The following is a 57,671-nucleotide window of genomic DNA, read 5'->3' as shown; positions in this document are numbered from 1 at the left end:
TATAGAGTTTGAAGCAAAAGAAACAAGTAAAAAATATTTTGATTTCAATTTAATAAGAAATAACCAAAATGAAAAAATGCAAAAAGTTCACAATCATGGAGGTTTAAGTTTTTTAATTATTTACTTTTCTGAGTTTGAAACATATTTTTTAGCAGATTACATCAGTGTAAAACAATGAGTTTTTAACAACAAAAAAAGAGTTCCTTATGAATGATTTACCAAATTCGCATATGAAATTTTCTTATCAAGTGATTTAAAGTTAGATTATCTTAAAGGTATAAATAATATTTTAAAAAAATAAAAAAGTGGTCACCACTTTTTTTGTTAATTAAGTTTTTCTTTAAGTTGTTTAGCTGGTTTGAATTTTGCTGACTTAGATGATGCTATTTTAATAGGTTCTTTTGTTAAAGGGTTGATACCTTCTCTTGCGGCTCTTTCACTGATTGTAAATTTACCAAAGCCGGCGATTGAAACTTCATTACCTGACACTAATTCTTGTGCAATTAATTCAAATAATGAATCTACAATAGCTTCACATTCTACTTTAGAAATATTTTCATTTGACAATATTTCTGTTACTAATTCTTTTTTAGTCATTTTAACTCTCCTTGTTTATTAATGTTAAACTAATTTCACATTTTTAAATACATTATTTAAAAGTGAAATAGGCTTAGTATTATTATATAAAATATTGTAAATTATTTTGAAAAAATTCATATCTATTTCATATTTTTTTCCTATTTCATATGCAATTTTAACAGTTGGGACACCTTCAACAGTTAATGGGAAGGATTCTAATGCAAATTCTGCATCATTTACTTCAACAATTTTTAATCCTAATTTAAAATTTCTGGATTTGATTGATGATGCCGTTAAGATAAGATCACCCATTCCTGCAAAGTTTAAAGCAGTTTGAATTTTACCACCAAACTTTTCTGCAAATAAAAACATTTCATTTAAACCTATTGTTAAAAGACTCCCATGAGCATTATCACCAGCTTCAAACCCTTTTAAAATACCAGCTCCAATAGCAATCGCATTTTTTAAAGCTGCAAATATTTCACAACCAGGAACATCATCTGATGGATAAGTATAAAAGTATTCGTTTCTAAATACATCGCACAAATAAGAAGCTGTTTGTATATTATCAGAAGCTATCATTACAGCTGTTGGTTGTCTATCTACCACCTCTGATGCAATAGATGGGCCAAACAATGAGGAATATGATTTCATAACTTTTGAATTTTCAAAACTACTAATAATAGATTTAGAAAGAATATCCAAATTTACTTCATCTAAACCTTTGGCTGTATTAATTATGTGCATTGGTCTTTTGTGAAACTTTTTTATATCTTCTACAACATACTTAATTGCTGAAGTTGGAACTCCCAAAATAAGTATTTCAGTTTTTTCTAAAGCTTCAATCATAGATGTGGTTGCTTTTATATTTTTATTGATATTTGTGTTTGGAAAAAAAGTGGAATTTTTATGATATATATTTATATCATCAACTTGCTTTTCTACAATTCCATACATTACAACTTGATGATCATTATCAGCAAGCACGTTAGCTAAAGCAGTGCCATATGCCCCAGTTCCAATAATAGTTATATTTTTTGAATTCATAATTATTTCCTTTCTCTGAAAATAATATTTATAGGTACACCTTCAAAACCAAACTGCAATCTTATTTGATTTTCTATAAATCTTTTATATGAAAAGTGAACATAATCTGGATTGTTAACAAACAATACAAATGTTGGTAAATAAGCTTCTACTTGTGAACCATAATAAATTTTTAATCTTCCTCCATTAAAATTTGGAGCAGGGTTTATTAGTTGAGCCTTATTTAAAACTTCATTAAAAACAGATGTTTTAATTTTCTTAGTAAGTCCAACTTTTATATCTTCTATTGAAGAAAATATTTTACTTATTCTTGTTTTATCGCGAGTTGAAACAAACAATACTTTGGCATAAGCAAGATATTTAAAATATGATCTTATTTCTTCTTCTTTTTCTAAAATTTTCTTTTCTTTGTCTTCAACTAAATCTCATTTGTTAGCAACAATGATGATTGGTTTTTTTTCTTCAAAAGCCAGCCCGCCAATATTAGTATCTAAATCAGTTATTGTTTCAGAAGAATCTAGCATTAAAATAATTATATCACTTCCGTTTATTGTTGTTAATGATCTTAAATAACTATACTTTTCAATATTTCTAAATATTTTAGATTTTTTTCTAATACCAGCAGTGTCAACTATGGTGTATTCAATATTATTGACTTTAACAACTGAATCCACAGCATCAATAGTTGTTCCGGGAATTTCACTAACAATCATTCTTGTTTCATTTAGTAATGAATTTACTAATGATGACTTACCAACGTTTGGTCTTCCTATAATAGCAATTCTAGAGTTCATATCAGGATTTAAATCATTTGCAGAAGGTAATAACTTAATAACAGAATCTAGCAAGTCTCCAATACCAATTCCATGTGTAGCACTCATCATTATTGGTTCATTAAGCCCTAAACTCATATATTCATATTGAACATAATCATTAGTTTTTTTGTCATACTTATTAACCGCAAGTATTACTGGTTTTTTTGTCTTGTATAAAATTCGAGCAATCATTTTATCTTCTTCAGTTAGTTGCTCTTTATGGTTTAATACAAAAACTATTACATCAGCTTCTTCAATTGCAATTTCTGCTTGTATTTTAATTTCTTTTGCGAATGGTTGATCTTCTAATGTAATACCACCAGTATCAATCACTATAAATTCTCTAGTTAGCCATTCAGTAGTTCCATATATTCTATCTCTTGTAACACCTGGTGTATTTTCAACTATTGATTTTTTTTGTTTAATAATTCTATTAAACAATGATGATTTTCCAACATTTGGCCTACCAACTATTGCTACTATTCCTTTTTTCATAATTAAAGTACTTCCAATTCTTTTATTTTTTTAACTACCATATCAACAACTTGATCAATAGTTAAATGAGAATTATCAATATATCATGCATCAGGTGTAATTTGCAAAACATTTTGTTTATCTTGAATATCTCTTTTTTCAATCGCAAGTTCTATTTCTTTAATATTCTGATCTAAAATGCCATTAGCTTTATTTTGTTCATATCTTCTTTTAGCTCTCGCTTCAATTGATGAATCTAAATATATTTTTAAATCAGCATTAGGTAAAACAACACTAGTGATATCTCTTCCAATTTCAATGAAGCCTCCGCCTTTAACCATATTGCGCTGTTCATTGACCATGAATTCTCTTACTTCTTTAATTGGAGTAACAAAATTTATAAATTTAACAATGTCATTTTGTTGAATTCTTAGCTCGACATCAATGCCATTTAAAAGTACTTGATTATTTTTTATACTGTAGTTAAAAAATTTGATTTGATTAATTATTTCTTTTTTTGATTCAAAGTTTATTTTGTTGTTTATGCAAAGGAGTGTAAATGCTCGATACATCAAACCAGTATCTATAAATTCGTAATTTAAAATTTCTGAAACTTTTTTAAAAGTAATAGTTTTGCCACTACCAGCAGTTCCATCAACTGCTATCACTATTTTTTTGCTCATTTGAAGTCTCCTTTATTATGCTAATATACTAATTAAAATTCCTACTATTCCAATAAATGCAAATAAAGCGAATGCTATAAAAAATTTTTTAATTTTGTATTTAAATTTCTTTTTATTTCTTTCAAGCTCATGCATTGCACCGTTTTGTTCTGATTGTATTTTTTGAATAATCTCAGATTTATTTTTAATTGCTAAAATTTTATCTGAAATAGCTTTTTCTTGTTCTGGTAATAATAAATTCTTTGCCAATGTTTTATTATTAAATCCTGCATAATTAGTTTGCAAAACTTTACTGTTTTTATAATCTGTTATGTATTTGTTATTAATTTCTGTTAACTTATAAAACATATCTTTTAATTCAGCTGAATAAAAGTTTCTTTCATTAAAATGAGCACCTAATTGTTCTCCGTCAAATAAACTGATATCTCTTGTTTCTAAATCTTTTAAGTCACTTAAAACTTCATCAATTGATTCAATCAACTCATAATTATTAAAGTCAGACATAATATCGTGATCTAAATAAAACTTTATATTTTCATACTCAGTACTTAGTTTAGTTTTTAAACTTGTATAATACTCTTTATCAATTTTAATAAGTTCATCTAAAGAAGAGTTTACATAAGTGTCAAAATTAAAAATACCACTGTTTTCACTTATAAACTTATTTTTTTTCTCAATTTCACTCTTGAAAATTTCATTTCTAGATTGTAATTTTGCCATGCTACCTCTTTTTATTATTTATATTTTATAACAAATATCTTTGTTTTAATCACATAAAAAAAATAAAACTTAGTTTTATTCTTTAATCATTTTGCAAACATAAAAACCATCAGTATTATTTTCATAACCAAAAAGTTGTTCTTCATATATTTTTTTCATATTAGAATATCTACTTAAAAATTTTTCAATTTGATTTTGATTTTCTAATTTGTTGATAGTACAAGTGGAATACACCATTTCTCCACTTACTTTTAAATTTTGATATGCATTATCTAACAGGTTTGATTGAAGTTGAATAATTTCATTAATTTTATTTTTTGTATACCCTTTTAATTTAATTTCGGGTTTTCTTTTAAAAACACCAAATCCAGAACAAGGAGCATCAAGTAATATGCAATCAAACTTTTCTTCGAATTTCATAGATGTCGCATCTTTGCAAATTAGTTCTATATTACTACAACCTAATCTATCAATATTTTGTTGAATTAATTTTATTTTACTTTCATTAATTTCACAAGCAATTACTTTACCAGTATTTTTTAATTTACTTGATATATGTGTTACCTTACCACCAGGTGCTGCACACATATCTAATACATGATCATTTAGTTTTGGATCTAATATATTAACAACGTTAATAGATGCTGCGTCTTGAACAGTAATCAAGCCTTCAGCATACATACGGCTTTGTACTATAGGAACTTTAGTTATTAAACAATCTTTTGTAAAAGTTTTAATTAAAGATAATTCTTGTTTATAAGTTTGAAAAAAGTCTTCAAAAGAAATTTTTAAAGTATTGACTCTAAAGTATATCGATGGTTTTTTAGTAGAATCCTTTGCTAATTTCATTGCAATTTTTGATCCGTATTGTTCTTTAAATAAATTATAAAATGATTCTGGTAAAGAATTTTCAATAATTACTCTTTGTTCTTCAGATAATTCATTAAATGAAAATAGCTCTTGTTCATTATTAATAACTTTTTTTAAAGTTGCATTTACTAAACCAGAAAGTCTTGGATTAATTTTTTTAGCAATACTTACAGCTTCATTAACAACAGCATATAAAGGAATAGTTTTTAAAAACCTTATTTGATAAGCACTCATTCATAAAAGAATTTGTATATCTAAATTAGTTTTTTTATTATCAATTAATTTACTAACAGTTTTTTCCAACAATATCTTATTAATTATTGTTCCATGAACAATAGCAAAAACAAGATTCTTAAATTTTTGGGGGATATCTTTTTTTGAAATTTCATTTAATAAAATATTTGAAAAAGCTTTATGTTTAAAAACTTTTTGCAAACATTCAAAAGCTATTTCTCTTGAATTATTAGTCTTCATCATTTGCATCATTTCTTTGATTTATGCTAAAAAAATTTACTTTAAACATTAATTTTTGAATTTTAAAATCAATAAACTCTTTTGAATTAATTTTATTAAAATCACCATGGGCTAAAACTTTCTTGTAAACTTTGTTTGAAAGTATTTCAACTAATTTACTTTTTGCATCAAAAGAATCAGCTTGTTTTATATCTTCTTTTTTATTTGCTGCAGTTTGAACATTTTCTTTCCAGTGGTCAACAAAGAATAAATATTTTTCTTCTACTATTTCATTTACTATTTCAACAAGTTTTTCGTATTTAGAAGCCTCACCACTAACAATACATTGTTCTCTTATTAAAATATCTGTTATTTTGGCAACAGCATTTTCAACTGAATCATTTTCAACAACATAATCATAACTATGTTTTAAAGGTATTTCTAAAAGAGCCTTATCAAGTCTCTGTTTAATAACTTCATCAGTTTCCGAATTTCTACCTTTAATTCTTGTAGCTAATTCTGTTATGTTTGGGGGCATTAAGAAAATTGAAAGAACGTTTGCTTCATTTCGAAGCACTTGTGTTGCACCATCAACTTCAATTTCTAATATTACATTTTTTGAGTTTTTAAGCTTTTCTTCTACATATTTTCTAGGAGTTCCATATGAATTACCAACAAATGAAGCATGCTCTATTAATTCATTATTTACAATTGCTGATGCAAATTCTTCTTTTGAAACAAAGTAATAATTTACTCCATCAACTTCACCATTTCTAGGTTTTCTAGTTGTCATTGATATTGAGTATTCCAAATTTAATTTTTTATCTTGAAGTAGTTTTTCATTAACGCTTCCTTTTCCAACTCCACTTGGTCCAGATATTATAACTATTCTACCTTTTTTGTTTGACATTTTATTTCTCCAGTCTTAATATGTATAGATTTTTTTTATTATAACCTTTATGTTTAATTAAAACAAACTCTTTTAGTAATTCTATTTCTAAAACAACTTCTGATTCTAAAATGATAACTCCTCATTTATTTAAAATTTTGTTTTTTAAAAGCGAATCAATTACTTGATTATAAGATTCAACTTTTGCAAAAGGCGGGTCTAAATAAACCAAATCAAAACTTTGCTTATTTGATTGCAAGATTTGTAATAAAAAAATGTAATCATAATTAGTGATATTATATTTTTCATTATTGGTCTTATTTAAATTTATTTTTATTACTTCAATAGCTTCTTTTGAAATGTCATTTATTCAAGCCTCTTGAATTCCTCTGCTTAAACCTTCAATAGTTAAAGCACCAGATCCTCCAAAAATATCTAAGCTTTTTTTATTTTCAAATAAAAAATAGTTACTCAATATATTAAATGCATCTTCTTTAATTCTTGTTAAAGTGGGTCTTGTATTCATCCCATTCAAAGATTGCAATTTCATACCTTTATATTTTCCAGATATAACGTGCATATTTTAATCCTCAAATTTCTTATTTAAAGTAAACATATCTTTTAATATTTGAATTTTAGTTGTGTGTTCATTTTGTGCGGAAACTAACTTAACATGTTTACTACTTAAACAAACATTAACTATTCCGTTTTCAGGAACTTTATTACTAACTCCATCAACAATTATCTCAACATCCTTTATCCCATCAAGAATAACTTTAATATGATGATTCTTTGAAAGAATAATTGGTGCGTGTATAGTTCTAAAAATATTATTAGAAACTGGTGCCATTTCTAGCATTTGGAAGATATTAGTTTCATCAATAATAACAGCTCCACCTTGAGATTTTGAAAAACCAGTGCTTCCACTTGGGGTTGTAAATGCTAATCCTGTTCCTTTAAACTCTTCTAATAATTCATCATTAATCAAAACAGAAGCTCTTAATGGTCTTTTGCTATTTAATATTTTAATTTCATTTATAGCTTTATAATGATTTGCTTCTAATAAAGGTATTAGTAAGGGTTTTGTTCTTTTTAAACCATCAATTCTTTTTTTGATATCTTCAATTCTGTTGTGATTAGTATAAAAACCTATCCCACCAGATTTAACTGGTATAAATAAAACATTGTCTAAAATATGATTATACTGCTCAGCAGCTGTTAAAAAGGTTCCATCACCACCAATAACAAAAATAACTTCTGGATTAAGTTTATCTTCAATTCAGTTGTAGTCTTTAAGAACTTTTATTATCTTTTCTGCTTTTTTTAATGAATCTTTGTATTCATTTTTAACAATTGTATATCTCATGTATCCACCTTTATGTTTTATAAATATCTTACCTAAAATATACATAAAAATCATATATAATATATTTAAAAATTAAGGAGATCATTATATGAAAAGAATGGTAACTGGTGTTACTTCTAGTGGAAGTCCAACACTTGGCAATTATCTTGGTGTTATTCGTGATTTAGCTAATTATCAGAATGAATATGATTTATTTATTTTTGTTGCTAATTTACATGCAATCACAGTGCCTCAAGATAGTAAAAAATTAAAGGAAAAAACAAAAGAGGCATTTGCAATTTACTTAGCTTGTGGAATTGATCCAGAAAAGTCTACAATCTTTGTTCAATCTGATGTTATTGAGCATACACAATTAGGATGATTATTAACAACTCAAGCAACAATGGGTGAGTTAAGTAGAATGACACAATTCAAAGATAAATCTTTAAGAAGTCAAGATAATATTTCTATCCCAGCAGGACTGTTTACATATCCTTGTTTAATGGCTGCTGATATTTTATTATACGATCCAAGTTATGTTCCTGTTGGAGTTGATCAAAAACAACATTTAGAGTTAACTAGAGACATCGCTGAAAGAATGAATAATAAATATGGTGAAACACATATTGTTCCTGAAGTTATGTTGACTAAAAGAAATATAAAAATAATGGATCTTCAAGATCCTACTAAAAAAATGAGCAAATCAAGTGATAATCCTAAAGCAATTATTTTTATTTTAGATAGTGAAAAAGATATTAGAAACAAAATTAAAGCAGCTGTTACTGACAGTGAAAATTTGATTAAATATGATACAGTTAATAAACCTGGTGTTTCTAATTTAATTAATATTTATTCTATTCTTACAAACAAAACAATTAAAGAATGTGAACAACATTGAAAAAATAAAACTTACAAAGATCTTAAAGATGATGTTAGTGAAGTTTTAGTCAATACTTTAAACCCTATAAGACAAAAATATGAAGAATTGCAAAGCAATAATCAATTGTTAGAAGAACTAATGAAACAAGGTGCTTTTAAAGCTCAAAAAGTAGCATATAAAAAATTACAAAAAGTTCAAAATAAAATGGGGATAAATATATTTAAAAAATAAAAAGTTGAAGACACATCTACTTAATAATTATAAAAAACACAGTTATTGCTTGAACTGTGTTTTTTATAATATTTTTTATTTTTTATTTTGAATTGCTGTACGAACTTTTCTCATATATTCAATAAGTTCTTTTTTAGTCATATCACGTAAATTAACATTTTGTAATTTTGCAGTTAGTTCTTTTTCAATTGCTACTTCTCTCAATTTATTTGAGTATTTTTGCAATTCATGTCTTTCTTCTTCAATTACTTCAGATCCATCTATTTTAGCACGCTCATCAGCTGAGACTTTTTTCTCAACTGGTTTTACAGTTGGGGGTTTAGGTACGGATTTAACTTCTGCTTTTTTAGGTTCAAATTCAACTTCTTCAGCTAAATGTTCTTTGTATTTAGCTTCCATTTTTGATAAGAATTCATTAGCTTCTTCATGTGAAACTTCAGGTTTAGATGCTAAGTTTTCAACTTTTTTCTCAACTGGTTTTACAGTTGCTGTTTTAGGAGCAGATTTAACTTCTGCTTTTTTAGGTTCTGCTTTAACTTTTTCTTTAATTTCAACTTTATTAATGGTTGTTATTCCTGAATTTAATGCTTTATCTGCAGCTTCAACTAATCCTTGAAAAACTTTTGCATCATTAATAGCTAATTCTGATAACATTTTACGGTTAACATCAATATTTGCTAATTTTAAACCATTCATAAATTTTGAGTATGATAAACCATAAGGTCTAACAGCTGCATTAATACGAACAATTCATAGTTTTCTAAAATTACGTTTGTTTTGTTTTCTACCAACAAAAGCATAAGCCATAGAACGTACTACTTGTTCATGAGCTTTCTTATATGAAGATTTTTTAGTTCCATAATAACCTTTAGCACGTTTAATTCAACGCTTTCTTCTTGCTCTGGTAACTTTACCAAATTTTACTCTTGCCATTTTGTATCCCTATCCCTTTCTTACTTTTGAAGTAATCCTTTAATTCTTTTCATGTCTGTTGTGTGCACTATTGTTGATTTCTCTAAGTGACGTTTTTGTTTTGTTGTTTTTCCAGTAGCACGGTGAGATCTATAAGCCTTACCTCTTTTTAAAGTACCATTTTTCTTAACAGTAACTCTTTTTGCTAATGATTTTTTACTTTTCATTTTTGGCATAATATATAATTCCTTTCAATACTCTTTCTAATTATTTTTTTGGCACTAAATACATATCTAAAAATCTTGAAGTTAATTTTGCTTCTTTTTCAATTTTAGCAGCATCTTCAATTTCTAAATAAAATTTATTTATTGTCTCCATACCTTGATCCATATAAGCAATTTCACGACCTCTAAATTTTAGAGAAACTTTAACTCTATCTCCAGCTTCTAAAAATTCACGAGCTTTCTTAGCTTTTACTAATAAATCATGTTGACCAATATTAACAGTAAGCCTAACTTCTCTATTTTCTACTTTAACTTGATTCTTTTTAACTTCTTTTTGTTTTTTTTGTTGTTGGAATTTAAATTTACCATAATCAACAATTTTACAAATCGCAATTCCATCAGCTTGTTGACCTACTTGAAATAAATCTAATCCTCTTTCTTCTGCTAAACGAATTCCGTCTAGTTTTGAAATAGGTCCTAATTTTTCTCCATTGTCGCCAATGATTAGTACTTCTCTAGCTCTGATAAAGTTATTTATAGGCTCTTGAATTTTAACTGGTTTTGTATTGTTTCTTCTTTGATCCATTAATGATCTCCTTTTTAGATAAATAAAATGTGTGCCGTCAAAAATTAGATAGCACACATAATAAAATAATATTTTTAAAAATAAGTTTATTATTACCACTTCAAAAAATTGGTGGTGAGCTTGTGCTTCTTTTTCTTTTAACCATTTAATTATATCAATTTTTTTATTATTGTGAATTATTTTGACATGAAAATGAAAATAAAAAAAACCAAATTTGGTTTTTAGTAATTAAACTAATTGAGCGATTAATTCACCTTTAGCAACTTTTCCAGTTTTAATTATTTTAATTTCTTTACCTTCTTGGTTTGTAAAAATAATTGGAGTAGTGATTGAAGGCACTTTTGGTTTTACAAAAGCTAAATCAACATTAACTAATTTTTCTCCAGTTTTAATTTTTTGATCTTGAGATACATGTAACTCAAAACCTTCTCCGTCAAGAGTAACTGTATCTAAACCAATGTGGATTAATAACTCTACACCTGATGAGTGTTGAATGCCATATGCATGCTTTGTTTGAAATACACTTACTAATTTTCCATCAATAGGAGAAACAAATTCTCCATCAGCAGGAATAATAGCAAAACCATCACCCATCATTTTTTGACTAAATACTTCATCATCAACTTTATCAAGACCAACAACTTCACCATTAACTGGAGCATAAATATTTATTTCTTTATTTTTTTTACCAAATAATCCCATTTTTTCTCCTTTAGAATTTAATTTTTATTTGCTTTTATGTAATTAATTATAAATACTTTTTAATTTTAATGATAAATATTTTCTTAAAAAGTAGAATAAAAAATAATATTTTAGATAAAATAATTATTAGTTGAAAAAAACATAGAAGTATTTAAATATAGGAGAAAAAATGATTTTAAAATTTTTTAGGAAAAAAGACAATAGTGTAAAAATACAAAAATATGATGAAGAGATAAAACGATTAGAACAAGAAGATTTTTCTTCGTTATATAATCAAGATATTTCATATCACAATTATGGTTATGTTCACACTTTTAGAACAATATCTGATGGTTTGAGATTACAAAATGTAAAACAGTTTTCAGCAGGAATTTTAGCTGGGTTTTGAATATCTTTGGCTTATGTTGGGGCTATATTAGCATCATATTCTTTAGGTGGGGATGCGTGAGCTTCATTGGGTAAAATAGTATTTAGTGCAGTTTTTGCAATAGTTATTGTATTAATAAGTTTTCTTGGAGGAGGATTTGTTACAGCACACATGTGATATAACAGGACAATGTTTAAAGGTGTAGAACGCTGAACAGTCTTTATGAAAGCTTGTGGTCTTGTTTATTTGGGAAATATAATAGGAATGTTTATTGTTGTTATTATATTTCAATTATCAGGAACAATGACTGGTGAAGGTAACTTAATATGAGAATACTTTTTGCATAATTTTATAGAAAAAAAACTCTATAATGTTGGGCATGTAATGATTGCAGGTTTTGGTTTAAGTGCTTTAACAAGCAAAATTATTTTACAAGCAGTTTTATGAACATTCATGAGTGCTATTTTGTGTAACTTCTTAGTTTGTTTAGCAACTCAAGGGTCTAAATCTACAAAAGGAAATGCTGTAGCGTCAATGATTATGTATTTATTTATTTTATTTTATTTTGCTATTGGTGGATATCAACATTGTGTAGCTAACTGGTTTATTGCTTGAATGATTATAACTAATGCTATTCTTGCTTACCAACAGATTGATAATAATTTAGTTTGGATTTTTTTATTAATAAACATTCTTCCTTCAATATTGGGTAACTGAGTTGGAGCTTTAATAATTGGTTATTTCATGGGAATATTTAATAAAGAATTTGACGCACTTTTAGTTAAAGAAGCAAAATTAAGATTTTTAAGAGAAGAAGTTTTAAGATTAAAATCAAAATAAATAAAAATACCAATCCCGCTTGATTGGTATTTTTTATAAACTAACTATTTATTCTTTTTTATCATTAACACTAAATACTGATAAACCAATTCAATTGATTAGGTTAAAAGAAAGTATCGAAGTAATTATGAAACCAACTTTGGCAATAATCCCATTTGCAATTACAAGTCTTGATGCAAAGATAATATTTAAAATGTTAACAACAGTTAATGAAGAAGCTGTAACTAAGGCTATGATTAAATATTTATCAAATGATTCTCATGGGAATTTATCAATTAATTTTTTTATTGATTCACTGGGTAGTTTAATATCACCAAATTCTAAATAATGATTAACCATATCAACAAAAGTTTGTTTTGGTAAAATCTTTTCAACTAATTCTCTTATTTGATCAGCATCAAGTGTGCGAGATTGACCATCTATTGTTATTGTTATGCCTTCGGTATTAATTTTTTTCATTAATTCTTCATACATTTCATCAGGATTAAAACTTTGCTTAATTTCATCAATAAAAGACTTTAGTTTGTTTTCTAAATAAGAAACAGTTGAATTTAAACCAGTTTGAATTTTTTCTTTACCAGCTCAAAAGTAAATCAGTCCAAGAATGACTACTAAAAATATTGTCAAAAAAATTAATGATGATGATCCAAAAAGATTCATGATTAACCCAACATTTCTTCTTTTTAATTTTTTTTCAAATGTTTTTTCTTCTTTTAAAAGATGTTGTTTGTTACATGTTCTCATATTCTCCTTTTTTATTAGTAATTATATACTATCACTTTTTCAGATAATAAAAAAATCTATGCTCTTACATAGATTATATTACTTTTGACGTTGTTGAATTTCTTCGAGTTTTTCGTTAATATGCAGTGAGCAAAAGTATCAAGTAAACTTTTTGTAAATTGGTTCAGCAGTTGTTCATTGATTATTTGTTGAATTCATATCTAAAACTCTTTCAGCAAATGAAGCAGATGCACTTTGTTCACAATCTTTAATGTAGCATTTCATCTTTTAGTTCTCCCATTCTGTCTTCTCTTATCTCTCTTAATAAGTTTATATCATTTGTTTCTTTAATTTGTTTAATATATGCTTTAGATTTAGATTTCATTATTTTTACACTATTATTTGATCTAAACTTATATCCTCTTTCATGATTTATTTTTAATAAAATAATAACTATTAATATAGTTATAACTCCAATTGCAGCAACAATAGGAATTCATGTTTGACCAGCATACTTAAAGTCAACAATCATATTTCCATCAATAACATATTTAAAATCAGTAGCACCAACATATCCAGCTTGTACAATATTAATTGAATAGCGTATTGGGTGAAAATAAATAAGTATATTTAGTCATTGATGATCTGTGATGGTTGAAAATGGAAATCCTAAACCCAAAAAATAAGTTGAAAAAAAATAAATTAATAATCCAAACATTAATGATCATTTGGCATTGGGAATTATTAAATAAATAGCTATTGCAGTAGCACAACAAGTAACTCAACACATAATTAAACCAAATATTAACATTGGTAAATTAGCTGTTCAAGTAATTTGACCTGGAAAAAAAGAAACAGATATAATAACTAGTACCAAACATATAATTAATGTTGAAACAAAGTTAAATGCTAATAACGATGCTTGTTTAGTAACTCCGTTAATATTTGTCATTTGTAATTTATCTCTAAAGGTTTTTCCTTTTCAATCAAGTAAAGTTCTTAAATATATATACATAGAGTTTCTGGTCATAGCAACACAAATTCCAGATATCATTAAAAAGTTGTCTCCATCTTTAAATGTTAATCAACAAAGAACGGTATAAAAAGTAATAAACACACCTAAGAAAATGTTCATTGGGCTAGCAAGTCAGTTTTTAGCTTGTATCACAAATAAAATACTAAATACTTTATATTCTTTTAGTAGCTTTTGCATATTAATCACCTGGTCGCTTTCTAACTTTTTTACTTTTAAAGTCATTTTGAATTTTATCTATCTCAGATATTCTTATAAATTCTTTTAATTCATTAACTGATGATGACTTTTTAATCATTTCAATATTTTCTAAGTTTATAGCTACGCCTTTATATTTTGCATACCTACGTGTTCCAAATCTATATTTTTTGTTCATAGCTATCATAAATAATAGCGTAAAAAATATTATAAAAAATACAGATATTAATGATGGTAATCATCACCCATTATCACCATAACCAAAGTTTTGTTGTTCTAATCAAGAACCTTCTCAACTTTCACCTGGATGTAAAGGTATTGGTAGTGACATATTTCCAGAAGTTCCAACTCAAGCTGCTTGCATAATATTCAATACATATCTGTGCGGGAATAAATATGAAACATAGTATATAACTTTGTATTGTCCAACTGTTGATCATGGAATTCCTAATCCTAATAAGTACATAGCTATATAATAAGAAATTGATGACAGAATCAATACATAGTCTCTTTGTTTAAAGGCAACAGACAATCATAAAGCCATAATGTTTGACAAAATAATATTTAATCAAAACCCAGCTAAAAAAGGTGCTCATTGGACATTTTCCAATATCACTCTTTGTGAACTAAACATCATTGCTAAAGCAAACAAAATTAAAGCTATCACTATATTAACAATTCAGTTAAAAAGAAGAATTGTAAAGTAGAATAATTTTTTAGAAATAGGAGTTGTTAATATATTTCTAATAAATCTTGTTTCTCTTCATTCAACAAGAGTACAATTCAAATTGTATTCGGCATTTCTAATAGTTGATATACCGATTGCTGAAGCTAAAACAAACGCATCAGTTGATATACCTCCTTCTGTTGGCTTAAAAGCTACTCAACAAAGCATAGTAACACTACATAGTAAAAAACCTAAAACTATATTAACAGGGTCAGAAAAATAATTGATTGTTTGGATTTTTAATAATTTACATACAACTCTCAATTTGCTAGATTTCATATTAGTCATTTCCTTTTTTAAAAGTAGATGACTCAATTTTTTTAAATTGTTGTTTTAAAATTTTTTTTCTAATAGTTTTTTGTTCTTCTTTTATGTACTTTTCTTTCAGTTTAGTTAATTGTTTTTTTTCACTTTCAGAAATAGTCGAACTTAATGTATCACCTTTAACAATAACCATTTCATTATTAAAAGTTCTTTTTAATTCTTTTTGTAAATATTTTTCAATATTTCTAAAAGTCTTTTCATATTTTTGATATGGTGAAACAAGGTAAACTTTATTAAAGGTTTTAATTGTTGCTTTAATTTTAGTAGATATTATTTTTATTCCAGCACTGTCAATATATGATATTGATAAATTATCAATATTAGTTTTTAAATCTAAAACTGCTGCATAAGAATTATTAATTGTGTTATTAATTTTAGCATTTGGATGTTCTTCACGACTTAAGTCATCAATAATCCCTTGTATAACACTAATAATCTCTTCTAACTTAGAATTAATGTTAATAAATAATTTTGATTTATTTTTAATTCTGTTCTCTTTAATAATCTCTTCTCTAAAAATAGATTTAGTATAGTCAGAAATAGTTCTAAATTCCCCTCTAACATCACTAATTGATTTATCATCAAAAACTTCTCCATCATTGATATAAATAATTCTTGTGGTTGTATTTTCTAAAAAATAGTTACTTGGGTAATTTAAAACAACAGTATTGCCATTGCTAATATAATCTTTTAAAAATCTAGATATTTTCTCCTCGTATTTGAAATCAATCCCTGATGAAAGATCATCAATTAATAATAATTCAGGTTTGTTGATTAATGCTAAAAATATTGCATACATTTGCAATTTGATAATAGATAATTTTGATAATTGTTTATTTTCAATTTCGGTGATTCCAAAAACATCTTTTAAAATACTAATTCACTCTAAATCTTCAACTTGATAAATGTTATATCATAATTGATTGATATCCTTTACTTTAAATCCAACAGGTCAAGCCTGTTCTCTTTTTTGAAAACCAATACTTTTTAAAATATTTTCTTCTTTAAAATTATATTTTATTGTTCCAGTAGTTTTTTCAAGATTGTTAGCAAGTATTCTTAAAAGAGTAGTTTTCCCACTACCATTAGAACCAAGTAATGATATACATTCACCACGGCCAATTTTTAAATTAATTTTTTTTAAAGCTCAAGTGTGTTTATCATAAACCTTAGAAATATTTTCAACTTCAACTATGTTTTTTTTATCAAATATTACCTTTATATCTCTATCTTGCATTTTTATATTACCTTTTATATAACATATATTTTATTCCTAAAAATAAAAAAAAGAATCTAAATCAGATTCTTTTTTCATTTTTATTTAATGAAAGCTTCTAACTTTACAGGATCCATAAATCCTACATTTTTATTTTTAGCTTCACCATTTTCAAAAATCATTAAAGTTGGTATTGACATAACCTCATATCTTTTTGCAATATCAGGTACTACATCAACATCTAAATCAACAAATTTAACTCCTTGTGTTCGCTTAGCAACTAAGTCAACAATAGGCATTTGCATTTTACATGGCCCACATCAAACAGCATTAAAATCTACTAGTGTTTTACCTGTAGCAACCAACTCATCAAATTCTTCAACAGTTTTTATTTTTATTAATTCTGCCATAATATAATTCTCCTTTTTATATATTAATATTTTATATCAATAACAAAAGTTTTGTCTTATTAAGCAATAACTAATTTACCTTTTTTAACATCTATTGTTTTTCATAAACCTAAAATAGTAGCCATTGTGAAAGTTCCTACAACAATTGCTAAGATATATAAACTTATTCCTAATCCTATAGCAGCACTTGAAGAACTAACCAAATAAGATTTTAAAAGGGGGAATACAGCAACTCCTCCATGAGGTGCACCAAGAGTAATTTTGAAAGCACCAACAAGAAGTCCAGTGATTGTTCCACCAGCCATTCCTGAAACAGCTATGCGTTTTGGATCAGTTATCATAAATGGAATTGCACCTTCTGTAATGAAAAATGCACCTAATAATCAGTTAGATTTTGCAGCATCTTTTTCTTTTAAAGTTCAAACTTTTCTAAACATAATTGTTGAAACAGCAATTCCAAGAGGTGGAATCATACCAGCTGCCATTGCAGCTGCCATTATTGTTGTTAATTGAGGATTATCATTTAATGAACCTAAACCCCCACCAACTGATAAAGTACCTAAAGTATATGCTATTTTATTTATAGGTCCACCCATATCAACACACATCATAAACCCGATAATCATAGCAACTAGTATTAATAGATTTTGTTTTGACAATCAAATTAATCCTGATTTAATACCATACATTGTATAACCTAATGGGATATTGATTACAAACATTGTTAAACAAATACCTAATAATGAAAACACAGGAATTAAAACAATATCTCTAACTCCATGAAAACTTTTATTGAATTTTTTAAATGCCATTGTTAGACCAAATACTATAAGTCCTGCAGCATAAGCTCCAACCATACCACCAATAAATCCTGAATTCATTGGTATATTATTTGGTATTAATTTTGACCAAAGACCTGATCATCCTGAATGAGTATCTGAATATGCAAATCCACCGGTCCCATCTGCTAATAAACCAGCAATCATTCCTGGCATTAAACCTTGTGGACCAACAATTGTATATGCAATATATGCAGATAAAATAGGTACCATCATCATCATTGAAGTTTTGCCAATAGCTGAGAATCAACCAGCAACTGGACTTACTGTACCAAAGTTACCACCAGCTTCACCATTACCGGCTGCAAAATCAATTAAGAACCCAATTCCTAATATAATACCACCAGCAACAACAAATGGTAACATTCTTGAAACCCCGGCTAACAAATTACCTTTAACTTCAGCAAATTTTTTCAGTGAAAATTCACCACCTGATTCTTCATCATTTCCTGAAACATTTTTTCCAGTAATTGTTTTACCATCTTTTCCAAAATTTTCAATTAGTTCTTTACCATTGTAAATACCATCTTTGGTTGAAGTTTCAATAATTTGTTTTCCTGAAAATCTATTCATACCTGCAATGTTTTTGTCGCGAGCTAAAATAATAACTTTAGCATTATCAACTTCATCTTGTGTAAGTTTATTTTCAGTTCCACGTCTACCTTGAGTTTCAATTTTAACACTTAAACCTAAATTAGTAGCATATTCTTCAAGTTTTTCAGCTGCTAAATATGTATGTGCAATGCCTGTTGGACATGCAGTAATACCTACAACATCATAAACTCCATCTTTAGGTGCAATTTTTTTGCTTTCCACTTTAACTTCTAAAGCTGAAATAAAACTTTTAAAGTTTTTAACTTCCATTAATGCTAATCTAATTTCTTCTTTAACTAATACTGTTGAAAGTTCACCAATAGCAGCTAAATGTGTATCACCACTTGTGTCGTTTGTTGCAATCATGAATACCAATGATACTGGTTTATTATCCATGCTTCCTCACTCGATAGGATTTTTTAATTTCATAAATGCAATAGTTGGTTTTGTTACAACTTCATTTATTGCATGTGGTGTTGCAATCGCATCACCAATTCCAGTTGAAAATTCACCTTCTCTTTTTAAAATTGCTTCTTTAAATACTTTTTCATCTGTAATTACTTTTTCAGTTTTTAATTTTGAAACTAAAAAATCAATTACTTCTTTTTTTGTTTTTAAATCAGCATCAAAGAAAGAAAGTTTATTTTGAAATAACTTTGTTAATTCCATATATTCTCCTATATTCTTTTTACTTGAATTGTTTTAAATAATTTTTCGATTTCATCTTTTGAACCTAAACCTTCTGAAAAAGCAGTAGCTCCCCCAGCTGCTGAAGCGTATTGTAAAGATTCTTCAATAGTTAGATTTAATGAAAGTCCATAAGTGAAACCACCTATCATACTATCTCCAGATCCAACCGAATTAACTAGTTTACCTGCAGCTATACCTGTATGAAATATTTCGTTGTTTTCACTAAAATAATAACTTCCTTTTGAACCCATACTAAATAATACGTTTCTAGCACCCATATCTTTTAGTTGTTGAATCATTTTTTGAATTTCATCAAATGAATATTCTTTAAATTTAACATTTAGAATTTCACAAATCTCTTCAATATTAGGTTTAATTAGAAATGGTTTAGCTTTTAAACCATTAACCATGTTTTCTTTTGAAGTATCTAATATAAACATACCTTTTTTATCATTCACTATATTTCCAATTTCATTATAAATATTATTATTTATTCCAATTGGTAAACTACCAGAAGCTATAACAATATCAGCTGGTTGGATTTTTTTTTCTAAAAATTCTAATAATTGATGAATAGTGTGTTTACTAACTTCAGACCCAACACCGTTAAGTTCAGTTTCGGATTTTTTGGCTAGATTTTTTATTTTGAAATTTGTTCTTGTTACACCTTTATTTAAAATAAAATGATTAGATAAACCTATTTTATTAAATTCTTCAATAAATATATGTTTATTTTCTTCACCTAATATTCCAACAGAAATTACATTTGCATTTAAATTATTCAAAATTATTGCAGTGTTAATTCCTTTACCTCCAATTTTTTTATAATCTCTTTGGTAATAATTAGTTTCATTTAAATTGAACCCATTAGTTTCTATTGTGTGATCTAAGGCAGGATTTAATGTAATTGTATATATCATTTTTCCTCGTTCTATTTTCTTATCAAATTTACTTTATCTTCTCTCGCAAATAAGTAAAACGACTTTTTATTAAACTTACTTGAATCTGCAAGCCCATAAGTTTGTTTTGAACATTTTATAATCTCTATTTTTACTTGAGCATGTTCTGAATTTGTTGTGTAGAGGTTGAATTGATCATCAATAGCATTTATTCCAATAAATGCTTTATCAAAACTATAATTAGCTATTGATTGAATAGCTTCATAACCAATAATAGCCCCAGTTACTGGCTTAAATTTGCCGCCAAGTAAATAAACTTTTTGATGACCTTGCTTCATTAGTTCTAAAACGTTATAAACTGAATTAGTTACAATTTTTAAATTCAAATCTTTTGGTAAAAATTTGCAAACATAAAAACCATTAGAACCTGAGTCAATAAAAATTGACTCATTTTTTTTAATTAATTTGATTGCTTTTTTTGCAATTAAAATTTTTTCATCAACATTATTGTTTAATTTACTTTCAAAAAAGTCTTCCATGACCAAACTTGAATCGTTATATTCAACACCACCATGCATTTTATTGATTAAACCTTCTTTAAGCAATTCATTCAAATCACGCCTTAGTGTAGACATTGGTATATTTAACTTTTCTGATAAAACTTCATTATAAGATATTCCTTTTTCTTTTAAAAAATCTATAATAAGTTTTTTTCTTTCAAATTTAATCATTTTACCTCCACATAAAAATTATAAACCTAAAATAACTTTAATGGTTTATTTTGGTTTATTTTGGTTTATTTTATTTTTTTAATTTTATTTTATTAATTAAGTTATTGACAAATTCACTTAACAAAATTGTTATTTGTTCTTCACTGCCATACATTCTAAAAGTGACTGTTTTATTTGTTTTTTCAGTTTCACCAATAACTAGTTGGTAAGGTATTTTTTTAATTTGCGCGTCTCTTATTTTATAACTTAATCTTTCATCTCTATTATCAATGTGAGTTCTAATGAAATGTTTTTTTAATTCATTTCTAACTTCATTAGCATAACTTTCATTAGTTTCATCACCAATAGGAATAATTTCTACCTGAGTTGGAGCTAATCATAAAGGCAATATTCCTTTTGTTTGTTCTAATAAAGTCGCTACAAATCTTTCATAAGTTCCGATTAATCCTCTATGAATCATAATTGGAGCTTTATACTCTTGATTTTGATCAATATAAGTAACATCAAATTTTTTAGGTAATAAGAAATCTAATTGAATTGTTGAAACAGTTATTTCATGATTTTGCGCTGTTTTGATTTGGATATCTAATTTAGGACCATAAAAAGCAGCTTCCCCAATACATTTCTTATAATCAAGATTTAAATCTTTTAACACATTTTCTAAAGCTATTTCAGCTTCGTTTCACATTTTATCATCTTGATAGTATTTAATCTTATCTTCAGGGTCTCTTAAACTTAAACTTAAATAATCAATTTCAATTTTAAAAGTATCAAGAACTTCAGTTACTAATTTATAGATAGCTTTGAATTCTTGTTCGACTTGATCTGGTCTAACAAAAATATGGCTATCGGTTAATTCCATAGCTCTAACTCTTTCAAGACCAGTTAAACTGCCACTTGACTCATATCTGTGTTGTAAAGCATGTTCTGCTATTCTTAAAGGTAAATCTCTATAACTTCTTTGTTCTTGTTTATAAACAGCGATGTGATGTGGACAGTTCATTGGTCTTAAAATAAATTGTTCTTCATTACCAGCACCACCATTAAATGGTTGAAACATATCTTCTCCATAATGATCTCAATGACCTGATTTTTTATATAAATCAATAGTCCCAATAACTGGAGTAGTTACATGGATATAATCATACTCTCATTCTTTTTCTTTTAAGTATCTTTTGATTTCTTCTTTAATAATTGTTCCATTAGGCATTCATAAAGGTAAACCCGGACCAACTAGATTATCAATTCCAAACACATTAAGAGTTTTATTAATTATTCTATGGTCTCTACTTCTTCTATCTTCTAGTGAAACTTTTATTTCATCAAGACTTGCTTGACTATCAGACACAATACCATGAACTTTTTGTAACATAATGTTTTTTGCATCATTTAATCAATATTCACCAGATAACTGTTGAATCTCTAAAGCTTTAATTAACTTCGTATTTAACGTAATGGGATGAGGGGTTATAAATTTAGTGTTAGCTATTTTATATAAAAAAACTTCCCCATATGTTCCATACATTTCTTTTGCAATATATTTTTGGTATTCATTATATTCTTCACTTTTTTCAATTTCATCTCATAAAACTTTTGTTCAAGTAATTGAGTTATTCTTCAACAATTCCATTACTTTTGATTGGATAACTGATAATTGATCTAAACCAATTCTTGGTTCTATTTCAAAAGTTACACCAAATTCACATTCGTCTTTTTTATATAATATTTTTGCTAGTTTTGTATCTTTAAAAATGCTTTCAATAGCAGCACCAGCTACAAAAGCTGTGGTGTAGTTTAAAACTTTTAAATAGTCTTCATGATGACTTGTAATTAATTCTAAATCACAATCTTTTTCAATAATATAATCAGTTGGAACATATTTACCATTTACTTTTGCAGCAATAGTATTCTTCTTTAAACTAATTGCAATATTTTCTGCAATTTCTAAAATAGTTAAAGAGCAATTAAACTCTTTAATTGTCCCATCTAATAATTTTATTTTCATAATAATACCTCCATGTAAATAAATAAAAAACGCCCTTTAATTTAGGAACGTTTCTAACGCGGTACCATCCTAATTCATAACTTTTCACAGTTACCTCAATTCAAACTTAACACGTTTACACGTAACATATAATATGGTAGCAATAATTGCTTATCCTTATTGTTATCACACCATCAGCAACTCTCTTTAAAGGATCAGCAACATTTTGTCCAAATGTTATTTAATATTTATTTATAAAAATATTATATTACATTTTTGCTTGATAAACAATAAATAAAAGAATCATAATATTTGGCAGAAATAAAAACGACCTTGAAATCTTTAATATTTCAATTGTAAGTTTATTTTAGAATTTAAATTATCAAAATTTTTTAAAAATATAAATATTAAAGTTTGTAAAAATTAATAAAAATTAAACAATTAGTAATAAATAAAACATGACTGAATTTATTATAAAAAAGTGGGAAGATATTCTTCCACACTTAACTTTAGTATCAATTAGATTAAATTTTTACAACACTGCTATTTACTTATTCGTGACGACAATATCATTTACAATTAACCATTTTTGATAAAAACTTTTTCTATACTTTCAAAAATATATTCAGTTTATAAATTAAACTGCAAGTTTCTACTTTGTTTTATTTTCAAATATGATATTGTTTCAACTATACTCATAACCTTTTAATTGGAAAATTTGAGTATTAGTTAAATCTGTAATAATTTGATTGTGATTTTTTAAATAAAATCTAACACTTATTGCATGTTCACCTTTATTAATAAATATTTCCATACAGCTTCTATCAATTAAAATTTGTATATCTTGTACTTTTAAATCTTCAAATTTCAAAATAGAAGGTAAATTTTCTTCATCAGCATAATCAACATTACTACGAACAATTATTAAAGTTTTATTTACATTTTTCATAACTATTGATTTACTGTCACTTTTAATTTCAATATTGAAATCTTTGTCACTAATATTATTAGCTAGTAATTCAACAGTACCATTTTCATATTTACCATCAATGGTTTTAACTCTTAGTTGTTCAAGTTCTTTAACTGGTAATTGGTAAAGTTTATTATTTTTAACAAATAATTCTCTTGGAACTGTTAGTTGATTTGATCAAGTCGTTAACTCTGGTGGGAATACATTTGATTTTGAATTTCCTAATCAACCAAGCATAATTTTTCTATTACCAGTATTGTCAAATACTTGTGGGGCGTAAAAATCAAAACCTAAATCAATTTTATTTAAAGTACTGTTTGATGTTATGTTTAATTCTTTATCAAATTCTACTTCCAAATATTTCACAAAATGACTTCCTGTGGCAATAGGACCTTCTTTTTCAAAACAAGCAAAAATAAAAGTTTTACCATCTAATTCAAAATAGTTAGGGCACTCAACCATATAAGATTTTTGTTTATCGTTTTGATCTAATTCAATATCTTTAAAAAATTCTCATTTATTGTTATTAAATTTATAAACACTCAAAATTCCTTTAATGTCTAAAGTTTGAGCACCATTTAACATATACAAGTTATTATCTTTTTCAAAAATAATCGGATCACGAAAATGGCCTGTGTATTTAGTTAAATCAGCTGTAAACAATAATTCTTTTGTTACTATTTTTTTTTTAAGATCAACCAAAGCTTTAATTGTTGTAGCTGTTCTATTTATAGTATCTAATTTAATATTACCTGTATAAAAGAATTCTAATTCTCCATTTTTATTTACTTTAGCACTTCCAGAAAATACTCCATGTTTATCTCATTCACAACTTGGTGTTATCACAATTCCTTCATATGTATAATTAATAAAATCTTTTGTTGTGTATAACCCTCAAGATTTATTATGGTGTTCGATACTAAACAAACAACTTTGTAAAAAGATGTAATATTGGTTATTATAGTAAACTAAACCATTAGGATCATTAACTGACCCACTGTACCCACTTAAATGGAATTGATTATTGTATCAATCCTTCATTTTAGTTTCATGTTTTTTTTCAAATTCATTTAAATTTGAATTATTTATTAAACTGTATTTTTCTCACATACTAATTATTATATCTTTACTTTTTCAATTTTTTCTTTATTTTTTTGTTTAAATAAAAAGAAAGTTAATGTAAATGCTGATGCTAAAGCTATAAAGTTTCCTGCTATAATTAGTAATAAATTTTTAACACTATCAGCATAAAGTAATAAACCAGGTAATACAGTTACCCCCATACCAGAACATCTAACATTAAATATTCCTACAAAGAACCCACCAATAGCTCCACCAGCTAAACCATATAAAAATGGTTTTATTTTTGGTAAGTTACTCCCAAAAATTGCTGGTTCAGTTATTCCAAACAATGTTGATATAAATGAAGACATATGTAATCTTTTATCATCTTTATTCTTTTCTTTTACACCTACAGCAAGAGCTGCCCCACCTTGTGAAATAATTGAAACAGTTCAAATAGCATTAAAGATTGAACCGCTCATTGCTCCAGTGCCTGTTCTACCATCAACAACTAATTGCATTTCTAATCCTTGCAGAATTTGGTGACAACCTGTTATAACAATAGCTTGTAGTGATCCAGCAACAAGTGCTGTTCCAAAACCATATGGTATATTTAGAAGGGCTTTAACTGCAATTAAAACCCCACTTTCAATAATTAATAATATTGGTCCTAGAATCATTAGCCCAATTGTGAACGAAATTACAATTGTTAAAAATGGTGTAATTATTATATTAACTGCATTCGGAACAATTTTTTTAAGATTCTTTTCTGTATATGCAATAATTATTCCAATAAATAATCCAGGTAAAACAGAACCTTGATAACCTGTTATTTTAATAAATCCTATTTTTCAAGGTTCTACAAGTTCGGGCAATTTATTAAATGCCTGCTTTCACTGTTCTTCTGTTCCTCCATTATTTTGAAATTTTAATCAAGCCTCATAAGAAGCAATCTCACCCTTATTTGGCAATATTGGTGAAACAAACATTAATCCAACAATAATTCCTAAAACTGGATTACCACCAAATTTTTTAACTGTTGATCAACAAACTAAAACTATTAAAAAATCAAATGCTGTTTTTGTTACTATATCAACAATATCTGTAAAATGAGAACCAGGTTTAAGCACTCCTAAATTTTTAAATAATGCAGCAAACCCCATCGCCATACCAGCAGCTACAATAGCAGGGATAATTGGTAGGAATATTTCTCCTAAACCTTTCATGGCGTTTTGAATCACCCCTAAAACTCCACCAGCATTTCTCAATCTCTCTTTATTGTTTTTTGCTTGCGTTTTAAAATCTTCAAGGCTTTTATCTTTTGATTTATTTTCTGTTATTTCTTTTTTTGGATCATCTAAGATTTGTTGAACTTCAGCATAAACTGCTTCAACAACACCAGTTCCTAATATAATTTGAAATTGATTAGATGATCAGTTAATACCTTTAGTTAATTTAGATGTTTTAACTTTAGCTATATCAACAATATCTTTATTAATAACATTTATACGTAATCTTGTAACGCAATGCATATATGATTGAATATTTAACTTACCACCTACTGCTTCAATAAATAATTGAGCAGAGGCTTTATAATCTTTATTTTTCATAAAAATCATTTCTCCTTTTTATATGGTTTTAAAAATTTTATTATTTCAACATGTCTTAAAAAACACACTAAATATATGATAACAATTTTTTTTATATATTTTCTTGTATTTTGTTGTATTTAGAACAAAAAAATGCAGTTTTAAATACTGCAACTTTTAATAATTATTTAACAATAGTTTCTCTTATATCTTTATTTCTAACGATTAAGATTTTTTGTCCTGATTTAGCTCCTCAATGTAAAGCTATTTTTGATAATTCAACATCATTTTCTTCTAAAGCTGTTAAGTCATTAGTCTTACTCATAAAGATTGAATGTCATGCTCCAAAAGCGGTTAATAATCTTTCTGATTCACTAACGCCAAGAATAGCTACATTTGGTCTAAACTTTGAAATAGTTTTTAATAAAGCACCAGTTCTTGATAACACAATAGCAAATTCATATTGACCATCTCTAGTTCTTTCAGCAAGATCAACAGCAATATCAGCTCTTGGTCCTTTTGATGACTTAATGGCACTTTCTAATTGTTCTTGATAGTATCCTTTTTTATAAAATTCTATTTCAGCACGTTTGTTTATAGTCGCCATTGTTTCTACAGTGATTGCAGGATAACTTCCAGCTGCTGACTCACCTGATAACATTGTTGCATCTGCACCTAACTCAGTTGCAAAGTAAACATCAGTCACTTCAGCTCTTGTTGGAGCTGGGTTATCAGTCATAGTTTCTAGCATTTGAGTTGCAACTATTACAATTTTTCCTGCTTCTCTACATTTTCTAATAATGACTTTTTCTCAGTATGGCACATCATAATAAGGAATTTCTAGGCCTAAATCTCCACGAGCGACCATAATTCCATCTGATTCTTGAATAATTGCATCAATGTTGTCAATTCCAACTTGTGATTCAATTTTTGAAATAATTTGAATTTCTGAACCACCTGCAGCAGCCAAAATATTTTTAATTTCTTTAACGTTTTCAGCTGTATTAACAAATGAAGCAGCTATGTAATCAACTTTTTGTTCGACACCATATTTAATATCAGCTACATCTTTTTCAGCTAAGAAAGGCATTGAAAATTCCACACCTGGTAAATTAACACGTTTATTAGTTTTAACTAAATGTCTGTTGAAAGCTGTAGCTTCAACAACACCTGGTGAAACTTTATCAACTGTAAGTTCTAATTTTCCATCATCAATTAAAATTGTATTTCCAACTTTTAAGTCAACTGACATGTCATAAGCAACAGTCATTTCACCTTGACCACATTCTTTAGTTCTAAATGATTCTGGATCAGTTTTGATAATAATTTTTTGACCAGCTTTAATTTCTTGTTTACCACCTAAAAATTTTCCAACTCTAATTTCTGGTCCTTTAGTATCTAAAAGAATAGAAATTGGTTTATTTAATTCAGCAGCAACTTTTCTTGCACCATCAATTCTGTATTTTTGTTCAGCATTATCACCATGTGAAAAATTTAATCTGATAGTTGTCATTCCCTTTAAGAACAATTCTTTGATTTGTTCTGGTTCATTTGTTGCTGGACCAGTTGTTGTTATAATTTTAGTGCGTTTAATACGCTCTTGTATTTCTTTTTTAGTCATTTTTTCTCCCTGTTTCTCAATTAACATTATATTCTATTTTGTAAATAAATAACTGTTATTTTATTTGTTTTGAATTTAATATTCTAATTTTGTTAATAATTTGTGTTCTATCTGGCTTTGGCATATTCAAAGTTGACTCAATATCTCTGGCTACTAATTGATTATTTTCAATGCCTATATAAAGACCACCTTCACCTGCAATCAATTTCTCAACTGCAAACATTGCTGCTGTGAAAGCTAAGTATCTATCCATGCCAGTTGGTCTTCCACCTCTTTGTGTGTGCCCTAAAATAGTTGCTCTTGTATCATACCCGCTAACTTCTTGAATTTTTTTAGCTAAAGCCTTTGCATCAAATTGTTTTTCTGAAATTAATATAATAACGCTTCTATGATTTATATCAGCAAGTTTTTTTACTTGTATGCAAATTTCTTCTTCTGTTAATTTAGATTCTGATGGTGAAAATACTTCTGCTTGTGTCCCGATTGCAGCATATGTCACTAAATCACCACAACGATTCCCCATAACTTCAACAACAGCAGCTCTGTTGTGAGAAGTCATTGTATCTCTTATTTTATCTACAGATTCAATAACTGTATTTAAAGCTGTATCAAAACCAATTGTATAATCACTTGAAACAATATCATTATCAATAGTTCCTGGAAGACCTACACAATTAATACCCATTTCAGTTAATCTTTGAGCCCCCATATAACTACCATCACCACCAATAACAACTAAAGCTTCAATACCATGTTTTCGTAATTGATCAACAGCTTTTTGTCGAACAGATTCTTCTTTGAATTCTGGTAATCTAGCAGACCCTAAAACTGTTCCACCTTTAGAAATGATATCTAAAGTAAAATCAGAATCAAGTTTGGTAAATCAACCATTGATTAAACCTTTATATCCATCCTTTATTCCAAAAACTTCAATACCTTTTGCATGAGCTGATTTAACAACACCAGCAATAGCGTTATTCATTCCTGGTGCATCTCCACCAGAAGTTAAAACACCTATTTTTTTTAACATAAAAATACCTCTATTTTCTATTTATGTATTTTAATTTATTTATAATATATTATACTAAATAAAAAAATCACATAATAGTGATTTAAATAATTTTATTATCTTTTAAATATCTACAAACACCATCCTGAGTGTTGTCAAATTTGGTTGTGTCTTTGCTTATTTTTTTTAATTCATCAATACCATTTAACATTGCTATAGGATTATCCACATTGTTAAATAAAGAAATGTCATTATAACTATCACCAAATCCATAAGTTATATATTCTTCTGGTTTTAAGTATTCTATTATTAATTTTGCAGCATAACCTTTATCAATATTTTTAGGAGCTATTGAAATAACTCTATTGTGATATGCATCAATTTTATAATCACTTCCAAACTGTTCATTAATTTTTTTAAGTTTAGTTTCAAATTCTTGTATAGTTGTACCTTTTTTTGTTATTATTGAAATACTTGTTATTTCTTCTTTGATTTCATCAGGTGATGAAATAACACAATTTTGTTGTTCCATGATAGATGATCATTTTAAAGTATTTTCAGAGTGACCAAATGAGTAAACATAATTCTCAGAAGTGAAATTTACCTTGTCTTCTTTTTGATCTGATTTTGATTTATAATACATATTAAATACATCCTGAATAATTTTCTTATTTAAAACTGAATTTAAAATAAATTTTTTATTTTTAAAATCATAAATTTGAGCTCCATTATTTGCAGCTATTATTCCTTTTAACTCTTCTAAATTAAGTTGATTTAAAATATTTTTAAGGTTTTTTAAGGTTCTTGCAGTAATTGGAATTAATAAATGACCTTTTTCATAAATTTCTTTTGTAGTTTCAATTGTAAACTCTGAAAAATTGTAATCATCGCTTAAAAGAGTACCATCACAATCTGTTAAAATTAAGATTTTTTTATCCATAGACATCTCCTTGTTTATTATTTTACATTATTTTATAAAAAAACCGGAGTTAGTCCGGTTTTGTTTTTAAGAATGGTGCGGGATAAGGGACTCGAACCCTTACGTCAAAGACGCTAGATCCTAAGTCTAGTGCGTCTGCCAATTCCGCCAATCCCGCTTAAATGGTGACTCGCCGCAGGCTCGAACTGCGGACCCACTGGTTAAAAGCCAGTTGCTCTACCGACTGAGCTAGCGAGTCATATTGTTAAGGCAATTAAAATATTACCACTTAAATAAATTGATTTCAATAACCTTAAAATGATAAATAAAAGGCACCCAGCGGTGCCATCATCTCTTAATGGTGCTGACTAGAGGAGTTGAACCCCCGACCTACTGATTACAAGTCAGTTGCTCTACCTACTGAGCTAAGTCAGCATTAAAAAATAAAAAATGGTGGGATGCAACGGGCTCGAACCGCTGACCGCCTGCTTGTAAGGCAGGAGCTCTCCCAACTGAGCTAGCATCCCGAAAATATGGTAGCCTGTACGGGGTTTGAACCCGTGTATCCACGGATGAAAACCGTGTGTGTTAACCGCTTCACCAACAGGCCAAATGTAATGGCGGCTTTTACAGGACTTGAACCTGTGACAAACCGGTTAACAGCCGGTTGCTCTACCAACTGAGCTAAAAAGCCATGTACATAATATTGGTTAAATATTTAAAAAATTATTATCTAGTGAAAGACAAATAAAATATTAACATATATTTTTTATATTGTAAATAAATATTTTGCATTTTATGAACTTTAATAAAAATAAGGTATTCACCTTACTTATTTTTATATAATTTTAAAGTATTTTCCATCAAAGTAATCACAGTCATAGGACCAACACCACCTGGAACTGGTGTGATGTTTTTAACTTTTTTAGCAACATTTTCAAAATCAACATCACCAACTAATTTATTAGTTGTTAGATCTCTTATAATACCAACATCAATAACAGTACAATTAGAATTAACCATATCTTCAGTAATAATAAATTTTTTACCAGTTGCACTAATTAAAATATCAGCTGATTTTGTATGTTTTTTTATGTCATTTGTATTTTTGTTACACATCGTTACAGTTGCTTTTTTATTTAACAACATTAATGCTAAGGGCTTTCCTACAATATTTGATGTTCCAATAACTGTTACATTTTGACCATCTAATTTAATATTGTAATCCTCTAATAAATTAATTATTCCAAGTGGTGTGCATGGATAAATAGTTTCATAACCTTGCAACAATCTACCTTGATTTATGTAGTGAAAACCATCAACATCTTTACTAGGTGATATTGCTTGTAGATACTCTTCTTCATTAAATGATTTTGGTAATGGTAGTTGTAATAATATTCCATCAACATTTTCATCAAGATTTAGTTCATCAATTTTTCTATAAAGCTCAGCGTGTTTTACATCAAAATCAAATCTTATTAGTTCTGCTTTAATGTTTAGTTCATTTGCCACTTTTAGTTTGTGAGCTACATATGTCTCACTAGCTGGATCATTTCCAACCATAAGTACTTTTAAACTAGGTTGTCTTTGGTTTTTTTGAATCAAAACTTCAATTTCTTTTTTTAATTTTATTTTTCTAGCTAATGCTATTTTTTTTCCATCTAATATCATTTTAACCACCTATCCTATTGTAACATCTTCGTCTAAAAACTTTGAATTAGTTTTTCTGCTTGGTTTAATGAAAGCTAATAAAGTATTCGAAACACCTAATTGACCTAAGAACATACATAATAAAAGTAATAATTTAGATAATGTTCCAAAAGTTAACATTTGATTTTGAGTGAATGGGTTCATACCAACAGTTCCATAAGCACTTGTAATCAATAAAAGTAATTTAATCACACTATCATCATTGGTTTGCAAACTAACCTTTGTTGTAAAAGATGAATATGAATCAACATAAATTCCAAATAAAGTCATAAATACAATAAATACTGAAATAAAGAAAACTGCAAAACTTCTTCTAACATTTTCTGCTGGAATAGTTTTTCTAAAAGCACTTGTATGCTGATTATTTCTAATTAATGCAATGGTTGATAAAATAATAATTGCAAAAGTTGTTGTTCTAATTCCTCCAGCTGTTGATGATGGTGCTGAACCAATAAACATAAATGTTGATAATAATAATTTTGAACTAGAATTAAAATCGTTCATTGGAACAGTTGAAAAACCTGCATTTCTGCATGAAGTTGTGTTGAAAATAACATCCATTATAACAGCTGTGTTAGTTTTGGAAACAAGCGATTTTATGTTGATAGCTTGCCCTGTTAGCGGATCAACTTCATATGAATAATTATTAAAAATTAAAGATGTATCTTTATGAGCAAACTCTGAAAAATAAACTGCTAATGGACCTAATATTAAAAGTGGTATATAAACTCAAAAATTAAGCTTGGTAAATAAACTAAACCTTACTTTTTCACCAGTATTTTTAGCTTTTATTTTTTTCTTAATGTCATGATATGTTGGATACCCTAAACCACCAATTACTCATTCCATTAAAAAAACTATTTGAATAGAGTAATGGTGAGCATTATTTACATTGTATGGTTGTAAGGAATTTCCTGAAACTATATCAAAACCTGCATTATTAATAGCAGATGTTGAATGAAATATAGAAAATCAAAATGACTGTGAAAAATTTTTATAAGGTGAAACAACAGATAAGTCAACAGTTTTGTATTCACCATCAATCAATGCCATATTATCTGAAAATTCGCTTGGTTTTAAATAAAAAAATAAAAAGAATAAAATAGCAGCTGAAATTATTTGAACAAAAGAAATAAATACAAAACCATCTTTTATCATTTCAATAGTTGATGACTTAACACTCCCACCCCTTTCAGATTGAGCAATTATAGTGTCATCAAGTGATATTTTTTTATTAATAATAATAAAAATAACTATTTTAATGGTTAATACACCAATACCCCCTATTTCAATTAATATGAGTAAAACTATTTGTCCTAATAAAGTATAATCTTGAGCAGCATTAGATATTGTTATTCCTGTATCACTAAACGCTGAAACAGCTGTAAATACAGCTGTTATAAAATCTCATTGGAATTTATCGCTTTTAACAAACCCTGGAATAGACAAAAAAAGTCCACCTACTAAAACGATAAGTAAATATATTAAAAAAATTCTTCCTGAAACTTTAGAAAGAGGTCATGCATTTTTGAGTTTGAAAAAGAAATCTTGAGTTCTGACTTTTTTTAAATCTTTTTTCGCTTTACGATCTTTATTTTCCATTTTCGCTGGATCCTTTATATTTTAGATATTATACAATTTATATATTATCAAATGTATAATTATGTTAATAGTAAAGAGGATACTTTAAAAATGGCAAAAAGAAAAAGTATAGCAATAATTGGAATTTCTAACTTTAGTTTATCTGTTATTAAAACACTTGTTGATAAAAAACAATACGTAACTGTTTTTGATTATGACGAAGATAAACTAAACTTACATCTTTCAGAGTTTGATTATGGTGTTGATACAACAATATTGGATGCAACAAGTAAAACTGCATTAGCAAGAAACGGTATTGGGGCTTTTGATGTTGTTATCATAGGTATTAGTAATAATATGGAATCAGGATTAATGACGGTTTTAAATTTATTAGATTTAGGTTGTGAAAATATTATTGTTAAAGCTAAAGATAACAAACATAAGCGTTTATTAACTGCGCTTGGTTTAAATGAAAACCAAATTATTATACCTGATGACATATCAGGAAACATAGTTGCAGCTAGAGCAGTTTTTAATATTGCTTTTGATGTTGAAGTTAATTCAGTTGATCAAGATTACATCTCAACTTCACTTGTTTTAACTAATTTTGATATTTTTGGTAAAACAATTGCAGAAGTTGGTTTATCAAGCACAAAAGAATTTAATATTATTCAATTAAGAAGAAATAATAAAATTTTAATCCCTGATGATTATACAGAATTAAAAGAAAATGATGAAATTGTTGTTTTTGCTAAAATAAATATTATTAATGAACTTGCAAATAAAATCCAAGGGCAAGCAAAAGATAGTAAACAAGATGATGATGAATTTGAAATCTTTGAAGAACTTGAAAATATTTCAAATACTGGTCAGTTAACAGATAATTTAAAAAATGCTGAAGATGTTGAAACTATTTTTGACTCAATAATATTTGATGATACAAAGCAAAGCAAAACTACTAAAAAATAGTATTTTTGACTTGACACTAAACAATATTGTTATAATTATATACATAACAAGGAGGAGAAAAAATGAAAGAATGAGCTTTAAAAAATTTAGCATCTTTAGCTTCGGTTATTGGTGCAGTTGTTTGAGCACTAATAGTTATATTGATTAGTTTTGTAATTGGTTATGGGGTTAAATCAACAAACGGTGTGTTGGTTATGAATGATTTGCAAGACACTAGTTCATATGGTTTAGCTACTTGAGCGTTAATTTTATCAATAATTGGTATTGTTCCAGTTGCAATTAGATTATTATTAGGAATATTAACAATTGATTTTTTTGCAAGATTATTTAATTTAGCAACAATTATTTTAAACGTTATAAGCATTGTTTTATTAATAGTTTTAAGTTTTGGTTTATTAGGTACTAGTGGAATGTCAGTTAGTGTGTTAAGTATAGTTGGTTTTTATATTTTAATACTAATTGGTTCATCAATGTTTATTGCACCAATTATTAAAAAATAATAAAATATTAAAGAAGTAAATTCTAAATTTTGATTAAAAAAATCTACGTTGAATAGCGTAGATTTTTCTATTTTTTGTGTGTTTAAGATTTATTTTTTTGACTTGCTTCAAGTATTTTTTAATTGGTTATTTTTAATTCTATCAACGTTTCAATATCACATAAAATAAGCAAAACCCATGGAAACAACAGTTCCAAAAAATGATAAAGATAAAGCGACAATAGCACTTGATCAATCATCTTTTCAGGATTCAGGTGATGGTATTATTCCAAAAAATAATGCCATTATTAAAATAAATAATATGAATATTGCAAATAAAGTTGCTACATATTTATTTTTAATAAAGCATATCTGTTTATCAATTTCTTCATTTAACCTAATTTTTATATACCCAACAAATAAATAGATAAATGGTATTATTGCTAATGAAGTTGTGGCTTGAGTTATGGTTTGTAAAAATTCTGATGTCCCTTGCCCTACAGCTCCTTTAGTTGTTGTTCCTACTAAAACTAGCAACAACACAACAATTATGAATTGAAAGTTTAAAGCATTTCTTGGGATTCCATTATGATCTGTTTTAGATAAAATTTTTCCAGCAGCTTCATAAGGAACTTCTGAATAAAATACTTTTGCTGGTCCAACTGTTCAAAATGCTAATGCTCCAAAACTATTAATAGCGAAAATGAAAGCTATTGATCTAAGGATTAGTTGATATCAAACACCCTCGCCTTGTTCTGATAAACCAAATAATGCAGGAAAAACTTTATAATAAGAATTTGATATTCCTCATTCTGTTATAAGATTTTGATCAATTGCAAGACTCATAGTTAATCCACAAATTACCATTATAATAATTGTAAAAACATTTCCTAATATAGCGCCAATCTTAAACGCTTTATAATCACCTTTTAGATCTTTTTGAAATACTGCAATCGTTTCAATACCATTATATGCGAAAAATACTCACGGTACTGCAGACATAAATGCTCAAGTGTTACCATTAAAAAAGTTAGAATTTAATGGGTCAAAAAACTCTCAACTTCATGTAGGACTGACACTTTTATGAATAAAAGGTACAGTTACAAATAGTCCTATTACAATAAATATTAAACCTAAAAATAATGAAGCTGTACCTCCAATATTGGTTATGTATTTTATTCAATTGGGACCTTTTTTTGACAAATAAGTTGTAAATCAAAATAATATGATGGCAAACAATGATAAGAGCATAGTGGAATATCTAGTGGCATTATTTTCACTATATCCTTGCATAACTAAATGTTTTGCTAACATATCAAATCCATTATCCCCCATCAGAACAAATGAAATAGATATAACTGCAAATGGGGCTAATGTTGCAAAAAAGAAGACATTTGCAAAATAAGATGTTCAACTAGCTATAAAACCATTTTTTTTACCCAAAGAATAAATACACCACCCACCTAGTCCTGCTTCGTTATCTTTTAACTTTTTGATTGAATTAAATTCTATTGATACAAAAGTAATCGGAATTGCATAAATAATTCCACCTACTAAAAATAAAAATAATCCCATTATGCCAAATTGTGATTGGTTATTAATAATGTTTCTAAAACTAAAAACAATAGCAAAAACTAAAAAAACTAGAGCTGATTTTGTAAAACTTTTATTTCTCATGATTTTTTACTCCTTTATTTTGTTCGTCTTTTAATCTTTTTTCATCAACATTATCTGATGCATAATAATGATTTAAAATAAATTCTTCTAATTTGTTTTTTTCAAGTTCAGTAAGTTTTTTTTCAAGTTTTGGGTGAACTACAAAGCGGATAATAATAGAAACACCTATCATGCTAAAATAAAATATAATTTGAATTAAAGAACCGATTAATGATTGTAAATATTCAAAAGTTTCTTGTTCTTTTCTTGGAATCATTTGATCAAATAAGTTATAAAATTGATAAACTAACATTAAAATCAAAAACGCTATAGTCCCAATTCATAATGTGAGTTCCCACCATTTTGATTTTATTTTCTTTTTAAAAGTTAAAATGACTGCACAAAGAATAACTATTGAATACATTGAAATATATGTAAACCCAACAGTCCCAGCAACCGAATCAAAATTGAATGCTGATTGCGAACCAGTAAAACCTTGAATCAAGTCTGGAATTAATAAGAAAAATACTGATAAAAATGAACTCAAACCCAGACTTATTAATAACCCTTTTGTTGAAACATTATTTGCATTAGTTAAACCAATTTTACTTGGTAAAAAATTTTGTTGCACTAAAGAATCAACACTGTTAGATCCATAATATGACATTTGAGTTAACGAATTAAAACGGTTAAATAACATATAGATGATGATGATTGTTACACCAAACCCAAAAAAGTAATGTTGCTTTGTTTTAAATAAGATATCTAACCTTTTAAAAATTTCTAAATTGGGAGTGTCTGTAAAAGTTCCGACTAATGTAAACAAAAATAATGCTGAAAATATCATAAAAAATAAAGTAGTCATTATTAATGAAATCATGATTATTATTGGTAAATTTTTTCTTCTGTTTTTAATAGCTTTACCTGTACTAATAAATGTTTCAAACCCACCATAACTAAAAAAGAAAACAATAAAAGCATATTGGAATGAACTGAATTTAAATTCTGAAACTATTGGTTCGATTTTTTTACCACTACCATCAACATCAGTTCTTCCACCAAAAATTAAAATAAAAGCTATTATTGTTATTAATCCAGTAATAGTTCAAGAAGCATAAGATAATAATGTAGAAACTTTTTTAAATCTTTTAACTCCTCAATATGAAGTTATGCCTGCAATTAAAGCAAAAATTAAACCACCAAAATCTAAAATAAAATTAGTTCAGTCACCAAAAACATTTTCATATAATCAATTATCAACTGACAAAGTTGTTCTTAAAGTTACTATCATAGATACAAACAAAAGGCTTATAACTGAAATTGAAAAAACGCTATACAAAATACTCATTTGTTTTCCAAAAGCAGTTCTAGTGTACTGAGCACCACCACCAGTTGTTGAGGGATGTGATCTTATCAACCTTATAAAAGCTCAAGCAGTTATAAAAATAGTTATTGATATAACAGCCATTATTCAAACAATATGATAACCAAGTCTTATTTCATGCCCGTTTTCTGATCTTTCACCATTAAAAACACCAAAATGCATAATAAAAGTTATTCCTGCAACATAACTGAAAAGCATTCACACGCCATTTCTAATACTAATTTTATGATCTGATTTAGAATTTTTTTTGTTTTTTAGTGTCATAATTCCTCCTTAATAGCTTTATAAATTTTAAAAATATTTATATTTTGTAAATTATACTACAAAAATAAAATAAATGTTTAATGGTTTTTTTAGCAAAAAAAATAACACATAGTGTTATTAAAAATTAAATAAGTTGGTTTTTTATGATATCTATAATAATTTGCATGCTTTTTTCTGGATTAACATTTCCACCAGTTTGTTTCATTAATTGTCCCATAATAGTTTTAGTAACTCTTTCTGGTCTTTCATTATATTCTTTAATTAACTCAGAATTATTTTCAATTATTGGGTTTAATAGCTTAACAATTGTAGCTTCATCAGAAATAATTTTAATTTTTAACTCTTCGATTAAATCTTGAAGTAGAACTTCACTATCAACCATTATAGGAATAAGTGTTTTATAGTGTTTTGATGAAATTATTCCTTCTTTTATTAAAGTGATTAATTCACTTAAATTTTGAGGAGTTATTTTTAAAGTATCAATAGTTGTGTTTCTGTCATTAAGAATCGCTTGTATATCACTTGTTAAAAGGTTTGCAACTCTTTGATAGTCATTAGTTAGTTTAATTGTTTCTTCAAAAAAGTCATTCAGTTCTAGATTAGCAAGTAAGTTATTTGTATCATATAAAGATAATCCATATACTTCTTGATATTTGACTCTTTTTACATCTGGTGATTCTGGTGATTGATTAATAATTTCTTTGATTCAACTTTTATCAATTTGAATTGGTGCAATATTGGGTTCTCTAAAATATTTATAATCTAATGCATCTGTTTTTGAACGCATTGCAACAGTTGAATTTGTTTGATCATCAAATCTTCTTGTTTCTTGCTTTATAATTTCATTATTTAACATTAATTTGGTTTGTCTATCTATTTCATAATCAATAGATTTTTTAATGTTTGATATTGAATTTAAGTTTTTAATTTCAACTTTATTTGAAAATTCAGTAACACCAAATGGCCTAATTGAAATATTCACATCAGTTCTTAAGCTTCCTTCATTCATCTTTACATCAGAAACTTTTAAAAATAATAATACTTCTCTTAATTTTTCAACATAAGCACAAGCTTCATCAGCATTTCGCATAACAGGTTTAGTTACAACTTCAACTAATGGTGTTCCTGCTCTATTAAAATCAATATAAGTTAAATTATCTTTATGAATTTGTTTAGCGGTGTCTTCTTCTATATGTAATCTTTCGATTTCGACTATTTTTTTTTCACCATTAACTTCAATTTCTAATTTACCGTCTTTACCAATGGGATTATATTGTTGAGTGATTTGATATCCTTTTGTTAAATCAGGGTAAAAATAGTTTTTTCGATCAAATTTTAAAAGCGAATCAATTTTTAAATTTAGTGCGTTGCAAGTTAAAATAGCTAATTTGATTGCTTGTTTATTAACAGTGGGTAAAGTTCCTGGATAAGCCATATCAACTTCATGAACTTGAGTGTTAGGTATTTGTCCATAACTTACAGGAGCTGGTGAAAACATTTTTGTTTTAGTTTTTAATTCAATATGGTTTTCAATACCAATTATAACTTCAAAATTATTCATAGTTTTCTCCTACTATTTGGTTTTTAATCCCAATTATATTTTCAGCAACTTTTGCTGCTTGTAAACATAACAAATCACTTTTGGGTTTAGTTATAAAATTTATTCCAATACCCATTCCTGCTTTTTTGGTAAATGGGATAGTAATTGATGGTGAACCATTCATATTAGCTAAAATTAAAATATCAGTAATAATTTCTTGTTCTTCAGTTAATGGCTTTTTAATGTCACTAACTAATGGAGCAATATCATAAAATGGTGGGACTATTAAAATATCTGCTTGTTGAAAAATTTTGCTCATTTGTTCAACAATTAATCTTCTAACTTTTTTAGCTTGGTTTAAGTAGAGTAACTGTTTATCTTTGTTTAAGTTTAATGACCCTATTAAAAATCTTTTTTTAACTTCTTCACCAAAACCAGCATTTCTAGTATTTTTAATCACCGCTTCATAATCATCACCATCAACTCTTGCTCCAAACTTAATACCATCTAAGTTAGCATTTGTTGAAGCTGATTCACTATATGATATCATCATATAAACTGGAGATACAGCTAATAATAATTCTTTTGGAAAGTCTACTTCCATTACTTCATAACCTTGTTTTTTTAACTGATTAAAGAATGAATAATATTTTTCTTTTAATTCATTTGGCAAGGCTTCAATAACATATTTAATGTAACAATATTTTTTTGTTTTTTTTATTGAATTAATATTTTTGTAAAAATCCGATTCGTTTATAACTATGCTAGTGGCATCTCTTTTATCATATCCAAAAGTAGCATCACACAAAATTGCAATATCATTAACATTTCTTGTGAAAAAACCAATGGTATCTAAACTTGGCGAATATGGCAACAAACCATATCGACTAATAGCACCATATGATGGTTTAAAACCAACTATATTATTTAATGAAGCAGGTTTTCTAATTGAATCACCAGTATCTGTTCCAATAGCAAAAGGCACTATTCCTTTAGCAACTAAATAAGCACTACCACTACTACTGCCTCCAACTATTCTTTTTGAATCATATGGGTTGTATATTTCACCATTACTTGAGTAAAGACCAACTCCTCCCATCCCTAATTCATCTAAAGCTGTTTTGCATAACATTAAAGTTTGATTATCTTTTAATTTACTTATAATCGTTGCATCAAAAGATGGTATATAACCTTTCAAAATATTTGATGAAGCACAAGTTGGTATGCCTTTAGTTGAAATGTTATCTTTTGCAGCGTAAGGAATACCAAATAACAAACTGTTATCAGCTTGTTTTAGTTCTAATAATTCAGCTTCTTTTAAAACTTCTTTATTCAAAAAATTAATTGCATTACTATGTTTTTCTTGTTCACACAAAAATAATAGTTGTTTTGCTATTTCTGATGGTGTTGTTTTACCATTTTTTAATAACTCATGAAGTTGTTCAATTGAAAGTGTATTATATTTCATAATTACTTAACCACCTTTACTAAAGTCACAAAATCACCATCTGTACTTGGGGCATTTTTTAAAATATCTTCTTGATTCATCGTTTGTATAAATTCATCGTCTCTTAAATAAGTGTGAATATCATCATATGGATAAAATAATGGTTTGACACCTTCAGTGTCAATGGAAGTTACTTTTTTGAATAATTCTTTTAGTTCCGCATAATTTTTATCAATATCATCATAATGATTATTGTCAAAATCCAACATAACATCATTTGCTAATGATTTATAGTAATCTTTTTTTTCCATAATTATTCTCCTTTTAAAATTAAATGAAACTCTTCTTCATTGATTATTTTAATACTATACTCTTTTGCTTTAAATAACTTGCTTCCAGCATTTTGTCCAGCTAAAACATAATCAGTTTTTTTAGAAACACTACCTATAACCTTACCATTATTAGATTCTATTATGTTTTTATAAAAATCTCTTGGTTTTTCTAAACTACCAGTTATTACAAAAGTTTTTTTACTTATTGGTGAATCAGTATTCTTTTTTTCGCCTAAATATGTCAAATTAACACCTAATTCTCTTAATTCCTTGATTATTGTGATATTTGATTCAATCTTAAACCAATCAACAATAGAAAGCGCTAAAACTTCTCCAACAGAGTCAATTGAACTTAACTCTTCATAAGTGACATTCATAATTGATTCAATATTGTGATATATTTCAGATAAAGTTAAAGCTGTTTTAGAACCAACATGTCTTATACCTAAACCAAATAAGATTTTTTCTAATGAAGATTTTTTAGCATTTTCAATTGCTTCAATTAATTTGTTATAGCTTTTTTCACCCATGTTATCAAAGTTGATCACTTTTTCTTTATGTTGATTTAGTTTGAAAATGTCAGCAACAGTGCTTATAATTTTATTTTCATAAAACTTAACAATAGTCTGACCACCCATACCAGCAATATTAGCAGCACCTCTACTTGCGAAATGTTGTAGACTTCTGATTATTTGTGCTGGGCAATTGAAGTTAACACAAAATTGATCAACTTCTTTGTCTGACTTTTCTAAAACTGAATTACAAACTGGACATTTTAAATCTTTATCTCATTCTAATAAAGATTTGTAATTTTCATCTTTAATTACACTAATAACTTCAGGGATGATATCTCCAGCTTTTTTAACTTTTACATTAGCCCCAATTTTTAATTCTTTTGCAATTATGTATTCTGCGTTATTAAGAGAAGCAGCTCCAACACTTGTTCCAGCTATTTGTACTGGTTCAAGTTTTGCATTATAAGTTATTTTTCCAGTCCGACCAACTGTTGGGAATATATCTAGTAGTTTTGTTTCCTTTATTTCAGCTGGAAATTTGTAAGCAATAGCTCACTTTGGGTTTTTTGCAGTATATCCAACTTCTTCTTGCAGTTGTTTATCATTAAGTTTAAAAACTATGCCATCTATTTCATAATCAAGTTCAATTCTTTTTTTAGTATATACATCAATATAATTTTTAACTTCTTTTAAATTTTTACATAGTTTTGTTTCAGGATTTGTTTTTAAACCCAAAGATTCAATTTTATTAATTGAATCCAGCTGAGTTTTCTCTGGTTGTTTTTCATTAAAATAGTAGTATAGAAAACCATCAAGATTTCTTTTAGCAACAATTGAAGAATCTAATTGTCTTAAAGTTCCAGCAGCAGCATTTCTGGGATTGGCAAACAATTGTTCACCGTTTAGTAAACGTTCTTCATTAATTTTTTTAAACTCGGATTTAGATAAGAATATTTCTCCTCTTACTTCTATAAGATCTTTATTATTTATTTGCAACGGAATCGATTTAATTGTTTTTACATTTGTTGTAACGTTTTCCCCAACAATACCATCACCTCTAGTAACACCCGATTGTAATGTACCATTTTGATAAATTAAACTAATTGATAAACCATCAATTTTTAATTCTGCAGTGTATTCATTTTCTAAGGTATTTGTTACTTTTGCAACTTGTTTATTAAAGCTTTGAAATTCTTCTCAACTAAAAATGTCACCTAAACTTAGCATAGGGTACTTATGAATATGCTTTTCAAATTTTTCACTAACAATTCCACCAACTTTTTGTGAAATAGATTCTGGGGTTATTAACTCAGGAAACATGCTTTCAAGATTTTTAAGTTCTTGCATGCACTTATCATATTCAACATCATCTACTGAAGGGTTGTCGTTGACATAATATTCTCTTGCTCATTGATTCAACTTGGTTCTTAAATTTTTTAATTGAATTTTTGCATCCTTGATATTCATTTTAACCTCTTGTTTAATCTTTTTATATTATATCTTTTATTAAAATAAAAAAATGAACAAGACTTAGAAATGATAGGAAAACTGATAATTTCTATTTAATCTTTCTCAACTATGAAATGGAGAAACAGGTCCTATTATTTATTATATTTTTCACTTGTTCAAAAAATACTTGAATATCTTTATGCTCAATTTGAAGATAAAAAAGTTAATTAAAAATTAAATTTAATAAAATATAAGTGCATATTAATTTAAAAGCTAACTTACAAGTATAAAAAGTTCTAGATTGAAAAATGCCAGCATTAACTGGCATTAAATATAAAATAAATGTAGAATTATTTTTCCAACTTTATTTGCTTAGTCTTAACTAATTATTTCAACTATTAATTTTTTTACAATATTTAATATAACAAGTACATGATTTTTTTATATAAAAAATCTAACAAAAATTAATAAATTTAAAAAATTATTTAACTTTTTAAAATTTTAACATTAACAGTAATTTCTCCTGTAAAAAGATTCGAAGGTGTTTCAGGATTTACTATAAATTTAATTTTTATTTGTTCTTTTGAGCTTAAACCCTGCATTTGTTCTTTAAGATAAGAGCCACCATAAGTTAAATAATCATTGTCTAAATCACTCTTAAAGTCAACTTGATATTTTTCTTGGACACTATCCACTAGATAATTAATTGTTTCCATAGTCAACGCTTCTAAATATGCTTCATCATCATGTTCTTCACCTTGAACAAATTCTGAATCATTATAATTAGTTTTTGAATCAAAATTAATTTCTCCATTTGCATTAACAATATTTTCAATAAATATACTTGAAAGTTGTGTTTTAGATTCTTGAGCTTTAATTGCTCCTTCAATATCAAAACTTGTACCTACATAACCATCACTTGCTACAACTGTTACAGTAACATCAGTTAAAGAGTTACCACCTTTTCTTTCAGCTTTCATGCTTACAACATGTTCAATTTTAATTTCGGCTAATTTAGCATTAACCTCATCAATTCCTGCTAAATCTTTAATTTCTTGTATTAAATCATTATTTTTAATTTCACTAATATTCAATGGAATCAATAAAAAGTTTTCAACTTTAATTGATTTTGTATTAGTTTCATCTTCAAATTCAAATCCGTCATTTAAAGTAACAGTTAAAACAACAGTTGAAGGAACTTCACTATCAGCACTTAATTGACTTGATGCAATTGCATCTTTTACTTCTAACGCTTTATTAATAGCATCTTTGACTAATGATGCACCAAACCCATTTGCTAATCCTAGTAAACTTGGATCAATGGGAGGATTAATATCGAAAGGTCTTAATAATTTTGGAATCTGTTCTTTAACTGCTTCAATTTTCGCATCTGTAATTATAACTGTTTCAGATCCAGATGTTGTACCGTTTCCTTTTTTAATTGCATTTGATAAAGTAAATGAAGTTGCTTTAGAATCTTTAAAACTTGCTTTTTCTGCTAACACAATTTTTACATCAACATCATTACTATTAGATATACTAGTGACAATAAAAGAAACAACCCCTTTAATTTTATGATCTTTTAAATAGTTATTTAAAAGTGTTTGAATTTCAGCAGCGTCTTTACCATTTAAAAATCAACTTTCAACAGTTTTACCAACTTTATTGGTGTCAACTGAAGTTTGACATGAAATAACTGTTACAGCTGGAACGACTATAGCACTCAAAGATGCTAATGATAATAATAATTTCTTCATTTAGATTTTTCCTTTTCCAATTAATTAAAATTAACTAATCATAAGTAATTATATAATATAACCTGTATTAAAAACACTTTATTATGAAAAAACTTCAAAAAAGTTTTAAATTGTAAAAAAAATGTAGTAATAAATATTTTGATAGAAATATTATAAACCTTAAATATTATAGTTAAATAACCAAAATGAGAATAGAGGCCAAGTATACAGATGAGTCCATTTAAGTTATTCATCAATTTTTGAAAAGGCCTTAGAAAAAAACTGTAGTTATTTAAACTGTTTTATAAGGATCATAGGAGTAAAAAATTTAAAAAAAATATGCCAATTATGGTCCAATTCATAACTGAGTTGACAGCAAAATGAGCATTTCATGCATTTATTGATGAATCAACTTTGAATTACTCTATCACCCACTTTTGTGTTTCAAACAAAAGGCAAAACAAAAAAAGTGTGAAGAACATTCTTTCACACTTAAATTTAGTATTAAAACAGATTAAACTTTTACGGCATATTTATTTACCTTTTGATCTTGAATTTATTAATTTTCAATATAAAAAAAATTTTGAATTGATCATTTATTAACTGAATTTTGTGTTACAACGACTCTATAATTATCATAAACACCTAAACTTATTTTATAACTAATATTGTACTCAAGAATATTTTGATTATTTTCTGTTTTGTATGAGACATATTTATTTTCAAATCTAGATTTATCCGCTCTAAGAGTTACTAATTTCTTTTTATCATATATGATTTGAGATAAATTATTTTCAACTTTATCATCTAACAAAGTAGTTACTGTATTGACTAAAATATAAACTATTTTATATTGTAAGACTTTATTTAAATTTCCTAAAAGTGATTTATCTTCAAAATATTGATCATCGTAATTATAACCTAAAATGAATTTTCAAGCTTTATCAGCGTATAATATTTTTCCATAATCATCATCTTTTGATCTTATTCCTATTGATTTACCAACACCATTAAACTTCATCATTCCAAAAACTAATGATAAATCACTTATGTAATCTGGTTGAGTTGTTTCTTCTTTATACCCTAAAATTTTAGTTAAAACATCTTCTTTTGGTATAATTTGACCTGTTTCTTGGTCATAAAAATTATATTTATCAATAGCAGAATCATTAAATATAGAATTAACTGTATCAGCGAAAGGTTTTATGGTCATATAAACAGGAACAACATTTGGCAAGATTAATCATATTGCAGAACCAATTGTAGTTGGACCTATTTTTTTATTCATAAGTTCTGAAATATTTATGTCAGGGATATTTTCTGGTAATGTTATACCAAAACCATCTAATATGGGTTGTAATTTAGGTATAAATTCAGTTTTAATGTTTGAAAAGAATATCTGGGTCATCATTTGATTGAAAGCTCCAGCCTTAGCACTCGCCACTATAGGATCTATATATTTTGAAACTGATGGGACTAACTTTAAAATGTTCATAATGAAACCTTCAGTTAAACCTTTTGCAAAAAAATCAGTGTTATCATTATTTGCTAAAACACTTGCTATTAGTACACCTAAAGCATTACCAGCTCCAGTTAAGTTTCATTTTAAACCAGTAACTGGAACATATACATAAGGCAATATTTTTTGAATTGTGTCTGATAATACAAGGCCCTCAACTAATGGTTGAAATAAAATAGCAAAACCATTTTGAACGAAACTTTGGTCTTGGTAGTATGGTGTTGTTCAATCTCCATTAAAAGATAGTGGGGGGACTGCTACCAAACCCAATTTACTAAATGATGGGGTATATTCATCATCTGTTTGAAATAGTATTTTTAAAGCTCTAATAGAATCTTTATCTTCTGATTCTGGTAAAAAGATATTTTTAAAAATAGAGAAAAAACCCTTAAGAGAAGTGTCTTGCACATCATTTCATAGCACTTTATTTTCCTTATTTTGTGCAAAAACTTCGGTGTTTTTTAGCGAATCACTGAACAAATTTATGTTTTCTTCTTTTGTAAAATTTGGATTTTTATATTTGTCAAAAGAACTTATATATCAACTAATAAAGTATATTAAATTAACAAGTTCTTTAAAATCAATTTTTTTTAATAGATTGGATAATGTAGGTTTTTCTTGCTGTTCATTAGTACCTTCATTATTTTCAACATTATTTTCAACATTATTTTCAACGATTTCAACTTTATTCTTAGGTTTAAAACTTACAGTAACATTTGAATAATCTTTTACTCCTTTTAAAGTTGCTTGATATAAGTTACTGAAAAAATTTATAGGAGATTCTTTGCGTATCTCTATAACACTGAACATGTCTTGTGATGCTTTGGGATTTTTGTTTAAAACAGCTTTTAAAATTGTTTCAGGAGAATTATCATCAAGATTTCCCAAATCATTAACTGTTACAAAATCACTTAATTGAATTTTTGAAAAGTATTTCTTAATTGAGTTAAAAACATAATTATACAGTTGTTGGATCGGATTATTTTGTTTAATATCTTTATAATTTAGCGGTTCAATTTTGTTATTATCATTTTCTTTATTTAAAAAACTTGTAATGATATTTGCAACTTGAGTTAATATAACATTATGCATATCTCCATATGTTTCTATACCATATTTGTTAACTACGTCATCATATGTTGGAGGAGTTGGTAAGTTTTTTAAAAAACTTAATTTTGATGCTATCTTTGCTAACGGTTCATTTAATTTACTTGGTGATATTAAAGCATTAGCAACAGCACCAATGTATGAAATTTTATTTAATAAATCATTAGTTCCATCAAGTGTAAGACCATTCTCATTATAAGATGATTTTAAAGATGAAGTGAAATCTGATGCTATTGAATACAAAGTTTGCTTTGCAAAATATTCATCTGAATGAACATATCCAGAAGTTTTATTAATTTTATTTATATATTTTTCAGCATTAATATAATCATAATTTTGTTTATTATAATCTTTTAAATTTAGATCTGATTTAATTGAAGATAAATCACTAACCTTAGTTTCATCTAAAACATTAGATACAACACCAGCATTCATGTTAGCTGATCTTGAAAGTATTGATTGTTTAAACATCAAAGAAGTTTCTTCGATTGATTGTTGAATTTCTTTTGTTATTTGATTGGTCACTTGTGTTTTTGATACATATAAAAAACCTGTGACTGGTGCAACACTTAAAGATAGTGCTGAAATACTAATTAATATTTTTTTCATAAAACTCCTTTCTATAATTCTGAATCTTGTAATACTTTTATAGAATTAATTTTTGTTATACTTCTATATCCTGTATAAATAGCTACAATATAAATTCCAACAACACCAATAAAGACTATAAATGGTAATCATATAGGGTGAACTAATGGGACAATTAGTCCTGCGTTTTTTAACACATTAACAATTCCTATACATGCATATCACCCACCAATATATCCAAGCACAAACATTATAGTAATTACAATTGCATACATCCCCATTACAGTTTTAACAACATATTTATCTGAATACCCAAGTACTCTCATAGTTGAAATAAATTGAATGTTATCGTTAATAATAATTGAAGTAGTAAGTAATATTATAACAAAAGCAATACTTACAATTAACACAATAATTAACGCTAATATGATCACTATTATGATTGAAATTTCATCCATTATTTCTTTATAAGTATCAACAGGAAGAATTCAAGATGTTGAACCAATACCTGTTCCATCAAAAGATTGACCAGTATCACTGTTTTTAGCACTTAACCCATTTAAAGCTGTGGGTGAGTAATCACCATAAACACTACTTATACTTAAAGATGTACCAAAGTCACCAATATCTGATGAATTAGAATATTTATAGTTAAATACTGGGTATTGATTTTTAAATATTGAGTATATTAAAGTTCCTATTTCTTTCTTATTTTTATCACTTGAATTTAAGAATTTTTCTTTAAATGTATCTAAGTCTCAATTATTATTTTTAGTTAAATCTAGACCCGATATTTTTGGAATTACTTTAACAGTCTCGTTGATTTGATCTTCTAAAATAATGTCGGTTTTACCTGCAATTAGTCCATTAGAATATCCAAATGCATCATTTCATTGTCTAGTAAAAATATTTTTTCAAATGTAATTTTGTACAATATCATATTTTAAAATTGCATTTGCATCATCATTTTTAATTCAAGCTTGGGATGTTCCATAACCATCATGAATACCTAAAACTTTAAATTTAGTATTTTGAGTTTTGGTTCCTACCACAGTTTCGCCATTTAAAACGCTTCTGTAATAATTAGTTGGCGAATTAATACTATTTAAAAAGTTAATTGCTTTTGAATCACCATAAACTGGTCTTTTAACGGTTATATTTGCAAATTTTTGCATTCTAGAATTTTGTTTAAAACCATTACTTCCACTTCATAAACCAGTAGTGTCTCAATCATCAAGATTGAAAGGTTTGTTTTCACCATCACTTGCATCTTGTAGTTCATTTTGAATGATATCAAAATCAACTTCATCGTTTTCTTTTATATTTAAAACTTTAGCTAATGATTGGTTTATTATAATTCCATTTTCTGAAGTATCATTAAATAAAATACTCATTAAATCATTTTTTTTAGAATCAAATAAATTTAAAAATCTATCTTCGTTTTGAATCCCATAAATTTTAAAATCATTTCCATTTTTAGATGCATTTAGTTTTGTTCCAAGTGATTCTACTTTCGAATTATACTGAATAAGATTAAATGCCATACTATAGTTTTTATCTTCTGATTGATAAGCACTTGCAATATTTTGACTTACAAAATATGGTGGTCTTGAAATACCTGCTTGAATAACAGCTTGGTCAATACGATTATATGAAGTGAAAGTAAATCATTTTCAATACTGTAAAATGGCATCTTTAACTTTTTGCATATCTGCTTCATTATCAGGTTTAGCTTCATCAAAATTGCTTATTACATAATAATCTTCTAATGACAATTTTTCATTATGAATATCATTAATTCTAAATGAACCCATGTTTCAATTATCATTAGTTAACGCAAAACTAGTGTCATATTCACTAGATTGTTTTAACAATTTATTTATAATATCTTCACTGTTTGAAAGATAATTTTTTTTCAATTGTTCATTTTCTTCTGATTCAGCATTAAAAATATTTATTTTTTCATTATTAGACATTTCTGTTCATTTTTGATCAGTTACTTGTCTGTATTCACCAACTCTAAAATCATTTGTTATGGACATTCCTATAGAAGAAGTTAGTTTTTTATAAAATGCTTGCATTAGTTTAGCATTTTGTATAATGATTTTATTTACATCTTCTTGTGTATTTAAATCATTAGCATCAATATTAGCCATTAAATCTTTGTAATCTGTTCACTGAGTTAGCACATTTGGGGCTAATAACCCCCCTATTAAATCATTTTTTTGAATTGATGGGATTCCATATTTAGCTATTTCTTTAAAATAGTTAGTATCAAATATAACACTTTCTAAATTAAGCATTTTAGTGTTAGCAAAAGCAAAATCTAAAACACTTGGTATAACATTGCCGTTTTTTATGTAAGAGTCAATAAACATTGAATAATAGTCATTTGTAATATGCCCATTATAATAGTCACTCATTACTTGATCCATATCAATAGCACCATTATCAGTAAGTTTTAAAGACGTTCAACCTTTTGCTTCTTTGCCATAAATTAATTGTGAAGGATCATTTTTATTTTCAAAAGTTTTTAAAAAACTCATTGGGTTATTATAACTAGGGTCATTATATTCCACAATTTGTTTATATTTAATCCCATTAAAGCTATATTTTTTATTTTCTTCTAAGATGTTTGGGGCTATAAAAGATATTGTAAATAAACTAGATGATAATAAAACAACTAAACCTATACCAAACATCTTACCTAAAGCATCAACTAATAAAGCTTTTCTGACTCTTGCACCAAAACCTCTTCTTACTCTTATGGCTTTAACGAATTTTTTGAAACCGTTCATTTTTTTATCTTGTAACTTTGATATTAAACTTAAAGCTGACTTTCTCATTAAAGATATAGAAATTGAAAATGAAATAATGTTTAGTATTAATCAAATAACACCAATCATAGTCAAGAATGAAATTCAATCAATATTAAATGCAGAATAATTTAAATTAAAGTAATTGGAAAATCCTAAAGTTATAAGATTAGATAATAATACTGAACCAAAATAACCAGCAACACCACCAATTAGTGATGTAAACAAGGGAAGCATAACAAAATTAAACACAAGTATTCTTTTCCTGTACCCTAAAGCTTTTAAAGTACCCAGTTGTTTTGCTGATTTTTCTATTTGTTTTTTTGTAATTAAAGCAACTGAATATAATACAACAATAAGCGTTAGTACAAATATAATAGATGCGGCTATCGAATAACTCAAAATAGTTTTGTTTAAAAATCTAATTCTTTCTGAAAAACGATATTCACCATCGTTTTTTGCAAAAACTAGCTTATTATTAATATTTCTTTTTATTAATTCTCTGAAATCAATTTCAATTTCTTCTAAATCTTTTTTTGAAGGTATTTTATTTTTGAATTTAATTGAGTAAAAAGATTCTTGTTCTGTATTACTATTTACACTTAAATTTCCATTTGCATTGACTTCATAACTATAAAGTCCATTATCTTCATTTTTTGTTAACCCAAATGCTTCATGGTGTAAATAAATTAAAGCTTCTGTTTTTCTATTAGGCAAAGCTGTAGATTCATTTATGATTGGTGTTACAAAATCAGCTGATGAACCAAAACCTACTACTTGAAATCATTGATAATTTGAATAAAGTGTTTGGTATGTGCTGTTTTCACTATCTATTCCAGACTCTAATTCAGATTCAATGGTATTAATATTTTTCAACAAGTTTTCATAATCATTACTGTTTTTAACAAGTAAAGAATCACCAAATTTATCTTTTTGAATTCTTATAATATTACCAATTTGAATATCATTTGATTTAGCAAAGTTTTTATCTATAACAATTTGATGTCTAGTTTCAATATCTTTACCTTCAAATATTGTTAGTTTATCTACACCATCAGAGTTTAAAATATTACTTTCAAATGATTGTGTTGTTTTAACCAATGCTTTTAAAGTAATATTTGTATTTTTGTTTTGCACTTGAGCAAATTCCCTTGCTTCAGTTCTTGATCAATCAAAACTTCATTCAGGTTTTTCACTTTCATACTGTTCTTGTAGTTTTTGAATTCAATATTGTTGAGCTTCTATTAGATTTTTAGGTGCATTTTTTGATTCTTTTGAATCACCTGTAGCAACTACATCATAAGGATTTAAATCAATAACTGCATCATGTTGTCTTGAAGCTTTAAGAATCGATGAATATTGACTAATTACTCGATTATTTAAAGAAACTACAGTTGTTAATATTAAAGATAAAAAGAAGACTAAAACAATAACCCCAAAAAGCTGCATTTTATTCTTTGTTGCATTTTTGTATGAGTTTTTAAACATATGTTTAAATTTTTTAAGTCCCATAATTCTCCTTATAAAAATAAATAAGTTCTTTATAATTTTAACATTTTGACATAAAAAAAAGGCATTAAAGCCATTTTTTATGGGTATTAAACTTTAGCTATATTCATAGAAATTACACTTTTCTTCTCGTTAAACTTATTCAAAAAATGTTACATTTATCAATTAACTAATTATTTGATATTGTTTTAATAATACCCATGTGATAAATCTTACATTTATTTTTTATTAAAAACAACACTTTTTAATAATAATCCTTTTGCTTCTGCTTTAAAAGGAAGCTTTTTACCATTCCCATTAAGCATTTCTTTAAGTGTACTTTGAGATACTTTATTATATTGACAATTTAAAATTGACTGAACAATATATCTTATTTGATGTCTTATAAACCCTTTAGCTATAAACTCAATTTCAATTTTATCAGCTTTTTTAAAAACTTTAATTGAATCTATTTTTCTTATTGTTTTAAAATTACCACTATTTACTTCGCTCTCACTTAAACCTGAAAATAATTTAAAATCATGTTCACCTACAAAAATATTACAAATATCTTGTAATTGTTTTATGTTAATTAAGTTTTTAGACCATTCTAATTCATATCTGTTGTTCTTAAGATCTCAAATGCTATTATTCAATGTGTATACATATGTTTTACACTTGACATCATGTAGTTCAAAAGAAGCACTAACATAATCAAATTCTGATATATGTATATCAGAAGGAAGAGCCTTATTTAAGGCTCATATAAATTTATTTAATGTTGGTTGAAAGTTAATTTCAATTATAACTTTTTGACTAAGCGCATGAACTCCTGCATCTGTTTTACTAACACCATAAACTTTAAAATTATTTGACTTAATTACTTTAAATATAGTTTTTTCTAAAACTCCTTGAATAGAATTTTGATTTTTTTGTTTGATTCAACCACAATAAGATGAGCCATCATATTGTAGATTAATAAGGATTCTATACATTTATCTATTTAACATTTCCTGTTATTATTTTATCTATTGAACCTAAAGCTGGAATTTTAATACTGATTGGTAGTATTTGAAATGCAACTAAAATCATAAATATTAAAAATGCTACAGAAAATATTAATAATAATAAATCAAATACATGAAATTTAAATTGAATATATCTTGTTCTTTTAGCATATGGATTATAACCTCTAGACTCCATTGCATATGCTAAGTCTTCAGCTTTTTGAAATGATGAAACCAATAAAGGAATAATTAAAGAAGCCATTCCTTTTGCTTTATCTTTTAATTTACCGTTTTTAACATCAATTCCTCTACTTGCTTGAGCTTTCATAATTCTTCCTGCTTCGTCAATCAAGGTTGGAATCATACGTAAAGCTATTGAAATAATCATAGATATTATATAAATAGGTATTCCTATAAATTTTAAAGGTGTTAATATGTCTTCAATTGCCAATGTTAATTGAAGAGGTGATGTTGTACCAGTTAGAATACAAGTTAAAGTAATCATAAAATAAATTCTTAAACCCATCATTGTTGCCATATAAAAAGATTTTTCACTAAATCAAAATCCACCTACTTTAAAAAATGAACCCAAGACATAATAATCTTTTGAAACAAGACCTAAACTTTCTCATTCTTTAGGAGATACAAATAATCTACCAACAGAATACCAACCGTGATTAGTCAAAAATAAATTTTTATGTTTGTCTATTTTATCTAATGTTTTAAGTAGTTCATCACTACTTTCAGGGTGAGATATAAGAGAGTTCATAAATAAAATAATTACAAAAACAAATAACACTGGTGGAAATAAACCTAAAAGCATTCTAAAATTTAATTTAGACAAAGCAAACATACCAAGTATAACCGCTCCACATATAATGTATCCTGATAAACCTATTGGTAAAAATATTGTAATCATTAATAAAATAATAATAATCATTTTAAATCTTCCATCCATTGCATGAATTAAAGAATTTCTAGGTTGATATCTACCAAATGTAACTCTCATATTTATTTTCCTTTCTTGTAATTTTTAAATTCTTTTGCAAACTCTTCTATAGTTCTTATTTTTTTATCTAAAAGATCAATTCCTTTTGCTTTTAAGCTGTATAAAAGTTTATAAACTTTAGGAGGCTCAATTTGTATACTTGTCAACAATTGCTGATTAGAAAAAATTTCAAACGGCGAACCAACTTCAATAACTTTACCTTCATGCATAACAATAACTTCATCAGCTGATTTTAATACATGATCCATGTTATGAGTAACCATAATGATTCTTTTGTTTTGTTCTTTATTTAAATGTATAAATAAGTTTAAAAAATCTTCTTCACCTTTTGGATCTAATCCTCCAGTTGGTTCATCTAAAACTAAAGTTTTACCATCCATTGCAATAATACCTGCGATAGCTACTCTTCTTTTCTGCCCACCAGATAATTCAAATGGAGACCTTGAAATATAATCAACTGGTAATTGTACTAATTCTAATAAACTAGGAACTTTTTTCAAAGCAGATGCTTTGTTTTCTCCTAAATGAATTGGTCCAAACGCTATATCTTTTTCAATTGTATCTTGAAATAATTGGTACTCAGGAAACTGAAAAACCAACCCAACTTCTTTTCTTAATCTTTTAACATCTTTAATTTTTTTAGTTCCTGCAGGTATTTTATAATTGCCAATAATAGTCTCACCAGTTTCGGTTAATAATAGTCCATTAGTTAATTGAATTATAGTAGATTTTCCAGAACCAGTAGTTCCTATCACACATGTAATTTTATGATCTTTAATTTTAACATTAGCAAAATCTAAAGCCTTAAACTCAAAAGGGGTTTTTTTTGAATATGTGTAGCTCACATTATTTAAAATAATATCACCAGTAAAATCAAACTCTTTTGTTTCTTTTTCTATTTTTTTTCATTCTTTTAAATTTTGCTTAATTTCTTTTTTAGTTGTTAACATATCTGACTCACCAACTCATCCATTGTATTGCTGTGCTTAATTTTAATACCTTCTTTTTCTAAAGCTTCTTCAACTAAAGATAAAAATGGTACATCCAATTTAATAGATCTTAAAAATTCTTTTTCTTTTAAAACTTCTTCTGGGGTTCCAAATTTAACCATTTGTCCTTTATTCATGACAATTACTTTGTCTGCATTTAAAATCTCATCCATATCGTGAGTAATTGAAATAACTGTTTTCCCCATATTATCTCTAAGATCAACCATAATTTCTTTTACTTCTCTATTACCTTTTGGGTCCAACATACTTGTTGCTTCATCAAAAATTAATATTTCTGGACTTAAGGCAAGCACACTAGCGATAGCAACTCGTTGTTTTTGACCACCAGATAACATTAGTGGTTCTTTATCTAAGAAATTTTCCATTCCAACTTTTTTAGCTGCTTCATAAATTTGATCATGCATAAGCTTAGGTTCAACACGTTTATTTTCTAAGCCAAAAGCAATATCAGCTTCAACACTTGAACCAATAAACTGATTATCAGGATTTTGAAAAACAATTCCCAAAAATCTTCTTGCTTGATCTAAAGTATCAATAGTAACGTAATTACCAAACAAAGATAAATGACCAGATTCTGGTTGAAGTGCACCTATTAATAATTTTGAAAGCGTTGATTTACCTGAACCATTATGACCAATAACTGTTACATACTCGCCTTTTTTAATTTCAAAGCTAACATCATTTAAAACATAAGGCAAATCAAAATTATATTTAAAATTTATATTTTCTGCTTTAATCGCTATATCATTTAACTGATCTAACTCAGCACCGCGGCCCATTTCTTTAACTGAAGCTAAAAACTCCTTATAAATTTTTTTTGCTTCTATTAATTCTTCTTTAGACTTTTCAAAAACTATACTTGAATTTTTTGTTGATAGGTTTTTGTTCACTTTAGAAATAAATTTCAAATTTTCTTTAAATTTTTTTTCTTTTAAAATTAATTTAAATGCTTTGCTTTTTTGTTTTTTAATTTCGACTACTTTAGCAACTTCTTTTTTGTTTACTTGTTTTTGTTTATACTTTTGATTTATTTTATAAAACTCGTTATTAGCTTTTAAAAATTCTAAATAAGCATTATGTAATTCTTTTTTAAAATCGTTAATATCTTTTTCGGATAATTTAGTACTTTGGAATTTTTTTAATGATTCAGGCATATTATTCCTCCACTTGTTAATTATAATAATTATAAATTAAAATTCAAAAAAAATAAGACAAATGTCTCATAATTTTCAAATATTAAACTAGTTCAATAATAACCATTGGTGCATTATCACCTTTACGATTATCTAATTTTAAGATACGTGTGTAACCACCATCTCTATCTTTAAATCTTTTTGCAGTAATTGTAAATAATTTTTGAAGAACATCTTCTTTTGAAGAAGCTTCTATATTTCTTAATCAACTTGCAGCTTGTCTACGTGCATGTAAATCACCACGTTTAGCTAAAGTTACCATTTTATCAAAATGTTTTCTTAATTCTTTAGCTCTAGTTTCAGTAATTTCTAAACGTTCTGAAATAATAAGTTCAGTTGTTAAATTTCTCATTAAAGCTGTTCTTCAAGCTGTGTTCTTACCACGTTTTTGAATATATGACATTGCTTTTCTCCTTTTTAATTTTTATTAGTTTTTTTTGAATTCTAATTCTAAAGAAGCAATTTTTTGTTTGATCTCTAATAAAGATTTGCTTCCTAAGTTTGGGATTTCTTTTATTTCATCTTCTGTTTTTGAAACTAGTTCTCTTAAAGTATCAATGTTTGCTCTTTTCAAACAATTTAAGCTTCTTTGAGTGAATTCTAATTCTTCAACTGGTTTGTCTAGTTCTTTTTCTTCAACAGCATCCTCACCCATAACCACTACATCATCAATTGATTTATCAATAATTTCTGTAAAAGTTTCTAAATGCGAAATAAG

49 protein-coding genes, 6 tRNA genes and 1 pseudogene (2 of these 56 running past the window's edge) are annotated in these 57,671 nt (G+C 26.9%); 5 read left to right on the top strand and 51 right to left on the bottom strand.

The window, feature by feature from the left end; genetic code table 4:
• Positions 1-301, top strand: partial view of a Holliday junction resolvase RecU gene (locus EELLY_RS03480; RefSeq protein WP_104206073.1) — the 3' portion only. It extends 203 nt beyond the left edge of the window; only the last 301 of its 504 coding nucleotides appear in the window; its start codon lies beyond the left edge, outside the window; it ends in the stop codon at positions 299-301.
• A 23-nt stretch (positions 302-324) separates the two neighbouring features.
• On the opposite strand, the gene EELLY_RS03475 is transcribed toward EELLY_RS03480, so the two are convergent.
• The 9 genes from EELLY_RS03475 to EELLY_RS03435 all read right to left on the bottom strand — a co-directional run bounded on the left by EELLY_RS03475 (position 325) and on the right by EELLY_RS03435 (position 7,896).
• Positions 325-597, bottom strand: a complete 273-nt coding sequence (locus tag EELLY_RS03475; RefSeq protein ID WP_104206072.1) for an HU family DNA-binding protein — start codon at positions 595-597, stop codon at positions 325-327.
• A gap of 24 nt (positions 598-621) precedes the next feature.
• The gene (locus EELLY_RS03470) at positions 622-1,626 is read right to left on the bottom strand and encodes an NAD(P)H-dependent glycerol-3-phosphate dehydrogenase (RefSeq protein ID WP_104206071.1); all 1,005 of its coding nucleotides are present in this window, start codon (positions 1,624-1,626) and stop codon (positions 622-624) included.
• 2 nt (positions 1,627-1,628) lie between these two features.
• Complete coding sequence (der, locus tag EELLY_RS03465; protein ID WP_104206070.1) at positions 1,629-2,936, bottom strand: ribosome biogenesis GTPase Der; 1,308 nt, start codon at positions 2,934-2,936, stop codon at positions 1,629-1,631.
• 2 nt (positions 2,937-2,938) lie between these two features.
• Entirely contained in the window at positions 2,939-3,598 is a 660-nt protein-coding gene (gene cmk / locus EELLY_RS03460; protein ID WP_104206069.1) for a (d)CMP kinase, read from the bottom strand.
• Positions 3,599-3,613: 15 nt separating this feature from the next.
• Positions 3,614-4,318 (bottom strand): hypothetical protein, encoded by a 705-nt coding sequence (locus EELLY_RS03455; RefSeq protein WP_104206068.1) that lies wholly within the window; start codon positions 4,316-4,318, stop codon positions 3,614-3,616.
• Between the two features lie 75 nt (positions 4,319-4,393).
• A complete protein-coding gene (gene rsmB, locus EELLY_RS03450; RefSeq protein ID WP_245859151.1) occupies positions 4,394-5,662 on the bottom strand; it encodes a 16S rRNA (cytosine(967)-C(5))-methyltransferase RsmB in 1,269 nt (422 codons plus the stop codon).
• Positions 5,652-6,551, bottom strand: a complete 900-nt coding sequence (gene gmk / locus EELLY_RS03445; RefSeq protein ID WP_104206066.1) for a guanylate kinase — start codon at positions 6,549-6,551, stop codon at positions 5,652-5,654. Before gmk ends, rsmB begins: the two co-directional genes overlap by 11 nt.
• A 1-nt stretch (position 6,552) precedes the next feature.
• Positions 6,553-7,110 (bottom strand): 16S rRNA (guanine(966)-N(2))-methyltransferase RsmD, encoded by a 558-nt coding sequence (gene rsmD / locus EELLY_RS03440; RefSeq protein WP_104206065.1) that lies wholly within the window; start codon positions 7,108-7,110, stop codon positions 6,553-6,555.
• 3 nt (positions 7,111-7,113) lie between these two features.
• Complete coding sequence (locus EELLY_RS03435; RefSeq protein WP_104206064.1) at positions 7,114-7,896, bottom strand: diacylglycerol kinase catalytic domain-containing protein; 783 nt, start codon at positions 7,894-7,896, stop codon at positions 7,114-7,116.
• Positions 7,897-7,984: 88 nt separating this feature from the next.
• Here EELLY_RS03435 and trpS point away from each other — a divergent pair, with 88 nt between their 5' ends.
• Positions 7,985-8,986 carry a tryptophan--tRNA ligase gene (gene trpS, locus EELLY_RS03430; RefSeq protein WP_104206063.1) on the top strand — a complete coding sequence of 334 codons (1,002 nt, stop codon included), beginning with the start codon at positions 7,985-7,987 and terminating at the stop codon, positions 8,984-8,986.
• Positions 8,987-9,562: 576 nt separating this feature from the next.
• Here the strand turns inward: trpS and rplT are convergent.
• From rplT to EELLY_RS03410, 4 genes and pseudogenes are all read right to left on the bottom strand, one after another.
• Positions 9,563-9,919, bottom strand: a pseudogene (gene rplT / locus EELLY_RS03425) (50S ribosomal protein L20); the annotation flags it as partial.
• A 20-nt stretch (positions 9,920-9,939) separates the two neighbouring features.
• On the bottom strand, positions 9,940-10,134 hold the full coding sequence (gene rpmI, locus EELLY_RS03420) for a 50S ribosomal protein L35 (protein ID WP_104206062.1): 195 nt from the start codon (positions 10,132-10,134) through the stop codon (positions 9,940-9,942).
• A gap of 31 nt (positions 10,135-10,165) precedes the next feature.
• Positions 10,166-10,708 (bottom strand): translation initiation factor IF-3, encoded by a 543-nt coding sequence (infC, locus tag EELLY_RS03415; protein ID WP_104206061.1) that lies wholly within the window; start codon positions 10,706-10,708, stop codon positions 10,166-10,168.
• A gap of 228 nt (positions 10,709-10,936) precedes the next feature.
• Positions 10,937-11,410, bottom strand: coding sequence for a PTS sugar transporter subunit IIA (locus tag EELLY_RS03410; protein WP_104206060.1), 474 nt, complete (start codon positions 11,408-11,410; stop codon positions 10,937-10,939).
• A gap of 169 nt (positions 11,411-11,579) precedes the next feature.
• On the opposite strand from EELLY_RS03410, the gene EELLY_RS03405 reads away from it, so the two are divergent.
• A complete protein-coding gene (locus EELLY_RS03405) occupies positions 11,580-12,617 on the top strand; it encodes a formate/nitrite transporter family protein (protein ID WP_181021056.1) in 1,038 nt (345 codons plus the stop codon).
• 48 nt (positions 12,618-12,665) lie between these two features.
• Here EELLY_RS03405 and EELLY_RS03400 read toward each other — a convergent pair whose 3' ends face one another.
• The 23 genes from EELLY_RS03400 to EELLY_RS03290 all read right to left on the bottom strand — a co-directional run bounded on the left by EELLY_RS03400 (position 12,666) and on the right by EELLY_RS03290 (position 33,467).
• A complete protein-coding gene (locus EELLY_RS03400; protein WP_104206059.1) occupies positions 12,666-13,361 on the bottom strand; it encodes a hypothetical protein in 696 nt (231 codons plus the stop codon).
• 78 nt (positions 13,362-13,439) lie between these two features.
• Positions 13,440-13,625 (bottom strand): hypothetical protein, encoded by a 186-nt coding sequence (locus EELLY_RS03395; RefSeq protein ID WP_104206058.1) that lies wholly within the window; start codon positions 13,623-13,625, stop codon positions 13,440-13,442.
• A complete protein-coding gene (locus EELLY_RS03390) occupies positions 13,609-14,553 on the bottom strand; it encodes a hypothetical protein (protein WP_181021054.1) in 945 nt (314 codons plus the stop codon). The genes EELLY_RS03395 and EELLY_RS03390 overlap by 17 nt, the downstream gene beginning before the upstream one ends.
• A 1-nt stretch (position 14,554) precedes the next feature.
• Positions 14,555-15,586: an ABC transporter permease gene (locus EELLY_RS03385; RefSeq protein ID WP_181021053.1), complete on the bottom strand. Its 1,032-nt coding sequence runs from the start codon at positions 15,584-15,586 to the stop codon at positions 14,555-14,557.
• Positions 15,579-16,859, bottom strand: a complete 1,281-nt coding sequence (locus tag EELLY_RS03380) for an ATP-binding cassette domain-containing protein (protein WP_104206056.1) — start codon at positions 16,857-16,859, stop codon at positions 15,579-15,581. Before EELLY_RS03380 ends, EELLY_RS03385 begins: the two co-directional genes overlap by 8 nt.
• A gap of 80 nt (positions 16,860-16,939) precedes the next feature.
• The gene (gene trxA / locus EELLY_RS03375) at positions 16,940-17,248 is read right to left on the bottom strand and encodes a thioredoxin (protein ID WP_104206055.1); all 309 of its coding nucleotides are present in this window, start codon (positions 17,246-17,248) and stop codon (positions 16,940-16,942) included.
• Between the two features lie 59 nt (positions 17,249-17,307).
• A complete protein-coding gene (locus tag EELLY_RS03370) occupies positions 17,308-19,350 on the bottom strand; it encodes a PTS fructose transporter subunit IIABC (RefSeq protein WP_104206054.1) in 2,043 nt (680 codons plus the stop codon).
• Positions 19,351-19,358: 8 nt separating this feature from the next.
• Positions 19,359-20,291, bottom strand: a complete 933-nt coding sequence (gene pfkB, locus EELLY_RS03365) for a 1-phosphofructokinase (protein ID WP_104206053.1) — start codon at positions 20,289-20,291, stop codon at positions 19,359-19,361.
• A gap of 11 nt (positions 20,292-20,302) precedes the next feature.
• Positions 20,303-21,001, bottom strand: a complete 699-nt coding sequence (locus tag EELLY_RS03360; RefSeq protein ID WP_104206052.1) for a DeoR/GlpR family DNA-binding transcription regulator — start codon at positions 20,999-21,001, stop codon at positions 20,303-20,305.
• Positions 21,002-21,071: 70 nt separating this feature from the next.
• The gene (gene thrS, locus EELLY_RS03355; RefSeq protein WP_104206051.1) at positions 21,072-23,006 is read right to left on the bottom strand and encodes a threonine--tRNA ligase; all 1,935 of its coding nucleotides are present in this window, start codon (positions 23,004-23,006) and stop codon (positions 21,072-21,074) included.
• Between the two features lie 631 nt (positions 23,007-23,637).
• The gene (locus tag EELLY_RS03350) at positions 23,638-25,065 is read right to left on the bottom strand and encodes a glycoside hydrolase family 32 protein (RefSeq protein WP_104206050.1); all 1,428 of its coding nucleotides are present in this window, start codon (positions 25,063-25,065) and stop codon (positions 23,638-23,640) included.
• An 8-nt stretch (positions 25,066-25,073) separates the two neighbouring features.
• A complete protein-coding gene (locus EELLY_RS03345) occupies positions 25,074-26,627 on the bottom strand; it encodes a PTS transporter subunit EIIC (protein ID WP_104206049.1) in 1,554 nt (517 codons plus the stop codon).
• A 163-nt stretch (positions 26,628-26,790) separates the two neighbouring features.
• Positions 26,791-28,227, bottom strand: coding sequence for a pyruvate kinase (gene pyk, locus EELLY_RS03340; protein WP_104206048.1), 1,437 nt, complete (start codon positions 28,225-28,227; stop codon positions 26,791-26,793).
• A 55-nt stretch (positions 28,228-28,282) separates the two neighbouring features.
• Positions 28,283-29,257, bottom strand: coding sequence for a 6-phosphofructokinase (gene pfkA / locus EELLY_RS03335; protein ID WP_181021052.1), 975 nt, complete (start codon positions 29,255-29,257; stop codon positions 28,283-28,285).
• 82 nt (positions 29,258-29,339) lie between these two features.
• Entirely contained in the window at positions 29,340-30,176 is an 837-nt protein-coding gene (locus EELLY_RS03330; protein WP_104206047.1) for an HAD-IIB family hydrolase, read from the bottom strand.
• A gap of 73 nt (positions 30,177-30,249) precedes the next feature.
• A tRNA-Leu gene (locus EELLY_RS03325) sits at positions 30,250-30,333 on the bottom strand.
• Positions 30,334-30,338: 5 nt separating this feature from the next.
• Positions 30,339-30,414, bottom strand: a tRNA-Lys gene (locus EELLY_RS03320).
• Positions 30,415-30,514: 100 nt separating this feature from the next.
• Positions 30,515-30,590: transfer RNA gene (locus EELLY_RS03315), tRNA-Thr, on the bottom strand.
• 16 nt (positions 30,591-30,606) lie between these two features.
• Positions 30,607-30,682: transfer RNA gene (locus EELLY_RS03310), tRNA-Val, on the bottom strand.
• A 7-nt stretch (positions 30,683-30,689) separates the two neighbouring features.
• Positions 30,690-30,765 (bottom strand) — tRNA-Glu (locus tag EELLY_RS03305).
• Between the two features lie 8 nt (positions 30,766-30,773).
• Positions 30,774-30,849: transfer RNA gene (locus EELLY_RS03300), tRNA-Asn, on the bottom strand.
• Between the two features lie 134 nt (positions 30,850-30,983).
• Positions 30,984-31,826, bottom strand: a complete 843-nt coding sequence (locus tag EELLY_RS03295) for a bifunctional 5,10-methylenetetrahydrofolate dehydrogenase/5,10-methenyltetrahydrofolate cyclohydrolase (protein ID WP_104206046.1) — start codon at positions 31,824-31,826, stop codon at positions 30,984-30,986.
• A gap of 9 nt (positions 31,827-31,835) precedes the next feature.
• Positions 31,836-33,467, bottom strand: a complete 1,632-nt coding sequence (locus EELLY_RS03290; RefSeq protein ID WP_104206045.1) for a potassium transporter TrkG — start codon at positions 33,465-33,467, stop codon at positions 31,836-31,838.
• A 90-nt stretch (positions 33,468-33,557) separates the two neighbouring features.
• On the opposite strand from EELLY_RS03290, the gene EELLY_RS03285 reads away from it, so the two are divergent.
• Both EELLY_RS03285 and EELLY_RS03280 read left to right on the top strand, forming a co-directional pair.
• Positions 33,558-34,415 (top strand): potassium channel family protein, encoded by an 858-nt coding sequence (locus EELLY_RS03285; protein WP_104206044.1) that lies wholly within the window; start codon positions 33,558-33,560, stop codon positions 34,413-34,415.
• A 62-nt stretch (positions 34,416-34,477) separates the two neighbouring features.
• On the top strand, positions 34,478-34,915 hold the full coding sequence (locus EELLY_RS03280) for a hypothetical protein (protein ID WP_104206043.1): 438 nt from the start codon (positions 34,478-34,480) through the stop codon (positions 34,913-34,915).
• A gap of 89 nt (positions 34,916-35,004) precedes the next feature.
• On the opposite strand, the gene EELLY_RS03275 is transcribed toward EELLY_RS03280, so the two are convergent.
• The 15 genes from EELLY_RS03275 to EELLY_RS03200 form a co-directional block, all read right to left on the bottom strand.
• Positions 35,005-36,570: an amino acid permease gene (locus EELLY_RS03275; RefSeq protein ID WP_104206042.1), complete on the bottom strand. Its 1,566-nt coding sequence runs from the start codon at positions 36,568-36,570 to the stop codon at positions 35,005-35,007.
• Entirely contained in the window at positions 36,560-38,197 is a 1,638-nt protein-coding gene (locus EELLY_RS03270) for an APC family permease (RefSeq protein WP_104206041.1), read from the bottom strand. The genes EELLY_RS03275 and EELLY_RS03270 overlap by 11 nt, the downstream gene beginning before the upstream one ends.
• A 124-nt stretch (positions 38,198-38,321) precedes the next feature.
• Positions 38,322-39,758, bottom strand: coding sequence for an Asp-tRNA(Asn)/Glu-tRNA(Gln) amidotransferase subunit GatB (gene gatB, locus EELLY_RS03265; protein WP_104206040.1), 1,437 nt, complete (start codon positions 39,756-39,758; stop codon positions 38,322-38,324).
• On the bottom strand, positions 39,751-41,205 hold the full coding sequence (locus EELLY_RS03260) for an amidase family protein (protein ID WP_104206039.1): 1,455 nt from the start codon (positions 41,203-41,205) through the stop codon (positions 39,751-39,753). Before EELLY_RS03260 ends, gatB begins: the two co-directional genes overlap by 8 nt.
• Before the next feature lie 2 nt (positions 41,206-41,207).
• A complete protein-coding gene (locus EELLY_RS03255) occupies positions 41,208-41,495 on the bottom strand; it encodes an Asp-tRNA(Asn)/Glu-tRNA(Gln) amidotransferase subunit GatC (RefSeq protein WP_104206038.1) in 288 nt (95 codons plus the stop codon).
• A gap of 2 nt (positions 41,496-41,497) precedes the next feature.
• Positions 41,498-43,498 carry an NAD-dependent DNA ligase LigA gene (gene ligA, locus EELLY_RS03250; RefSeq protein WP_104206037.1) on the bottom strand — a complete coding sequence of 667 codons (2,001 nt, stop codon included), beginning with the start codon at positions 43,496-43,498 and terminating at the stop codon, positions 41,498-41,500.
• 467 nt (positions 43,499-43,965) lie between these two features.
• Entirely contained in the window at positions 43,966-45,237 is a 1,272-nt protein-coding gene (locus EELLY_RS03245) for a hypothetical protein (protein ID WP_104206036.1), read from the bottom strand.
• A 538-nt stretch (positions 45,238-45,775) separates the two neighbouring features.
• Complete coding sequence (locus tag EELLY_RS03235; protein WP_104206034.1) at positions 45,776-48,451, bottom strand: hypothetical protein; 2,676 nt, start codon at positions 48,449-48,451, stop codon at positions 45,776-45,778.
• Positions 48,452-48,462: 11 nt separating this feature from the next.
• A complete protein-coding gene (locus EELLY_RS03230) occupies positions 48,463-52,758 on the bottom strand; it encodes an ABC transporter permease (RefSeq protein WP_104206033.1) in 4,296 nt (1,431 codons plus the stop codon).
• A 215-nt stretch (positions 52,759-52,973) separates the two neighbouring features.
• On the bottom strand, positions 52,974-53,729 hold the full coding sequence (truA, locus tag EELLY_RS03225) for a tRNA pseudouridine(38-40) synthase TruA (RefSeq protein WP_104206032.1): 756 nt from the start codon (positions 53,727-53,729) through the stop codon (positions 52,974-52,976).
• 4 nt (positions 53,730-53,733) lie between these two features.
• On the bottom strand, positions 53,734-54,750 hold the full coding sequence (locus tag EELLY_RS03220; protein ID WP_104206031.1) for an energy-coupling factor transporter transmembrane component T family protein: 1,017 nt from the start codon (positions 54,748-54,750) through the stop codon (positions 53,734-53,736).
• Positions 54,751-54,752: 2 nt separating this feature from the next.
• Positions 54,753-55,700: an energy-coupling factor transporter ATPase gene (locus EELLY_RS03215; RefSeq protein ID WP_104206030.1), complete on the bottom strand. Its 948-nt coding sequence runs from the start codon at positions 55,698-55,700 to the stop codon at positions 54,753-54,755.
• Positions 55,694-56,914 carry an energy-coupling factor transporter ATPase gene (locus EELLY_RS03210; protein WP_104206029.1) on the bottom strand — a complete coding sequence of 407 codons (1,221 nt, stop codon included), beginning with the start codon at positions 56,912-56,914 and terminating at the stop codon, positions 55,694-55,696. The genes EELLY_RS03215 and EELLY_RS03210 overlap by 7 nt, the downstream gene beginning before the upstream one ends.
• An 82-nt stretch (positions 56,915-56,996) precedes the next feature.
• Positions 56,997-57,356, bottom strand: a complete 360-nt coding sequence (gene rplQ / locus EELLY_RS03205) for a 50S ribosomal protein L17 (protein WP_104206028.1) — start codon at positions 57,354-57,356, stop codon at positions 56,997-56,999.
• 24 nt (positions 57,357-57,380) lie between these two features.
• Positions 57,381-57,671: the 3' portion of a DNA-directed RNA polymerase subunit alpha gene (locus EELLY_RS03200; RefSeq protein ID WP_104206027.1), read on the bottom strand. Its footprint extends 666 nt past the window's final position; 291 of the gene's 957 nt are visible here — the last part of the coding sequence; its start codon lies off the right edge, out of view — the gene reads right to left on this strand; the stop codon is at positions 57,381-57,383.

Source organism: Entomoplasma ellychniae (genome assembly GCF_002930155.1).
Lineage (GTDB): Bacteria > Bacillota_I > Bacilli_A > Mycoplasmatales > Mycoplasmataceae > Entomoplasma > Entomoplasma ellychniae.
The sequence above is the reverse complement of the archived record's forward strand: the minus strand, read 5'-3'. Positions and strand labels throughout refer to the sequence as shown.